The organism is Arthrobacter sp. SIMBA_036 (genome assembly GCF_046535135.1).
Lineage (GTDB): Bacteria > Actinomycetota > Actinomycetes > Actinomycetales > Micrococcaceae > Arthrobacter.
On sequence record NZ_JAWRXG010000005.1, the window covers coordinates 112,910 to 169,613 of the forward strand.

Here is a 56,704-nt window from a genome sequence, read left to right on the forward strand (position 1 = left end):
CGCGGGTCAAACCATACGCTGCCCAGGCGCTGATGAAGACCGTTGCGACCGTCGAAACCACAGTGACGATCACACTGGTGGTGAGATAGCCACCCACCCCTCGGTTCCACGCCGTCACGTAGTTATCCCATTTCCAAGCCACAGGAAGCGCGAACGGATTCGTAAAGAGTTCAGCGTTCGATTTCACACCGTTCAGCACCATCCAAAGCAAGGGATAGATAACGACGACGGCGAGCGCCACCAGGAACGCCCGGACGAGGACTCGTCCAAGAACAAGCAGCACAGAGGTCCGTGTCACCATTGGACCCTCCTGCGTGCCGAGAAACGAAGCTGAATAACAGCCAGCGCCAGCGTGATGACAAAGACGGCAGTGGCGACGGCGGCAGCGTAGCCAAAGTCGTTCCGGACGAAGCCGTTTCTGTAGAGCCACGTACCGAGGACCTGACTCGAATTATTCGGGCCTCCACTGGTCATCACCATGACCTCGTTGAACACTTGGAATGCTCCCGATACGGTGACAATCATCATAAGCCCCGTCATTTCCCTGACGAGAGGCAGGGAAATGGAGAAGAACCGCTGAACCGGACCAACGCCGTCGATCGATGCTGCTTCATACAGTTCCGTGGGGATCCGTTGCAGGGCGACAGAGAACAGCAGGGTGCAGTACCCGAATCCCTGCCATTGACTCATGGCGATAATGGCGAAGATCGCAGTGTTTTCCTGTCCCAACCACGACTGGGTGACATTGCCCAAGCCCACCAAATCCAACGCGGCATTCAGGATGCCCATCTCGGGCTCGTAGATGAAATAGAACAACAGCCCGGCCACCGTCAGCGATATTGCGGAGGGTACGAAGTACGTTGCCCGGAGGATTCCACGCCAGCGCTGGCTGCGCAATCCTTCGATCAGGGCAGCCAGGAGCAAGGAACCGAAAACCTGAAAGACGATGGAGATGACGGCGTAGAGGGCATTGTTCACCAGCGCTTTCCAGAAAATCGGATCGTGGAACATTCGGACATAGTTGTCCGCTCCGACGAAGGTTTGGCGTCCGCTGTAAATGTCCCACTTAAGGAAACTGAAACCAAGGTTCTGGACCAAAGGCAGGTAGGCGAAGGCACCCAGCAAAAGGCATGCGGGCAGAACCCAGATCAGATTGCGCCAGCGGCCCCGACGTACAGACTTCCGCGGTCGCTCTGGAGCCACTTCATCGGAAACCGGTGGTGGCGCCGAAGGCTTCCATGCAGTGTTGGATAAAGTCATGGCACTCCTACTTTGCGGAGGCAGAGGCGGCCCGGACCGAGGCAAGAACCTGGTCAGGACTTTGGGTTCCTGCGACCAAGGCTTCGCCGCCGGCCAGCCAGGCATCGGCCACTGCCGGCACGGTTACCGAGTCAAGCCACGTGATGGCTGCAGTTGCCTCGTTCACTTGCTTGATGCCCTCGATGACCGGACCCGACGAGTTCGCTTGCGAGACCGCACCCTTGACGGCGCTGGGCTGTCCGTACGGCGGCGCTGAGAGCTTGGCAGCGTTTTCCTTGTTGGTGACAAACTTCATGAAGTCCGCGGCAAGGGCCGCGTTCTTGGACCGGGCATTAATGATGTAACCCTCGGGAGAACCTTCGATCGCCTTGGGATCGCCCTTCGCGTCGGCGGCTGCGGGCAGCTTGAAAATCCCGAGTCCGTCCTGCTTCAGCTTGGAGTCCTTGGAAGCTGTGCTGTCGAACTCCAGGATCTCCTGGTAGTACATGCCGGATTTCCCCTCAGCCAGCGCTTGCTGGGCTGTCGTGTACAGGACTCCATTGGAGTCCTTGCCGCTGCCGGTGCAGGCAGTGATCAGGGTCTTGAACTCACCCATGGCCTTCAAATAGCCCGCGTCCTCGAGTTTCGCTGTCGCAGGACTGAAATCGGCCTGCAGCGTTTCTGAGGGGACTTCGTAGGCGAAAAGTTGCTGCAGGTAATGAAGTGCTGGCCAGCCGTCCTTGTTCCCGAACGAGATGGGCTCGTAACCGGCCTTCTTGAGTACCGAACAGGATGAGATGAGTTGGTCAAAGTTCGACGGCGGCGTCAACCCAAGCTCCTTGAAGATCCGTTCGTTGTAGCCCATGAATTTGCCGTTGTTATACAGCGGAACGGCGTAATACTTTCCGTCTTTGGAGAACGCCTTGAGCGCTGACTCACCGAACTGGTTCCCCCATTCCGTGCCGGGAGCAATTGCGGGTGTGAGGTCGGCTGCGAGTCCGCCGTCGATGAAATCATTGGCCCAGCTGCCCGCCCATGTGAAATAGATGTCTGGCATCGCCTGGGAGGCAGTCAAGGTCTTGGTCTTGTCCTTGATGCTCTGGTCGGTCTCTTGGATGAGATCAAAGGAAACGTCAGGGTGAAGCTTCTTGTAGTCCGCTGCCAAATCCTTGAAGTAGGGCTCCAATGGATCCCCACCGAACTTGGTGAGGATGCTGAGCGTGCCCGAGTACTGGGGCTGAGCGTTGGGATCCAAGGCTGCGGCCGGTTGACTTCCGCCGTCGGCGCAGCCGGTCAGGGCTAACGCGGCACCGGCCAGCAAGGCCATCATCGATTGGGTGCTTTTACGCATTACTTCTACTTTCGTTCGGTAGCCGTTTAGCCGCGTTCCACGTTGTGGAGGAAGTCATGCCCGGCGTTGGGATGCTGTGGGGCTTCACGGAAAGGGAAGGGTTTGGAACGTGTGATACCGGTACCACAGTGAATCATGATTTACTGCGCCGGGGAAGGGTCCTGCAGGAAATTGCGGATGGGAAATTTCTAGCTGCTGCTGGAGGCTCGCACGGGACCGTCGGAGGAGCGTGCGACAAGCAAGGACGGCAGCACATGCTTCTTGGGCGCGGAAGTGTCACCAGAGATGCGTGCCATCAGTTGCTGTGCGGCCGCCGCACCCATCTCACGCATGGGTTGCTGGATCATGGACAAAGGTGGTTCCATGACGGCAGCCCATGGGCTGTCATCGAAGCCGATCAGCGAAACGTCCTTCAAAAGCCGGAGGTTTCTGGCACGCAAGGCATGGAGTGCGCCCACCGTTGCCTCTGTCTCGGTGGTGAAGATGGCCGTGGGCGGATCGGCCAGTGCCAGCATGCCGCTGACCGCCCGCGCCGCTTGCCCTTCGTTCTTCAGAACATGGGTGATCAGGTCCGTGTCAAAGGGCAGGCCCGCCTCTTCCAGGGCATCCAGGTATCCCCGCAATCGCTCCCCATCACTCCAGAGAGCTTCATCGAGGATGCTGTGCATCTGCTTCAAGTCAGTAGCTGGGCTCAAGGTCACAGGACCCCAGGCAAAAGCTATGCGCCGATGCCCATTCCGGATGAGCGATGCCACAGCTGCGCGGGCAGCCTCACGGTTGTCGATCACCACGGAATCGGTTTCCAAGCTATCTACCAGGCGGTCGATGAGAACCACGGGAGTTCCACGGTCCACGGCATTGGAAAGATGGGAAACATCGTCACTCCTGCCCGCGGCGGAGGCCACCACGAGGCCATCTACTTGCTTGGCCAAGAGCACAGCGATTGCGTCGCGTTCCAACTCAAGTTTCTCGTCGGTGCTCAGAATGATGGCGTCGTAGCCGGCTCCCTTCGCAGTCTCGGAAATACCTTTGAGCACTCCGGAGAAGAAGGGATTGGCCACATCGGCCAGCACAATGCCAAGTGTCTTGGTAACACCCGTGGTCATGCTCCTCGCCAAGGAATTCGGCTGGTAGCCCAGCTTCTCGGCCGCCCGCATCACCTTGGCGCGGGTGACCTCGCTGACTGAGCCGTAGTTCCCCAGGGTACGGGCAACAGTGGCCCTGCCCACCCCTGCAGCAGCGGCTACTTCCGTGATGGTGGGAGCAGCCGGGTGGTTCTGATGATCCGACGCCATCCTGCCTCCTTTGATCATGGAATCCGCTGCAGCGGACGTGCCCTTTGATTCTTCCTCCATCAGATCCTAGTTGGTGCACCGACCGGCCGGCCGTAACCAAAGGCGCCCTCTACATAACATTGGGCCGCCGCGGCCTCTGCCCCGCGAGCCAACGCTTTCTGCAGCGAACCATGGGCAGGCCGGCACTGCCGCGTCCAGCCGGAACCCAGCAATTCCACTACCAGTCCGGCGAGAAATGCGTCGCCGCAGCCCATCGTGTCTGTGAACTGCCGGGCATCAGTAGGTGCAGCCGCCTGCGTAAGGAAAGTCTCGCCGTCGTACATCATTGCCCCTGCCTCCCCCCTGGTTCCGACCGCCAGCGCGGCCCCGGCTGCGTGCACCCTCCGCAGGTCGTCTTGAACCGATTCCACGGGCAGGTTTCCACAGCTGAGCAACGCGAGGTCGATATACGGAGCCGTTTGGCTGAAGTAGGAGTCGGCGCGCCGCTCGGGCTCCGAAGAGTAGTCGTAACTAACCAAGCTTCCGGTGCTTTGAACGGCCGCCAGTTGGGACTCAGAAGCCGAGTAGACACTCGAGTGGACGAGATCCGCGGACGCCAGATATTCAAGGTGTTCCGGCGTCAAGACGAATGGATCACTGGTGGTGACGCCTCCCTGGTTCCAGCCCAGGAAGACTCTGTCGCCATCGATCACCTTGATTTCAGTGACGCCGTTGAGGCCATCACGTACAACGCATTTGCTGGTGTCCACCCCCTCAGCGTCGATCGCTTCACGAACGAATTCGCCCAAAGGATCCGAGCCGAACACACCGAGATAGGCGGAGTCGATTCCCAGCCGGTGCGCAAAGACGGCGACGTTGACGCAGTTTCCACCCGGGTACATCACATTGCGGTCCAGAAAACGGTCCACGATATTGTCCCCGAACCCGATTATTTTCATGCTTTTCCTGTCTAGATTCTGCGGGCCCGGGGTTTCCCGGGCCCGCAGACGGGGTGAACTGCCCACGAATGGGCCGATGGATGCGTCAGTACTCCACCACGCGGTAGTAACGGCGCAGATCCAAGGAGTGGTTGCGCACGCGTTCGAGGTGCTTGCTGAACCGATCCAGAACGGTATCGAGAATCAGGGGGGCCACCAAGGCGCGGAACCGGGGGCTGACGCCGGGGAGCTCGTAGTCCTTGCTGTCCAGGAGGGTGGTGTTTTTGTTGTAGTTCTCAGCGAATTTCACCACTCGCTCCATGAGCGGGCGGCTCTCGTCTTCGCCGACCAGCAGCATCAGGCTGGTGTCTTCCTCGATGAGTTCCAAGGAACCATGGAAGAACTCTGCACCGTGGACACGGGTGGTGCGGAGCCACTGCATTTCTTCGAGAATGCACATGGAGTAGAGGTACGTGAGGCCCCAGAGGTTTCCGGTACCCACCAGGAAGTGGTAGTCGGCGTCCCTGTTCTTCTCGGCGAAAGCCTCGGCTACCGATTCAGCCTGACCGGCGACGGCGATCAGGCCCTCCGGGACCGACTGCAGTTCGGAGGCCAGATCTTCGTAGCCATCGAACTCCCCGCGCGCTGCCAGCAGTTTGGTGCTGAGGAGAATCATGGGGATGTCGAAGGGCCAGGTTTTGGGTTCCGTCACGAGCGCGACGTCGAGCGCCTTGGCAAAGGGGCTGTTACCGAAGCCTGTGAATCCCACCGTGTAGGCACCCTTGGCCTTCGCGAACTCGATGGCCTCGATGACGTCCTCGGTGGTGCCCGAGACTGAGGCGAAAATTGCAACGGAGCCAGCACCGAAGGTGGGGTCGTTCGTCAGCATGAGTTCCTTGCCGATGGCGGCACGGACGGGCAGCGTGGAGCGGGAACGGATGAAGTGCTCGTAGGGCAGCATTGCGGCATATGTACCGCCGGCGCCGATCAGGAACAGGTTCTCGATGCCCCGCTGCTGGATGGTCTCAACGACCGATTCAATCTCACCCTGCAGCGCCAATGCACTGCGGGCCTGTGTGAGGAATTGCTCTTCTTTGAAGCCAAGCACGGATGGTCCTTTCGGAGTTATCAGCAAGCCATGAAACGTTTGATACCGGTATCAAACGAGATCATCATCGTTTCATAGGGAAATGCAGGCGTCAATAGGGCGCCGTTCGCAGGTGGGTGGCGCCGGGCCGTGCTCCGGGATGGCTCTTAGGCGGTTCCTCCCTGCGCCGCCGGCAATGGCGCCGATGATCAGCAGGAGACGCCACCGGGCAGTGGCAGGGCTGGAGAAGCATAAACGAGCCGAGGGCGGGAGCCATGACCTTTGGGCGTCGACGCCTCCCAGGACCAAAGCGCTACCCCGGGCTTTACGGCAGCGAATAGAGCCACGACGAGACTCTGTAGCACCGCCCAGGCCGACCGGACCATCCTGACCCTTCGGCGGTTCATACGCCGCGCACAAGCTGCCACGCAGATCCTATGGCGATTCGCTCGCACCGCCGGAACCAACAGGTGAGGTGCCGACCTATAGCCCGTTAAAGAAGAAAAGCACCAGTTCGAATGAACTGATGCTTCCCAGTGGTGGCTCCGACCGGCGTCGATCCGGTGACCTTTCGATTTTCAGTCGAACGCTCTACCAACTGAGCTACAGAGCCTAGGTGACATGTCACCTTGAGACCCGGAATTTCTTCCGTATCCCAGAGCGACCCTGACGGGACTTGAACCCGCGACCTCCGCCGTGACAGGGCGGCGCGCTAACCAACTGCGCTACAGGGCCTTGCTGTGCGATATCGCTACCGCGTTTTTTTCAAGGCTTCTAGCTTACCAGACTTTCATGACCCGGTTTACCACTTGCCTTGCGTACCCCCAACGGGATTCGAACCCGTGCCGCCGCCGTGAAAGGGCGGTGTCCTAGGCCGCTAGACGATGGGGGCCTGAACTCAGTTCGTAAATGAGCAGAGAAAAAGCCCGCTTCCGCGGTCTTTCCCGGTTCTTGCCCGTCCGAACTGGACTCTAAAACTTTAGAGCATGAAGAGCGATATTCCCAAATCGGGGCTCTGTGCCGTGAAGCGGTCGCCTTAGCGGGACTTCGTGAGGTGTCCGAAACCCGCCAGCGGCTGTCCCGAACCGCGATTAGATTATCCCTATGACAACCACCACCCCGGCCGGATCCGGCCAACCCAATCCCGGCCTGCCGCCGCGCACCACCCCAGCGCGGACAGCGGGCATCAGCAGGCGTGGCATCGCCGCCGTCGTCATCACCGTGCTCCTCTGGGCCTCGGCTTTCGTCGGAATCCGGGCCGTGGGCCCGAGCTTCTCCCCCGGTTCCTTGTCACTGGGACGTCTGGCGGTTGCCGCCGTCGCGCTTGGTATTGTTGTGCTGCCGACCCTCAAAGTGTGGCCTCGGGGCCGGGAGTGGCTCCCGATCATTGCCTACGGCGTGATGTGGTTCGGGGGCTACAACGTGGCCTTGAACGCCGCGGAGCACATGCTCGACGCCGGCACCAGCGCCATGCTGATCAACGTTTCCCCCATCCTCATCGCCATCCTTGCGGGCATCTTCCTCAAGGAGGGCTTTCCGCGGTGGCTGCTGATTGGCAGCGGGGTTGCGTTCTGCGGCGTCGCGATGATCGCGCTGGGTTCGGGACAACGCTCGACGGCGGATGTCGCCGGTGTGCTCTTGTGCTTGCTTGCCGCTGTCCTCGCCTCAGTGAGCGCGATCCTACAAAAGCCTGTACTCCGGAAATTCACCGCCGGCCAGGCGACCTGGTTCGGCATCCTGGTGGGAGCCGTTTGCTGCCTGCCCTGGGCCGGGCAGCTCGTTAGCGAAGTGCAAGCGGCCCCACTCCCGGCCACACTCGGCCTCGTGTACCTGGGAATCTTCCCTACAGCCATTGCCTTCACTACATGGGCGTACGCACTTTCCTTGATCTCCGCCGGGCGGCTCGCGGCCACAACGTACCTGGTTCCGGGGACCACCATTTTGATCTCGTGGGCGGTGCTTCAAGAGGTGCCAACCATTTGGGGCTGGGTTGGCGGTGCAGTGTGCTTGATCGGCGTCGGATTGACGCGCCGCAGGTCCTAGCGGGCCATTCCTGCCAGAAGTTCCCGATGCGTCGGCGGGTTGGCGCCGGGCCTGCCCACGGTGATCGACGATGCCATCGATGCGATGGTCCCGATCCGCTCCAAGACCGTGGGTGCCATCCCGTCGCTACCCCGCAACAACAGGCCCATGATCAGCGCGGAGGTGTACGAATCACCGGCGCCGATGGTGTCTGCCACGGCGGAGGGCACAGCCGGAACGGTGAGCTGTATGTGCTTGGTCGCCATGAGCGAACCCTTGGCGCCCTGCGTGATGACAGCCAGCCCGGCGCCAAGGGCCAGGAGATGCCTCGCGGTATCCTCCAGATCCTTGCCCGGGTAAAGCCAGCGGGCATCCGAACCGCTCATCCTGACGACGTCCGTCAGTGGCACCATCTCCTCGAAAAGGGACAACGCCTCCTGATGGCTCCCCAGAAGATCGGGACGGATGTTGGGATCGTAGGTCACCATCGACCCGCCCTGCGCCTGCTCCAGCAAACCCCGCACAACCCCGGCTCCGGGCTCCAGGAACGTCGCAATGGAGCCGGTATGGAGGATCCGCGGAGCGTAGGGCAGGGCAACGGGCGGCAAGGCCCAGTCGATGTCGAACGTGTATGTGGCCGAACCGTCGGCAGCAATCCGGGCCGTCGCCGTCGCCGTTTTCTCCAGAGACTTGGACCCTGGCAACAGCACGACGCCGGCGCTCTCCAGGTGTGAGGCGATCGCTGCGCCCCGTTCGTCACGGCCAATCGCCGTCAGCAGCCCCGCTTTGACGTCCAGTCGGCCCAGTCCGTAGGCGACGTTAGCCGGCGAACCGCCAGGGTACTCGATGTCACCTTCAGGGGACTTCACGATATCGATCAGCGCCTCCCCCACCACGACGACGGCGAGTGGCTCGGGCGTGAGATGGGGCGAGGCAGACATGCAGATCCTGTTCGTTGGCGAGGGCTTAGATTTAGTATCGCCCATGACGCCACAGCCCAGGGCCCTGCCCACGGGCTACAGTCGTAATATGCCCGCGAACCTCCCGCCCGGCCTTCCAAACATTCCCGACGGCGGTTTTCCCTCCTCGCCGCTGCGGAAGGCTCCCTTCGGGATGTCGGCCGAAGATTTTGAGGCGGCCGTTACTGATGCCTTGCACCGGATTCCGCCCAAGGCCGCCAACGCGATGGACAACGTGGCCATTTTCATCGAGGACGTCTACACACCCCAGCCAGGCGAGGATCCGGACACCGTATTGCTTGGGCTTTATGAGGGCGTCCCGCTGACCGAGCGTGATTCGTGGTGGGAGGCAGGTTCGTTGCCGGACCGGATTACCATTTTCCGGCAACCCATCTTGGACATGTGTACAAGCCGTGAGCAAGTCATCCACGAGGTGGTCGTCACCGTTATGCACGAGATTGCGCATCACTTCGGAATTGATGACCACAGGCTCCATGACCTCGGCTGGGGCTAGCCTTGTAAGCATGGCGCACGACCACAATCATTCCCACGGACTCACAGCAACCGGTAGGCACCGGAAACGGCTGATCGCAGTACTGGCCATCACCTTAGCGGTGGTGGGAATCCAGGTGCTCGGCGCCGTGGTGTCAGGGTCGCTGGCCTTGCTGGCCGACGCCGGCCACATGCTCTCAGACGCGGCAGGGGTTTTCATCGCGCTGATGGCAACGTGGATTGCCACCCGGCCAGCGAGCGATCAACGGACCTATGGCTACCAACGGGCAGAGGTCCTGGCGGCCTTGGCCAACGCACTGATCCTCATTGTCATCGCTGTAGTGATCATGATTGAAGCGTTGCGTCGTTTTGGCGAGACGCCGGACATCCGTACCGACGTCATGTTGTGGGCAGCAGTCCTGGGCGCCGTCGCCAATCTCTGCTCACTCCTGATTTTGCAAGGCGCGCAGAAAGAAAGCCTGAACGTCCGCGGTGCCTACCTGGAGGTCGTTGGCGACCTCCTTGGTTCAATTGCCGTGATTGTGGCTGCCGTTGTGATCATGACCACCGGCTTTACGGCAGCAGACCCGATTGCGTCGGTCCTCATTTCCCTCATGATCATCCCCCGGGCCTGGCACCTCCTGCGAGACGTGGTGGACGTGCTCCTTGAGGCAACGCCCAAGGGAGTTGATGTGAACATGATCAGGGAACACATCATCGCCGTCGACGGAGTAGTGGAGGCCCACGACATCCACATTTGGACCATCACCTCAGGGGTTCCGGTCTTCTCGGCCCACGTGGTGGTGGAGGACCAAGTGCTTAACGCCAGCGGGGCCGATAGCATCCTCGATCAGCTGGGGACCTGTCTGGGCCGGCATTTCGACACGGAGCACTGCACGTTCCAGTTGGAGCCCGTCAGCCACTCCGAGCACGAGTCACACCAGCACGCTTAGCCGGGAGCTAGCACTCCCGGCTTGGACCCAGCACTCCCGGCCGGGACCGACCTACGCTGCCCCGAGCATCGGCCCGAACTGGGGCCGGTCAGCCAACCGAGGGTCTTCCCTGTCCGGGACAACCAACACCGGCCCCTTGGCATGGTGAAGGACGCCATCCGAGGTGGAGCCCAACAGCATTCCGGCGAACCCACCACGTCCGCGAGTACCCAGGACAACAAGCTCCACCCCGCCGCTGGCCTCGACAAGGACCTCCACCGGTGAACCGTCCCTGAGTTCCGCTTCTACAGTCAATGCAGGGAAGTGGCTCTTGAGCCAGGCCACGCCCGCCTCAAGCTGGACCTTGATGTCCGCGAACAAAGCGTCCCGGTCCATGGGTGCAGGCACCCAAGCAAGTGAGCCGCTGTACTGCGGCACAGCGCAGATAACCCGGAGCTTGGCGCCTATCCGCATGGCTTGTTCCGCCGCATCAAGTACTGCCACCCGGGCTTGCTCCGAGCCGTCAACACCTACCACCACCACGTTCTCCACGGTCCGCGGACCGGACTTTGCGTGCTGGGCTTTGATGTGTTTATCCTCGGTGTTTTCACCTAGGCGGTCCGCGCAGTACAACGGAACTGTTACGGTGGGGCACTTGGCGTGGGCCGGCAGCGCGCTGCTTACCGATCCCAGCAGCCGACCCACAAAACCGCCCCGCCCCCTGCTTCCAAAAACAAGAAGTGCGGCGTCCGCCGAAAGATCCAGCAGCACGCCCGCGGCGTCGCCGTTTTCCACAGAGGCGTCAACGTCGATGGCATAACTGGAGACTTTGTCCATGGCTTGGGCAATGATGGCCTCCGCGCCCTCGCGGATCACCGAATCGTCTACGGTCGCATAACCGCCGTCGAGCCCTGACGCAGCAAAAATAGGTACCGAATATGCCGTGACGATGTGCAGGGGTAGCTGGCGGCGTTCGGCTTCCCTCGCTGCCCAAACCAAGGCGCACTTTCCATGCTCGGATCCGTCAACTCCGACCACGATGCCACCAGGCGCCACTGCCTGGTCCTCGCGGTCATTCGGCTCATTGATGTGCCTGCCGTGCTGGTCCATGGGGGCCCGCCTCTCCACCTACTGCTTGATGTTCCGGCTATTCTGCCAGAGGTTTCTTCCTACGGCTTCCCGCAGGCACTGGTGTCAACAACCGGGGCGAAAGATCTCAAGGAATCTCTTCCGCCAATGCCCACTATTCTCGGTCCACAGGGCCTAATCAAGGCGACTTTGGGCTATGTGGGTAACGGTCCGGGCTCAGTTCTTGGACCCCGTTATTGCGGTCCGCCAGGACGCCGAAAAACGCCTCCTTGAAAGCTATCCTTGGCCGAAAAAGTTCGGTAGTGTTCGAGTCACTGAATGGACGGGGAATGTGTTTCACAACACACCTCGGCCATTAGCTGCGGCCGCTTGGGATTTCCGACTGGGCCCACGCGCAGCCCGAACAGCACCGATGTCAAGGAGGAACCACGCAGTGTCACTGACGCCTGATTCCGGCATGGAACGTACCACCACCGTGGTCATTGGAGCCGGCCTCTCCGGCTTGGCAGTGGCCAGTGAGCTTAGCCGCCACGGAGTCGGTTCCATCGTTCTAGACGGCTTCGGCGCCTTGTCCGCTTCCGGACAGAACGTCAACACGGGAATGCTTCAGCGATGCGACGCGGGTGACCCTGGAACCATCCAAGAACGCCACGAGATCCTCCGGCACTTGCGCAACTACGCCGCCAACCACCACATAGATGTGCGCAATGCCACGCGTGCACTCCGCCTTGATTTCCTCGGGCGTGAACCATCCGCGCAACTCGGTTACGGGCTGTCCAAAAGCTTCACGGGGGCTGCTGCCAACGCGGCGTTGGAGCTCTCAGGCCCCATGGAAGCCGCCCCGCGCCAATGGGCTGTCCATACAGCGGACGGCATTCTGTTGGCGGATCACATAGTGGTGACGCGCTGCGCACAAAGCCAACTGCGTCGCATGCTGTCCGAACTGGGGATCGCCCTGGGCCAGAACTTTGCCACGGCCATGCGTGCCCTGGGAATGCACCTCGTGGGCGTCGGTGAACTCATTGCGCCCAGCCCCAAGGAGGTGCTCCGGCAAGCCAAGGCCGTGGGGCAGGCGATTTCGTCAAAGGTCGCTTTGCCTGGCGGATCCCTTTCCACTGGCTCCCGTATGGCCATCGCCTGAGACTTAATCGCACAACTGCGAACACCAAAGACCGGCACGGTCGAAAGACGCTAGTCCTCCACCATGCCGGCCTTTGGTTTGCTGCCTAAAGCTGCAGCCTGAAGCTTATGCGCCCGCGCGCACGTACGTGACAGGTCCGACGGCGGTCATCCAGCTAACAGGGTGGATGCCGGTCTGGTTGCCGTTGATGCCACCGCTGATGGCCTGACCGTTGCCAATGTAAATGGCAACGTGACCGGACTGGACGATCATGTCGCCCGGCAACGGTGAGCTGACTACCTTGCCGTAGTTCAGGAACTGCAGGGGCGCGAGGTCCCCAACAGGGATGCCAGCCGAGCCAAGGGCCCTTTCCACCATGGCAGTGCAATCCTGCATGATGCCGATCTGCGCGTATGCCGAGGCGACCATGGCGGCGTTTACACCGCTGGCCGGCGCGGCGGCCGCAGGAGCTACAGGCGCTGCAGCCGGTGCGGCTGCAGTGGCCTTGACGGCAACGGGTGCTGGAGCAACAGCTGCGGCGACTGCCTTCTTGGCGACCGGGGCCTGAGCGGCGGGAGCGTCGACGACGGGGGCCGGCTTTTCGACGACCGGGGCTGCCTCGGAGGCAACAGTGGGACGCTCGAAGTTGACGGTTGCCGTAGCTGCAGCGGTGACGACCTGGTTAGGCGCCCCGGTGACGTGTTCCGCTACGGTGGCGGGGCTGGAATCCCGCTGAACGGGCGGCTCGGCAGCGTGTGCCGCTACGGTGCCGGTCAAGACCAAGCCCGACGCCGCGGCGATCACGGCGGCCTGGCGACCAGCGCCGGACGCGTTGCCGGCAACGGCCTTGGAGATGGAAATAAAAGGATTAGGACGTACGGTGTCCGCCTTACGACGGCCGCGAAGAATGCGTGAAGACATGAAAGAGCCTCTCCCGATGCCTGCGAGGTTAGCTGTCGGATTCGGATGGGAGTCACCCGGCCACGATCCCCCGCTGTGCAGCGGAAGCCTCGTGGCTTCACCCCAAGGCACGCTCGAAAGCGACCTAAATTGGGTTCCCCGTCTCTGCCGTGGTTTGTCTGCGAACGGATTCCGGGACTGCGGCAGAGCTAGGCAATCAGTCCGGAAGTGCCCGCTACGTGGAACAGGCACAGTTACAACCGTACGGGATCCTTCCGGCAAAGTCACATTTCTGTAACGGACAGGCTTCCTGCTCAGGCTTCCCTACTCAGGCTGGTCGTCGCCGTCTGCCTCGTCCGGGACTGCCAGTTTGCGGCGCGCAGTCACTGCCAGGTACGCCACTATGCCAACTGCGACCACAGCCAGGCCCACTATGCTCCAAGGAAACGGCTCGGACGAGTCCTGGGCACGCACGCCCTCGCCCGCCCGAGGCGCACTGCTGCTGCCGGGAGCCGCTTCGCCCGCAGTCGGGACCGCCGCCAAGGCGGACGGCACCGCAGCGCCGCCTGCCGACGTCGTACTTCCAGTGGTTGCCGTGAAGCTGAAGGTGCCTTCAATGGGATGCGAGTCGGAGCTGACCACGCGCCATACAACCGTGTATTTGCCCGCCGGGGCACCGGAACGCAACTTTTGCACGGCTTGGTTGTCGATTATTTCGACGGCGCCGTCCGCCCAGTTCTGCCCGCCCTCGCTAACGGTGACGCCGGATCCGATGGCCAGCGGCGGGTTGTTGAACGTGATCGAAACCGACGCTGGAACCTCTGCCACGGTGGCACCGTTCGCTGGTGCCGTTGACTCAGCGACATCGTGCGCGGACGCTGGCGCTGCTGAAAACAGCAAAGCGCCGGCGAAGGCAAGAGCTGCGACGACGGCGGCCAGAAGCGTGCGGGTTGTACGCATTTGGGGCGGTTTCTCCTAGTGTTGGCTTCCTTACAGAGTAGGCGAATGGTCACAGGCACCCGCTCCGCGGGGCATAGGATTTGATAGCACACTCCCCCCGAACCCCGGAGACCTTCATGCTGAAACAAGGTTCTGCCCTTGACCGCTACTTCAAGATCACCGAACGCGGATCCACGTACTCGCGGGAAATCCGGGGCGGGTTCGCGACGTTCTTCGCCATGAGCTACATCGTGGTTTTGAACCCTCTCATCCTTTCGGGCGCCGATTCCGGCGGGGGTACCTTGGGGTCGGCTGCTGTTGCGGCGACCACTGCCTTCGTTGCAGGCATCCTGACAATCCTCATGGGCGCCTGGGCCAAACACCCATTTGCCTTGGCCACCGGCTTGGGCGTTAACGCCTTTGTAGCGGTCACGGTTGCCACGCACCCGGGCCTTACCTGGCCGGACATGATGGGTTTGGTGCTCCTCTCCGGCCTGACCATGCTGATCCTGGTCCTGACCGGTTTCCGGACGGCTGTGTTCAAGGCAGTTCCCGATGCCCTAAAGACCGCGATCGTGGTGGGCATCGGCTTCTTCATTGCCTTGATCGGGCTCGTGAATGCTGGCTTTGTCCGCCGGATCCCCGACGCCGCCCACACCACGGTTCCCCTGGGGCTGGGCGTTGATGACAAGTTGCTCGGCTGGCCCACACTGGTGTTCGTCGTCGGGCTGATCCTGACCATCGCCCTGGTTGTCCGCAAGGTCCGCGGTGCGATCCTGATCGGCATCGTGGTGTCCACCGTGCTTGCGGCCATCCTCGAATTCACGCTTCACATCGGCCCCAGCTTTGATGGGAAAAACGTCAACCCCCGCGGCTGGTCGCTGGTAGCACCCACCATCTCGCAATGGGGTGCCCCCGATCTGTCCCTGATCGGCAAAGCCAACCCTGTAGGTGCCTTCCAACACCTCGGCTTCATCGCCGCCGCCCTGCTGGCTTTCGTGATCCTGCTCAGCATCTTCTTCGACGCCATGGGCACCATGGTGGGCTTGGCCAACGAGGCAGGCACCGTGGATGAACACGGCAACATCCCCAACGTTGACCGTGTCCTTCAGGTGGACGCCCTCGGTGCCATCATCGGCGGTGGCTCCTCCGTCTCCTCGAACCAGATCTTCGTTGAATCCGGCGCCGGCATCGGGGAAGGCGCCCGAACCGGCCTCGCCTCGATCGTCACAGGCCTCCTGTTCCTGGTGGCCATGTTCTTCACCCCACTGATCAACCTGGTTCCGTTCGAAGCCGTAGCGCCGGCACTAGTAGTGGTGGGCTTCATGATGGTTTCGCAAGTGGGCAAGATCGACTGGCAGGACTGGGGCCTCGGCATCCCCGCCTTCCTGACCATCGCCCTTATGCCGTTCACGTACTCGATCGCGAACGGCTTGGGGGCCGGCTTTATCTCCTACGTGCTGATCCGCGCATTCCAGGGCCGCGCGCGTGAGGTGCACCCACTCATGTGGGTTGTGGCAGCGGCGTTCGTGTTGTTCTTTGGCATCGGCACCATCGAGGAGATGTTCGGGGTCAAGTAAGGGCAAGGCCCGAGTCCGGAGACCCAGACACTCCCGACGCCGAAGTGCTGGTTTTCATCCACTCCTTCGGGTGTGCTTGAAGCATGGGACCAACAAGCAGCCAGAGCCTCACTGTAGACATCAGCGCCAACCCTTGGACCGGCCGTTTCGACGGCGACGGCGCCGAGCACCGCCGCTGGTGGCAAGCCGTGGTGCCCCACACGCAGGCAGCGGCCGAGGCAGCTGCCCGGCCCGCCGTCGTGCTGGGTTTTTGCAGTGATGCCGGGGTCCTTCGGAACAAGGGCCGCGTGGGCGCCGCTGCGGCGCCTGCAGCTATCCGCTCGGCGCTGGGCCCGTTGGCCTATCACCTGGACCGTGACGTGTTCGACGCCGGCGATGTGCTGGTTGAGGGCGATGCGCTCGAAGTGGGCCAAGAACGTGCCGGGCAGGCTATTTCGAAGCTGCTCGACGCCGGAAACCTCACCGTGGTTTTGGGCGGCGGGCATGAAACAGCGTTCGCCAGCTACCTTGGTGTGGCCGGATCCGAATCCGTTCAAGGGAAGCGACTGGGTGTGCTGAACCTGGATGCCCACTTTGACCTGCGGGATGAGGCAACTCCAAGCTCGGGTACGCCGTTCCTGCAGATGGCCACGGCGGAGGCCGAGGCCGGACGAAAACTGAACTACGCCGTCGTCGGAATTTCCGAACCCAACAACACCCGGACGCTTTTCGACACCGCAGACCGGTTGGACGTGAAATACATCCTCGACGAACAATGCTCGCGCGAAGCGGTGGAAGTATTCGTCGCGGACTTTTTGGCCGGCATCGACGTTCTTTACTTGACGATCGACCTCGACGTCTTGCCTGCCTCGGTGGCGCCCGGCGTTAGCGCCCCTGCTGCGTACGGAGTGCCCCTGCCGGTGATCAGTTCCGTGTGCCGCCAAGTTGCCGCGAGCGGGAAGCTGCTCCATGTGGACGTTGCCGAGTTGAACCCGGAGTTCGACATTGACTCCCGGACCGCGAAGGTCGCCGCACGGCTGGTAAACAGCCTCCTCGCCTAGCGGCGGCGCACGACCCTGTTCATCTCCTCCCTCTTCCGCATAGCCTGTGTGGAGGAGAGGATGGCGATGGGTCCGAGTGCTGTGCAGGAGAAGTGGAGCTGGGTAGCGGGACCGGTAGCGGTCGCTTTGGGCTTGGTAGCCCACCTCCTCTCAGGTGGAAGCGCCCCCTCCGTGCCCGTGCTGCTTGCATTGACGGCACTGTGCGCATTGGCGGCAGAACTTATTGGCCGGTGGATTCACGGACCCATACTGCTGCTACTGATCTCCGGCCTTGCACAGCAGCTGCTGTTCTTTGGCTTCGACACCTTGGGAGGATCCTTTCCAGGCGGTGGACTCCTCACTCACTCACACGGCCCACAGCAGATCCCCACGGACGTGACCTCCGGCGCGAATTCGCATCCGGCGGCCCACGCTGGTGACTTGATGCTGTATACGCACGCCGCGGCCGCCATCCTCACGCTCCTGATCGGCGCGGGAGTGGCCAAGCTGGTGCGGTCAAAATCGCGGTCACACTCCGGCGCGGTGACCATTCCCGGACGGTAATACCAGCTCCGCCCCCTATAATTGATGGGTCGCCCTCGCATGCGACATCCAAGAGGAGGCCCCCCAATGACCCCTGCAATCATTGCAGAACGCGAAATACGACTGTCCTTTTCCAAGGCAGATGAAATCCACGACGGACTAGAACGCGCCGTGGAAGCTTTGATCAACAACGCAGCGGTTGACGCCGACTGCGGAATTATGGTGACCCGGCACGAGCCCGGCACCTACACCGTGGCCCTGGACGAATCCGTTCCCTTCGGCCAGATCCACGAAGCACTCGCTGCCTAGCAGCAAAAAAGAAGCCGGGGCTCACATGAGCCCCGGCTTCTTTTTAAGCAGACACCTGCTGTTAAACAGGCACCTCCACGTACTGTATTTATGCCCGGCGAAGCGAAACGCCGTCGGACTTCATGAACAGTTCCTTGCCCTCTTCGGTAACGCCCTGCCCGAGGCGCTCCAGCCACACCACGTTTCCACTAGTGGAGATCTCCTCGACCTGCCCGGTGGCGATCACGTGGGCGTGCTTGAGCACTTCCACGCGTTCGCCCACTTTCAGCGTCTTCCAATCGGAAACCATGGCTGAGTGAGCGCTTCGCTTGGACAGGACTGCTCCGCGTGCCTTCATTGAACTTCTACCCCTTTGTGGATGTTCGCTTGAATGTGAGTTATGACACTAGTTTTACTACACGCACCGCGCCCCGGAGATTGCGTTGCGAACAATTTCCGGGGCGTGGCGGTTTTGCCCATCGAATGAGCGCTTTATTCGGCGCTAGGCCAGAATCCCGACGGCGGATTCGGCGGCCGCGCGGACCGCGCCGGAGCCTACCAAGCGGTCAGCCGCTTCGAGTTCGGGCGACAGGAACCGGTCGGTTCCCGGTCCCTGGACCACTTCACGAAGCACCTCAAGCACGGCCGCACCAGCGGGTCCCGGGGTGAGTTCGCCGTCGGACATTTGCGTGCGCATGTCGATGGCGCGGGCGCTGGTGACGAGCTCGACGGCGAGCACCCGGCGGAGGTTTTCCACAGCCTTGCGCAGCTTCCGGGCGGCGTGCCAGCCCATGGACACATGGTCTTCCTGCATCGCGGAGCTCGGAATGGAGTCCACCGAGGCCGGAACGGCCAATCGCTTGTTGTCCGAGACGAGGCCGGCCTGGGTGTACTGGGCGATCATCAGGCCGGAGTCGACGCCGGGATCGGCAGCCAGGAATGCCGGAAGGCCATGGGAGCGAGCCGGATCCAGCATGCGGTCAGTGCGTCGTTCAGCGATGGAGCTGAGGTCAGCGACGGCGATGGCCAGGAAGTCCAGGACGTACGCCACAGGTGCGCCGTGGAAGTTGCCGTTAGACGAAACGCGGCCGTCGGGAAGGACCACCGGGTTGTCGATGGCTGCGGCCAGTTCGCGGGATGCGACCAGCGCGGCGTGGTCCACGGTGTCACGGACAGCACCGGCAACCTGCGGCGCGCAACGCAGCGAGTAGGCATCCTGGACTTTGGTGTCGTTGATTCGGTGGGATGCAACGATCGCAGAGTTGGACAGGACACGGAGCATGTTGTCCGCGCTGGCAGCCTGGCCCGGGTGGGGACGCAGGGCTGCGTGCAGCTCAGGGAGGAACACCTGGTCCGTGCCCAGCAGGGCCTCGACGCTGAGCGCCGCGGTGACGTCCGCCGTCGCGAGCAACATGCGGATGTCGGCGATGGCCATCAGCAACATGCCAAGCATGCCCTCGGTGCCGTTGACTAGTGCCAGGCCCTCCTTTTCGGCCAGGGTTACCGGCTCGATGCCGTGCTGCGCGAGCAGCTCAGCGACGCTCTTGTTTCCGGGCGTTCCGTACACTTCGCCGTCGGGACCCATTGCCTCGCCTTCGCCCATGAGCACCAAAGCACAGTGCGAGAGCGGAGCGAGGTCGCCGGAGCAGCCCAGCGAACCGAACTCGCGGACCAGCGGCGTGATGCCGGCGTTGAGGACGTCCACCATGGTCTGCAAGACCACAGGACGGACTCCTGTGCGGCCCGATGCCAGGGTCTTGGCACGGAGGAACATGATGCCGCGCACCACTTCCCGTTCCACGGCCGGCCCCATGCCCGCAGCGTGGCTGCGGATCAGCGACTTCTGCAGCTGCGTGCGGAGGTCATTGGGGATGTGTCGGTTGGCCAACGCGCCGAAGCCCGTGGAGATGCCGTACGCGGGAACGTCGCTGGTGGCGAGGCTGTCGATGTGGGCACGGACCTTCGCAACCGTGTCCAGGGCATCCTGGGAAATGGTCACCTTAGCGTCATGGCGGGCGACGGCGACGACGTCTTCCGGGGTCACGCCGGAAGATCCGAGGGTGACGGTGAGTTGTTCGTTCGAGGTAATGGTCATGTTCTTACTTGCTTTCCGGGGCTTCGTTCATGGGGATGCGGACGCCGCGTTCGTTGGCGACCTCGAGGGCTCGGTCGTAGCCGGCGTCGACGTGGCGGATGACGCCCATACCGGGGTCGTTGGTCAGGAGCCGTTCGAGTTTCTCCGCGGCCAGGTCCGTGCCGTCCGCGACGGAAACCTGCCCCGCGTGCAGGGACCGGCCAATACCGACCCCGCCGCCGTGATGGATCGACACCCAGGTAGCACCCGAGGACGTGTTCAGCATCGCGTTCAACAACGGCCAGTCAGCAATCGCGTCCGAACCATCAGCCATGGACTCGGTCTCCCGGTACGGGGACGCCACCGACCCCGAATCCAGGTGGTCACGGCCGATCACGATCGGGGCCTTGACCTTGCCCTCCTTCACCAACTGGTTGAACAACAACCCGGCCTTGGCCCGCTCACCGTACCCGAGCCAGCAAATACGCGCCGGCAACCCCTCGAACTCCACCCGGTCCGCCGCAGCATCCAACCACTTATGCAAGTGGGTGTTCTCCGGGAAGAGTTCCTTGATGGCCTTGTCCGTCACCGCGATGTCCTCCGGGTCCCCGGACAGGGCAACCCAGCGGAACGGACCCAGGCCCTCGCAGAACAACGGGCGGATGTACGCCGGGACGAAGCCGGGGAACTCAAACGCCCGGTCATACCCGCCCTTACGGGCCTCATCACGGATCGAGTTCCCGTAATCAAACACCTCAGCCCCGGCATCCTGGAACTCCACCATCGCCTGGACCTGAGCCGCCATCGACGCCTGCGCCTTCTTCGTGAACCCCTCCGGATCCGCCGCGGCCTCGGTGTGCCACTCCTCCACGCTGATGCCCACCGGCAGGTAGGACAGCGGATCATGCGCGGACGTCTGGTCCGTGACCACATCAATGGTCAGTTCTCCGGCCTTGTGACGGCGCAGCAGCTCCGGGAACACCTCAGCGGCGTTGCCCACGTAGCCAACGGACCAGCCACGGCGCTCTTCCTTGGCCTTATTGACCTTCGCGATCGCGGTGTCCAGGTCCGTTTCGACCTCGTCCAGGTAGCGCTTGCCGACGCGGCGGCGCAGGCGGGTTTCGTCGACGTCGACAATCAGGCACGCGCCGTCGTTCAGGGTGACAGCCAACGGCTGGGCGCCGCCCATCCCACCACAACCACCGGTCAACGTCAGCGTCCCCGCCAACGGCCCCTCCGACGAACCAGCAGCAGAGGAACCCTCGAGAGCGGGGGCCGGGTGGCGACCGTCAGCAGCCAGCTTGTTCCCGACCGCGGCGAACGTTTCGTACGTGCCCTGCAGGATGCCCTGCGTGCCGATGTAAATCCACGACCCGGCCGTCATCTGCCCGTACATCATCAAACCCTCAGCCTCGAGCCGGCGGAACTCAGGCCACGTCGCCCAATCCCCCACCAGGTTCGAGTTCGCCAACAACACCCGCGGAGCCCACTCATGAGTACGGAACACACCCACCGGCTTACCCGACTGCACCAGCAGGGTCTCGTCCTTCTCCATGGTTTCCAACGTCCGCGTAATCGCATCAAACGCAGCCCAGGACCGCACCGCACGGCCCGTACCCCCATAAACCACCAAATCATCCGGACGCTCAGCAACCTCCGGATCCAGGTTATTCATCAACATGCGCAACGGCGCCTCGGTCTGCCACGACTTAGCAGTAAGCCCAGTACCCCGCGCGGCCTTAACCGGACGGGCACCAGTAGTGAAATCGGCGGGTGCCATGGTGACTCCTTCGTCTTTGGGAAGTATGTGGTGGAAAGATCTCCTGCTTCTACTAAAGCCCCTTTACCAAGCGGCAGGAATGGCTTTATGCAGGGTACTGTCCGGGATTACAGACGCGCGCAGCGACGAACTGCGCGCGTTCGATCCCGGTCGGCAGGGCTTAGCCCGCGGGGCGGCCGTGGATCCGAATGGAGAGCTCGTCCGCCGTCTTCCGGATCCTCGCGGCCAGGACCGGCCATTGCTCGGCCGGCACTTTGTCTTCCAAGAACGTGACGGCGACTGCCGCCGTCGGCCATCCGACATGGTCCGTCACGGCGGCGGCAATGGAGCCGAATCCCGGCGTGATTTCGCCGTTTTCCGTGGCGTAGCCACGCTGCCGCACCTGATCCAGATGGGAGGACAGCGCCGAGTATTTCATGATGGGAAACTCCACCTCATGGCGCGACGTGAACGCGGCAGCATTCGGGTACAGGGCGCGCACTTGGGACTTTGGGAGGGCCGCGAGAATCGCCCGTCCAGTCGCGGTGAGGTGGCTGGGCAGGCGGACCCCAACGTCGGTCACAAGGCTGGGGCGGTTTTTCGCGCGCTCCTCAACGATGTACAGCACGTCGCGGCCGTGGAGCACAGCGAGGTGCGCACTCTCACCGATGGCATCCACGAGCGAGGCGAGCATCGGGCGGCCCAGCCTGGATAAAGGTTCCTGCCGCGAATACGCCGAGCTGAGCTCGAACGCGCTGATGCCCAGCCCGTAGCGCTGTTCCTCGTGCAAGTGGAGCACGAAGCCGTTGGCCTCCATGACTCCCAGGAGGTGATAGACACTGGACCGCGGCAAGCCAAGGGCCGTTGCAATGTTCGACGCCGCCATCGGGCCACGGCGCGAGGCCAACAGCTTCAGGATGCGCAGGGTGTTTTCGGCAGCCGGGACTTTCGATGTTGCCTTGCTCGGTGCCACTGGCGTCGTTGTCATGGTTCCTCACTGCTCGCGTGCATGGGTTGTCGGACTAACCGTCCGGTATCCCGTACTCAAGATTGCATGCGGAACCGGGCAGGCGCCAGACCATTACGAGCCATTCGAGTCTGGAGTGCCAGACTCGAGTTGTCTGCGATCAAAGACACCAAAGGTCCGTGAGTCCGATCACAAGCCTCCCGAAAGTGGTCTGCTGGATAGCGATCCCCTCCCAAAGACGAGAAGGTTTTACTATGCAACAAACCAAGCTGGCTGAGGAGAGCTCTGTCCTCCAAGCCGCGGGTACGGCGCTCAGCCGAGGCCTCAACGTCCGCCACATCCGTTTTATGGCCCTTGGCTCCGCGATTGGGACCGGCCTCTTTTACGGTTCAGCGTCCGCCATCCAAAAAGCCGGCCCGTCGGTGCTGCTGGCCTACATCATCGGTGGCGCAGCCGTGTTCATGGTGATGCGGGCCCTCGGCGAGATGGCTGTTCGACACCCCGTATCGGGCTCCTTCGGCCAGTATGCGAGCCGCTACCTCGGACCGTTCGCCGGATTTGTGACCGGCTGGACCTACGTCTTCGAGATGGCGATCGTTGCGATCGCCGATGTCACGGCTTTCAGCATCTATATGGGCTTCTGGTTCCCGCAGGTGGACAGATGGATCTGGGTGCTCGCCATCATCCTCTTCCTCGGAGCCATGAACCTGCTCAGCGTCAAGGTCTTCGGCGAGCTTGAATTTTGGTTCTCGCTGATCAAAGTGGTTGCGATTATTGCCATGATCGTCGGCGGTGCAGCGATCGTTGTGTTTGGCTTCCAAACGGGCGACGGCGGTGCCGTGGCGCCGGGGTTGGGGAACCTCGTCAACCACGGCGGCCTCTTCCCGAATGGTTTCGAGGGGCTCTTGGCCGCGTTCGCCGTCGTAATGTTTGCCTTCGGTGGCATCGAAACGATCGGCATCACGGCCGGGGAAGCCGCCGATCCCAAGAAGGTCATACCGCAAGCGGTAAACACGGTCCCGGTGCGCGTGCTGCTCTTCTACGTTTTGACGTTGGGCGTCCTGATGAGCATCTTCCCGTGGGACCAGATCGGTACAACCGGCAGCCCGTTCGTGCAGATCTTTGACGGTTTGGGCATCCCCGCGGCACCCCACATCCTCAATGGTGTTGTGATTACGGCGGCGCTTTCGGCGATCAACAGCGATATCTTCGGTGCCGGGCGCATTCTGTTCGGCCTGGCCCAGCAGGGACATGCCCCCAAGAGCTTCGGCAAGGTCTCCCGCCATGGTGTTCCTTGGATGACCGTGGTGATGATGGGCGGCATCCTGTTGGTGGGCGTGGTCCTAAACGCCGTGATCCCCGAGGACGTGTTCGTGCTTATCGCATCGATCGCTACCTTCGCCACCGTGTGGGTGTGGGTCATGATCCTGGCATCGCACGTGGCCATGAAACGCGAGATCAAGCTCCAGGGGCTGCCGGCGTCGGAGTTTGGTTCGCCTTTGTGGCCGCTCGCCTCAATCCTGACCATGGCGTTCATGGCAGTTGTCATCGTGATCCTGGGCGCTTTCGAGGACACGCGGGTGGCGCTTTACGTCGGCGGAACCTGGCTGGTGCTGTTGCTTGTGGCCTATAAATTGTGGGTCCGTGGGGGCGGGCTGCGCCGGGCAGAGCTGGTAGACGAAACAGCCTAGAACCCGGACGCGCCCGCCTTGGCCCCGGGGAGGTGGGGCTTTACTTAGCCGACCATCCGCCATCCATGGTGTAGCTGGCTCCGGTGACCATACCGGCGTCGTCGGAGGCCATCCACGCAGCCAGGGAGCCGACTTCCGCGGGCTCCACAAGCCGTTTGATCGCAGCCTCGGTCAGCATTACTTTGGCCAGAACTTCGGCTTCGGGTATGCCATGGACCCTGGCTTGATCGGCGATCTGGCGCTCCACCAACGGGGTCCGGACGTAGCCCGGGTTGATGCAATTGGAAGTGACTCCATGCTCGCCACCTTCCAACGCCGTCACTTTACTCAGCCCTTCGAGGCCGTGCTTGGCGGAAACGTAGGCGCTCTTGTACGCCGACGCGCGGAGTCCGTGAACGGACGAAATGTTGATGATCCGGCCGAATCCGTTGGCATACATGTGGGGCAACGCGGCCCGGATGAGGAGGAACGGGACCTCCACCATCAGGGCCATAATGCGCCGGAAATCCGCGGGGTTGAACTCCTCGATGGGTGCAACCTTCTGGATGCCGGCGTTGTTGACGAGGATGTCGCAATCAAGGCTCAAGGTTCCAAGAGCGTCGGTATCCAGCAGGTCCACGGTCCATGCGGTGCCGCCCAGTTCGTCGGCGAGCGCGGCAGCTCCGGAGGCATCGACGTCGGCCACAACCACTTTGGCCCCTCGGGCGGCGAGCGCACGGGCACAAGCTGCGCCGATACCGCTCGCGCCGCCCGTGACCAGCGCCTTGCGCCCATTCAACGAGTTGTCCATTTGATCAGCCTTTCGTTATGGCAGCACCGGCCGGGGTAAGTCCGTGGCGCACAGCGTCGGCCTGGTCCACCTCTTGGAGCGCGATGCCCTTGGTTTCCTTCAATGAAACGACGGCGACGGCGGTGATGACGCATGCGACCAAGAGGTAGATGGCGGTGGGCAGCCAGGAACCGGTGTCTTTGAGCCATTGCGTTGCCAACAACGGGGCGAGTGAGCCAGCGAAGATCGAGGTGACCTGCGATCCCAGCGAGACCCCGGAGTAGCGCATCCTGGTGGGGAAGAGCTCAGCCATGATGGCCGGCTGCCCGGCGTACATGAACGCATGCAGGCACAAGCCGATGGTGGTTGCGAGAACGATGATCACCGGGTTGCGGGTGTCGAACATGGGGAAGGCGAAGAAAGGCCAGGCCGCCCCGGTGATCGCACCAATGAGGTACACGGGTTTGCGTCCCCAAGAGTCTGCAAGCCGTCCCACCTGGGGGATCACCAGGAAGTGGATGAGGTGGGCAATGAGAAGTGCCAGCAGCAGGGAGGAGGTGTCGTACTTGTGGACGGTCTTGAGATAGACAATGACAAAGCTGACCACGAGGTAGTACATGATGTTCTCCGCGAAGCGCAGGCCCATGGCTTGGAGGATGCCCTTGGGGTACTTGCGGATGACTTCGCCCACGCCGTAGCTGATGGCTTTGGACTCTTCCACCTGCGCCTTGGCCTCGAGGAAGATCGGGGCTTCAGTGACGTGGGTGCGGATGTAGTAGCCAACAAACACGATCACTGCCGACAACCAGAACGCTACGCGCCAGCCCCAGCCGAGGAAGGCGTCAGCGCTGAGGGTGGTGGACATGACGAAGAGGACCAAGGTGGCAAGGAGGTTGCCCACCGGAACGGCTGCCTGCGGCCAGGAGGACCAGAAGGCCCGTGTCTTGTTGGGGCTGTGCTCGGCAACCAGCAACACCGCGCCGCCCCATTCCCCGCCGAGCGCGAAGCCCTGGATGAAGCGGAGCGCCACCAGCATGACCGGCGCCCAGAAGCCGACGTCGTGGAAGCCTGGGAGGCAGCCCATCAGGAAGGTGGAGGCTCCGACGATCACGATGGTGAGCTGGAGGGTTGGTTTGCGGCCGAGCCTATCGCCGATCTGGCCGAAGACGATTCCTCCCAGGGGTCGGGCCACGAAGCCCACCGCGTAGGTCAGGAAGGCCTGGATGATGCCGTCCAGCTCATTGCCGGTGCTGGGAAAGAAGTACTTGCCGAACACCAGGGTTGCTGCGGTTGCGTACAGGAAGAACTCGTACCATTCCACTACGGTGCCCACCATGGAGGCGGCAACGATTTTCTTAAGTCCGGAACCTTTGCCGGTCCCCTTGCCTGCGCTTGATGCGGAGCGCTGTTCTACGCCCATGTCCATCTCCTCAGTGTCCTCTTCGACAATGCCCTTTGTGAGCGCGCTGTGATCCACAACACGAAATGCTCCACTGAGTATTGCTGCAGATCCGCCCCGCCTCAATAACCAATAGGGCACCCCGCACGTGCAAAAATGCAGATATGAATCCAAACCCGGATGACCTCCTCATCCTCTTGGCTGTGTCACGTTCCGGGAAGTTCACGACGGCGGCACAGGCGCTGGGACTGAACCACACCACGGTCTCGCGCCGGATAGCGGCCCTGGAAAAGGCATTGGGCGGACGAGTCCTCGCACGGGCCGCGGGCGGGTGGGAGGTTACCGAACTGGGCGCCGAAGCTGTGCTGGTTGCCGAAAGGATAGAAGCGGCCGTAAACGCGCTGAGTCCGAGCGGGCGCGCACCTGACCCTATTACCGGCGTCGTGCGGATGACGGCGACCGATGGGTTCAGCGCGTACGTCGCCGCGCCGGCGGTGGCCCGGCTTCGCCGCAAGCACCCGGGGCTGAGCGTGGAGATCGTGACGGTAACGCGACGCGCCCTGCAGCAGCGCTCCGGGCTGGACATCGAAGTGGTGGTCGGGGCGCCCCAGGTGCACCGGGCAGAAGCGGTCCAACTGGGCGAGTACCGGCTCGGAATGTATGCCTCGCGGAACTACCTGGCGGACCATGGGACGCCCGCCACCATCGAGGAACTCACACAGCACCAGCTGGTCTACTTCGTGGATTCCATGCTTCAAGTGGACGATCTCGACGCCCCCAGGCGCCTGGTTCCCTCCATGCGCGATGGCCTGAGTTCGACCAACGTGTTCGTCCATGTCGAAGCTACGCGGGCCGGCGCGGGCGTGGGTTTCCTCCCGTGCTTCATGGCGGACAGGCATCCGGACCTGGTGCGCTTGCTGCCCTCGGACTTCGCCGAACTGCTGCCTTACTGGATGGTCCTCCGGCCCGACTCCATGCGCAGGCCGGCCGTAGCCGCCGTCGTCCACGCGCTGCGCGAGGAAGTCTTGGAACGCCGGCAGGAGCTTCTGGGCCGTGCCTAGCCTGCAGGGCCGTGCCTAGCCTGCGGGGTCGTGCCGGACGGGAGTCCCTGCGGCGAATGCCCGCACCTGGGCGTCGTCCCAAATGTGCGCCGGAACGCCACCGCCCAGGAGCCTGCGGGCAAGTACAGGATCATCGCCGAATGGGGCAGGGCTTCCCGCCATAATCATGTTGCCGTAGCGCCGGCCTTTGAGCATGGCGGGATCGGCGATGATCAGGGTGTGCTCGAACGTGTCCGCGATGGTGGCAGCGTCAGACCGGGCGTTCTTGAGGTCCGGGGCATCGCCGGAGTTGACCACGTAGAGGCCGTCCGGGGCCAGGACAGCATCGGCGTGTGCCGTGAATTCGCGGGTAGTCAATGGCGTGGGCGTGAAAGCCCCAGCGAAAACGTCGCGGATAATCAAGTCCCGTGTGTTCGGAGTCAGGGATTCTGTGACCTCACGCGCCTCACCCACACGGATGCGCAGCAGCGGAGCCTTGGGCAAGTCGAACCAGCCGCGCACGTATTCTGCGAGCTTGCCGTCGAGTTCAACCACAACCTGCCGTGCCTCAGGATAGGCGGCATGAAAGTACCGCGCCATGGTGCACGCTCCCCCGCCCAAATGCAATGTGCGCAACCTGGGTTTGGCGTCCCGGGACCAACGCGACTCAACCAGTGCCGCGATCCAGCGCATGTACTCAAAATCGAGGAACAGCGGGTCTGCGAGATCGATGTGCGAACTCATCACGCCATTGATTTTCAGCAGCCAGCCGGTGGAATTGTCCTGGTCGGGGACCAACTCGCAGTCGCCCGTGTCGATGTAGTAAACCCCTGCCACGGGGCCTTTGGGGCGCGCGCCGGCAGCCAGTTCGATGACGCCCGCCGTCGTCGCGGGTTTACCGGGTTTACTGGGCTTGCTGGATCTACTGGACCTGCCGGGTTTGCCGGGTTTCGCCACTAGCTTTGCCTCACTTGGGTCATGCATCCAGCCTAGTGGAGCGGAATATGACCTTCCACGGCCATAATAAGTACTAAGGATGCTTACCAAGTGCTCCATTCAGACCTAAAATCTCTTCATGGAGTTCGGTGAAACAGTGTGGATGCAGGTATTGATTGCCGCGGTGGCATGGTTGACCGTGGTGAGCCTGCTCATTGCGCGCGTACCCAAGCCGCCGAGCCTCTTGGACACGCCCGATGACCTGGACCAACCCGGACCGCTGGACCACCCTGAGCATCTGGACCAACCGGGGCATCTGGACCAACCGGGGCAGCCAGTCCAACTCACCCCCACGGCACCGAAAACGCCGCACGACCGCCTGCGCCGTTTCCTCCCCAAGCCGCGTGCCGTAGGGCACCCCAGAGCCAAGCGGCGCCAAAGGTCTGAGCCAAAGAAATGAAGCGTCACCGCCGCGGCGGGGCCTCAGGGCCCGGCGGCGGGACGAACCATCCGGTGTTCCGGCAGTGAATACCAGGACGGGTCGCACAGTTTGCGTTTCCCATCGGGGACGAACCCGTTGCGCCGGTAAAACGCCTCCGCCCTGGGGTTGTTGTCCAAGACCCACAGATACGCCGGGCCGTCCCCAAGCAGCGTGTTGACTAATGCCTGCCCTACTCCCCGGCCGTGCACCCGCGCCAAGGTGTAGAGCATGAACAGTTCCACCCCACACGGGCTGTCCTCATCCCGCCCCGGCCCGGCCGCGGCGAGACCTACAAGTCCGCCGTCGGAGTCGTGGGCCAGCATCCGCACGCGGCCCGCCGCGATGGAGGCACGGTAGCGCTCGATGCGGTCTTCGAGGGCCTTTTCCTGGCTGATGAAGAACTCCGGCGGCAGCATGCTCGCATAGCTTTCCCGCCACGATTGGATGTGCATGACGGCCATGGCCTCGGCATCGTCCACCAGCGCTGCCCGCAGGGTGAAATCCATCCCGTCAGCGTACCCGTGCCACCGCGAACCCGTCCCAACCTTTGCTCCCCACGGTCTGGATAGCAGTGGCATCCAGGCGGGGGTCGTTCCCCAGCATTTCAAGCGCCTGCACTATGCCCGGGGCATTAAGTCGGTCCCGTTCCGGCTCAAGGATGGCCCCGTCCCAGATCACGTTGTCCATCACGATCACGGTGCCTGCGCGCCCAAGCCGGATAGCCCACTCCAGATAATTGGCATCGTTCTGCTTGTCGGCATCGATGAAAACGAAGTCGAACGGCTCATGCCCGGCCAGCATCGGAAGCGTATCCAGGGCAGCCCCGATGCGGATCTCCACCTTGTGCCCCACTCCGGCGGCGTCCACATTGGCTCGAGCTACGTCCGCGTGCTGTTGGAGGAATTCGCACGTGACCAAGGTGCCGTCGTCGGGCAGTCCTTGGGCCATCCAGATGCTGCTGAACCCGGCTAAAGTGCCGATCTCCAAAACACGTTTGGCACCGGAAAGCTGTACGAGCATCCTTAAGAGCTTCCCGGCGTTCGGCGCTACCTCGATGGGCGGCATACCTGCCTCGACAGCCGAGGCCAGGGCGCGCTGGTGTGCAGCGTCGGGACGCACGACGACGTCTGTCAGGTACCGTTCAACCTCAGCCCAGCCGGGCTCGGTCACATGTTCAACCATGGCCCCAGTTTGGCATCCGGGGGACCCCAGAGGAAGACCTATTCCGCGGCGGACAGGGCGCCTTCCAGGCGCTCAACTTTGCCCGTTATTTCTCCGGTATAACCGGGCCGGATGTCGGCCTTGATCACCAGCGAGACCCGGCTGCCGTAGCGTCCCACGGCCTCGGTGGCACGCTTGACGACATCGAAAACCTCGTCCCACTCGCCCTCGATCGTGGTGAACATTGAGTCGGTCTGGTTCGGCAGCCCGGACTCACGGACAACCTTGACCGCGGCAGCGACGGCGTCGTGCACGGAAGCGTCGGGGTTGGAACCACCGTTGACCGGGGTAGCGGGCTGGCCTGAAGGGGCAACTGAAAATGCAAGCAACATGAATCCAGTGTTTCACGTGCTGGTTTGTCACATACGGGTTTACTTCCGCGTAACAACGGGCCGGGACGCCTGCATTGCTAATCTGGCAGCATGGAACAGCCCGCTGAACGCAAGCCCCTGAGGGCTGACGCCGCACGCAACGTCGACAAAATCATTACCGCGGCGCGGGAGTGTTTCCGGGAGCACGGTCCGGAGGTTCCGCTGCAGACCATCGCGGTCACCGCCGGCGTCGGCCCCGCCACCCTCTTCCGCAACTTCGCTGACAAAGAGCAACTGGTTCTCGCGGCGCTATCGCGTCAGCTCAGGCTGCATGTAGATCCGGTTGCCGAGGCAGCAGCGCAGGGCATGGACGCCGCCGAAGGGCTCATCAACGTAATCGACGCCGTCGTTGGGGTTGCGAGCGATGACGCGAACCTCCTTGGCGCCGTCGCCGGCCGCCGCGGACTCCTCATCGGCATCACCGGCGGGATAATCGGTTCCATGGAGTTACTCCTCAAACGCGGCCAAAGCCAGGGCACGTTGCGGCGGGACATCACCATTGAGGACATGGTGCGGCTCGTGGCAATGCTCATCGGTGCCGTGGACACCATGGAGCCCGGTTCAGCTGCATGGAAGCGGCCGGTTGCCTTGGTTGAGGACGCGATCCGGACTGAACGCCCGGCCCGCCCCCTTCCGGAGCAGACCCCCATTCCCGGAATCGTGTTTAACAGCCAGGCCTGAACGTACTTGCTAACCCCAGCCAAGCAGTCGCAGCAAGGCCGCTGCTGCTGCGCCGGCAATGACCACCACCAAGAACGGCGCCCTGAACAAAAGCGCGACGGCGGCGGCCAGCAGTGCGCCGATCCGGGCATCGAGCACCAAGCCCTGGCCGGATGCCACGGCATTGACCAGAGTCAGGGATGCAAGCAACCCGATGGTCATAGTCCCGGCCACGTGCATGATCCGCGGGTTCTGCAGCAGCTTCGCCGGCACAAAGTAGCCTATGAGTTTGGTCGCGTAGGCAAGAACGCAAGCGATCAGGATCCACGTCCACAGGTTCATTCCGTTCCCCCGATCTTGCGGTCCCTGTCCACGCCTGCGTAGGGATCCACGTCAGGTTCCAGGCCTTCATTCAAGCGGGCATGGCTGTACCAGCCGATCACTGCAGCAACTACCGCCGCCACCAGGATGGGAACGCCGGAGGGTACGAACGGGACCGCCAGGACGGTTGCGAGTGCACACGCCGCGGCGATTGCCCAAGGTTCCCTGCCTCGCAGCCTCGGCCACAACAAGCCAAGGAATGCCGCCACAGCGGCGCCGTCGAGACCCCACCTCTTAGGGTCACCCATGGCGTCGCCGGCCAACGCCCCAACCGCAGTGAAGATATTCCACAGGATGAATATTCCGATGCCCGCCGTCCAAAACCCGCGCCGTTGCTCATCGGGATCGGTCTGGCCGGACGCCGTCGCTGTCGACTCATCAATCGTCACATGCGCGGCGGCGTATCGCTTCAGTCCGCCAGGCCGCAGCAAGGCATTGATCTGCATGCCATAAATGCCATTTCGCAGCCCCAGCAATGCACTGGCCATCATCGCCGCAAGCCCGGATCCGCCGCCAGCCACCACGCCGATGAACGCAAACTGCGAGCCGCCGCTAAACAGCAAGAGGCTCAGCGCCATGGTCTGCCAAAAGTCGAAGCCCGACGCGACAGACAGCGCACCGAACGAAACACCATATAGACCCGTAGCGATGCTCAGGGACACCGCGATCTTGAACGCAGGTGACGCCCCGAGCCTCACCCGGGCGGGTTCCTGGCCCCGTGAAGCCCCGCTCATTTTCTAAGGCTCCACGCCCACAGGATTAGCGGTATCTGGAGGGGTAGCCGAATCGTGTGGATCCGCCGATCCGAATGCGTTCCATCGGGTCCGTAGGCGCGTCGAAGCGCGTCAATATGCCCTGCAAGGAATGCAACAAACATCGCCGTTGATGCGTTTGCGGCCATTTTCCGTGTGGCAGGAATCAGTAATCCGGCTCCGAGACCTGCTTCGAGCAGGCCCGAAACCGCAATCCATTCCTCCCTGGACATGATCGCCAGTGGGCCGTTCACGGCGCGACCGGAGTGGCCCACCGTCCCTGGGTTTTCGGGTGCATCGATCCGGCAGAGGTAGTCAGGGACCACCGCGCGATAGAAGCCTGGAGTGCGGAAGTGCTTCATGGCGCTGGCAAGAAGAAGCGCGCTCAGGCCCACTGCCGAGGCGTTCTTTGATGTTCGGGGTGACCAGCGAAATGACATGGCTTCACTCAATCACAAGCGCGCCGAGCCCCCAAAGCCCGCCCCAACCCAGGCCCAGCTACGCCCTAGTTGGAGACCATCAACTGCGACAGGACCTGCGCGGGTTTGTTTGTGGTGATTTCTTGGATTCCAAGTCCTTGGCACAGGGCCACGTCCCGCTCTGAGTCCACGGTCCACACCCTGAACACCAAGCCTGCCTCCAACCACCGTTGGACGGTGCGGGCATGTTCCCTGACATACTCGATGCCGGGACCAGCGATCCCTACCCGACCGTTGTCGAGGACCTCTTCGGCGTCCTCCTGCATAGCTTTCAGGACATTCGCCACGGCGCCTCCCGTGATGAAACCGAGCCCCATTTCCTCCCGGACCTCCTCCACTGTGAAGTCATCCACGAGTTGGCAGATGTGTTCCGGGGGAACTGTCTCCAAGAGCCGCTGAATGGAGTCGGAATCGAAACTCATGAACGAGACAGTGATGTTGTCCAGTCGGGACTGCTCCGGCGTCCATCCTTCCTCCGTGAGCAATTCCAGCAACCGGTCCTCCAACTTGAGGCCGTACGGGCTGGGCTGCTTCAGCTCGATGGCAAGGCCGATCTCCCTTCCCGCCTCCCGCATGATGTCCAGCAGCTCAGGCAAGGTGAGTAGTTGGTCCGCAACTCCTCCGAATGCGTCCGGGATCCGTGCACCTTTCCAGGAGGAAAAATCCAGCTGACGGAGTTCGTCCAACGTATGTTCGGCAACCGGCCCTGTTCCACTGGATGTCCGGTCAAGGTCAGCGTCGTGCAGCAGGACGAGGTGCTGGTCCCGCGTCAGATGCACATCGCATTCCACCCCGTCAGCCCCGTCCTGGATGGCCTGCAGGTATGCGGCCCGCGTGTGCTCGGCGAACATGGCACTGGAACCACGGTGCGCGTAGACCATGGGCCGGCGAGTGGTGAAGTCGTCGCTAGTCATGCAGACACCGTAGCCCACGGTGCTGCATCTACGGGGCTACGCTGGGCTAATGCAGGTGAATTCTGAACAAATACCGGCCGACGACATCACGGACCCTTCCAGCTCACGCCCGACGGCGGTCCCTGCGCCTGCCCAAGGCGGATCCGCCGTCGTGAGCCCGTCCATCGGCGATGACGAAAAAGCTGCTGCCTTGAAGCGGATGAAACGCTTGGCACTGGCCATGTTGATCGGCATGGCAGTCATTTTTACGGTCGCATTCGCCCTGCAGAAGCAGTATTCATGGCTCGAGTATGTCCGTGCCGCCGCCGAGGGCGGAATGGTGGGTGCGCTGGCGGACTGGTTCGCCGTGACCGCCTTGTTCAAGTACCCCATGGGTTTGAAGATCCCCCACACCGCCATCATTCCGCGGCGCAAGGACCAGATCGGAGAATCGCTCAGCGACTTCGTGGAGAGCAACTTCCTGTCCCAAGAGGTTGTGCAGGAGAAGTTGGCGAGTATCGACGTCGCCCGCAAAGCCGGTACTTGGCTGTCCAGCCCCGGCGGCTCCGAGCGCGTAGCCAAGGAAGGCGGTGCCGTGATTCGCGGGGCGTTCACCGTCCTGAACGACGACGACGTGCAGGCAGTTATCGAAGGTATGGTCCGCAAGCACCTGCTCACGCCGCCATGGGGGCCTCCGGTTGGTCGAATGGCCGAGCGCATCTTCGCTGACGGCCACCACCACAAGCTCGTGGACCTCCTGGTGGACCGTGCCGCCGACTGGGTAGACGCCAATCATTCCACCGTGAACCGCCTCGTCTCCGATCGATCCCCGCTGTGGGTGCCGACATTTGTGGATGGCCTGGTAGGTGACCGGGTCCACGTCGAGCTGTCCAAGTTCGTCCGTGCAGTGCAGAACGACCAGGACCACCAAGTCCGCCAGTCGATCGACGCCTACCTCGCCGACCTCGCCCAAGACCTGCAGCATGATCCAGCGATGATCGAGCGCGCCGAGTCCATCAAGTCGCAGATCCTCGGTGATCCGGAAGTCCGCGAACTAGCGTCCCGCACGTGGGGCACGGTCAAGGCTGCACTCCTCAGCGCCGTCGAGGACCCGGATAGCGAACTGAGCCAGCGTTTCAAGAGCGCCGTCCGGGATTTCGGGAGCCGATTGGTCAACGATGACGAGTTGGCCGGCAAGGTCAACGCATGGATAGGCGATGCTGCCGGCTATGTGGTCAACAACTACCGCTCGGACATCGCCGGCGTCATCTCAGACACCGTGGCCCGGTGGGATGCGGATGAAACGTCGCAAAAGATCGAACTGCAGGTGGGCAAGGACCTCCAGTACATCCGGATCAACGGAACAGTTGTGGGCGCGTTGGCCGGTTTGGCGATCTTCACGCTGGCGAACCTGCTGTTTGGGTAGGTCCCGGGTCAAATAGGGCCTGGGCGAATACGTCCTAGGCGAACGCCTCGATCTGCACCCCGGCCTGCTGCAGGCCTTGCTGAACGGCGGCTGCCATGGACACCGCGCCGGGCGTATCCCCGTGGATGCACAAGGAGTCGGCCTGGACACGAACCACGGAACCGTCGACGGCGAGCACCTCGCCGCGCGTCGCTAACCGTACCGCCTGCGCTACCACGGCGTCGGGGTCGTGCAGCACTGCCCCTTCGTGAGTCCGCGGGACAAGAGTGCCATCGGGTTGGTACGCCCTGTCCACGAACGCCTCACGGAACACCGGGTGACCCGACTCCTCGGCCAACCGCAACCAATCGGAACCCGATAAACCAAGTACGGGAAGCCCCGGATCGTAGGCATGGACGGCCGCCACCACAGCTTCTGCCTGCTCGGCGTCGTGGACAATCCTGTTGTAGAGCGCGCCGTGGGGTTTCACGTAATCCACCGACGCACCCACCGCATGGGCCATACCGTCCAAGGCGCCAAGTTGGTAGAGCACGTCCCCGAACAGCTCGTCGAACGTCATGTCCAGGGAGCGCCGGCCGAAGCCTGCCAGATCGCGATACCCCACATGCGCGCCCACCCGGACGTCCAGCTCGAAGGCGGCCCGGCAGCTGTCCAGCATTGTCAGTGGATCACCGGCGTGGAAGCCGCAGGCAACGTTGGCGCTGCTGACAATGCGGAACATCGAAGCGTCGTCGCCCATACTCCAAGAGCCGAACGACTCCCCCAAGTCAGCGTTGAGATCCACTATTTGTCGCCCTTCTTGTCCAAGTCCGTGAGCGCATCCATTGTGTCCGGCTGCAATTCACCAGGGATCGTATCGGGCAGCTGGCCAAACGCTTCCCTGGCGGTTGCCACCACAGCCCTGCCCATCATCATGTTTCCGGCGCCACCAACCACGGCCCCGACGCCGAAGGGCAGTGCCCGGCCGAGGAACGCTGAACCTTGCCGTTTCATGAAGCTCTTCAAGAACGCGCGCTGAATGGTATCGCGGACCACACCGAATCCGCTTCCGGGAATCTTCTTGGTCAGGGTCCTACCCCACGCGTTGGTCACTCCCTTGCTGTGGCCGAGCGACTGACCGCTGAGGGCACCGAGCATCGCGGTCCCTTCTTCTCCCAGCATGATGGCCATGACCATGGTCCGCGCCCGTTCGGGGTCGGTGAGGCGGATACCGTGGAGCTCTGCCAGGGACGAGGCATACAGCGCCGTAGTCTCCAGGAATCCGACCGTGGCCAGCGCGGAGAGTCCCAGCGAGGCCGCTGTTCCGATACCAGGCACGACGGCGGTGGCACCTACCGCCGCACCCCCGCCTGAGACGGCGAGCAAGTAGTGGCGCTCTAGTTTGGCGGCAAGCTGCGCCGGTGAGTCTTTCGGGTAGCGGCGTTGGAGCCTCCGAAGGTTCGCGAGGACCATCGGGCGCTGGACGTCAACTGCCTTCAACAGCACGTTATGGACGCCGGGCTTGGTGTTGCCTTGAGCGTCAAACACTGCGTTGTGGGCTGTTTCCTGGGCGATCTTCACCGCCGGGTTGTGGCGCTTGGGCATCTTCACTTCTCCTTGGCAGTTGGGTCGTCAAAACGGGGAACTGCTTGGCTTCAGCCTATGCCACACCCTCCGCTGCGGGGCCCGCTCTGCACGCTTAGAGCCCGTAATTCCGCGCAGAGCGGACCCCGCAACACGGCGTCCGCAGCGTAGACTCGGACTTGTTCACCGAAGCAATCCCTCAAGGATAGGAAGTATCCTTAGTGAAGCCATCTGGAACGTCCGCAGAAGAGCCGCGCCAGCACACTGACGCCCCCGCCGAGGGTGAGCCCGAGGGGTGGGAAGCCCACCAGATCGGCGCACATTCCCAGGACCCCGCAGAGGGGCCCGATACCGATGGGCCCGACGACGGCGGGCCGGATACCCCGGGGCAGGCAGCCCCGGGAGCTGGGACCAAAGATGACCCTTGGCGGCTCACGACGCCACCGGGTTCTTCGGACTACACCATGTATAAAGACGAGGCCTCGGATCCCCCTGCGATCATCTGCCAGGTGGGCGCCACAAAACTGACGTACCAACTCCGCGCCATCGAGGACCTGCACGCCTGGCTCGTGGAACAGGGCGACTGGGTCCCCCTCGGCGCTGCCGACGAAGGCAAAGAGGCTGCCGAAGGGACCGTAGAAGCGTGGGGTCGCAGCGAGGGTAACCCCGTGGGTGGCTGGTACGGGCTCCGAAAGGGTTACCGCGGCCGCTTCGGGATGTACATGCCGCCTCTCTTGGAGGCGCTGGGCTTGGCTGAGCTTACCCACGAAAAGCGGAACAACGCGATGCGGGCTATCTAAAGTCACGCACCCTCTTGAGGTTCCGGGGACTTAGGTTCGCGGTTCCCCAGATAAACCGATCCCGCGCGGTTTGACCGATCGTGCGGTCGGTCGCGACTCAGACGACCGACCGCACTAGCCCGGTTTCACGCAGCGACGGCGCCCCGGGCGGGCCCCAGAACCCGCCACACCCATCGCTGCCAACTCAGTCGATGTACGGCGGCAGGGCCGAAAAGGGCAACGGCAAAAGCGCGGCACAAAGACGTGGGCACTGGTTATGTACGTTGACCTGCGGAAACGTGACGCCGCCAATTAAAAAAAGTTTGGAATACCTGCTCACGCCCGCGGTGACGGCGGAGCAGGCCTACCCAACGGGCGGAGCTATCCTGCTTTCCCGGACACGGCTACGAGAACGCCTGCCGTGGCAAAGTACTTGTTGCTGCCCAGGTCCCTGATCGTCTTGATGCCGAGTTCCTTGAACAGCTCATCGTGCTTTTCGGTCAATCCGGCCAATGCAGAAGGCGGCGCATTGAGGACTTCCTCGAGGCTTGCGTTTTCGTAAGCCTTATCAAGGGCCTTACCCAATTCGATAGAAACAGCCACGGCATTTCCTTTCATCGACACGGGACTGCCGCGATGTGCAGCAGCCAAGGAGCGCTTCCAGTAGGCACACTGACAGTTGGGGGCCCTACCGGAATCCCCCAAGTCGGCTCCCTAGCGATCAAGGTATCGCCCTTGCTGCACGTTTGAATAGGCCTCTACCGCCCGAGTCTGGCGGCCAAAAAGAGCGCCATATCCATCAGCATGCTTACTATAGTTACCCCGGCAGCAACCGTCATCTGACAACAGGAGCGCGTCATGTCCCAACGAACGGTCTCGGATCTCATGGCGGCGCGCCTCAAAGCATGGGGCGTGGAGAGGGTGTTCGGATACAGCGGGGACGGCATCAACGGTTTCATGGGTGCGCTCCGCCGCTCCGAAAGCGACCTCGAATTTATTCAAGCCAGGCACGAAGAAGCCGCCGCGTTCATGGCCGTAGGGCACGCGAAGTACACAGGCGGCGTGGGGGTCGTGACCTCCACACAAGGACCCGGAGCAGTCCACCTGCTCAACGGCCTTTACGACGCCAAGCTGGACAGCGTCCCCGTGGTGGCCATCATCGGCCAGCAAAGTACCACGGTGCTGGGTTCGGCCTACATGCAGGAAATAGAACTCCTAACCCTCTTCAAGGACGTCGCTGCGCAATTCGCCCAGCTGGCCAGCTCCCCCGAGCAGGTTCCCATGCTGATTGACCGTGCGTTCCGGACAGCCCTGGAAACGAAGTCCCCTTGCGTGGTGATCGTCCCCCACGACATCCAGACGGCGGAAGCTCCGGAGCTCGAACAAGAGCACGGAATCGTGGTCACGGCTCCTGTGTGGCACCGGGCAAACATCATGCCCCGGCAACAAGATCTGAACAGGGCGGCGGATGTCCTCTCCGCGGGCGAACGGATAGCCCTCTTCGTGGGACAAGGCGCCCGCAACGCGCAAGCGGAAGTTATCGCATTAGCGGAAAAACTCGACGCCGGAATCACCACGAGCCTGCTCGGCAAGCCTTACGTCGACGAGACTCTCCCGCTGGCCACCGGCACCATGGGACACCTGGGCACCACCGCCAGCGCTTACTTGCTGGAAAACTGCGACACGCTCCTGATCATCGGCTCCAACGACCCCTGGACTGAGTTCTACCCGACGCCGGGGACAGCGCGGGCGGTGCAGATCGACATCGACGGCAGGAAGATCGCCAACCGCTACCCCGTGGAAGTTGGCCTTGTAGGTGATGCGGCATCCACCGTCCAGGAGTTGTCAGACCTTCTCGACGCGCGGGATCAACCCTCCCGCTCCCAGTGGCGGGCCGACGTCGAACATCAGGTCAGCGCATGGCGCCGACTTGCGGAGGAACGCGCCGCCATCCCCGCAAAACCCGTCAACCCGGAACTGGTGGCGCGCGAGCTCAGCGGCAGACTGCCGGGCAACGCCCAAGTGAGCATCGACGTCGGCAGTTGCGTTTATTGGTACGCACGCCAGCTGACGCTTCCACCGGGAGTTCCTGCGCATCTCTCGGCCACCCTGGCAAGCATGGGCTGTGCCATCCCCTACGGACTGGCAGCCAAGCTCGCGCATCCGGACCGGCCGCTGGTGGCGTTGGCGGGCGATGGTGGCATGCAGATGCTGGGGGTGGCGGAGCTGATCACGGTGGCGCATCGCTGGCGTGAATGGGCCGACCCGAGGTTTGTGGTGTGCGTGTTCAACAACCGCGATTTGGCCGAGGTCTCATGGGAACAGCGTGAAACGGAGGCCGAGCCGCGGTTCAATGCCAGCCAAGAGATTCCTGACTTCCCCTATGCAGGTTACGCGGAGCTGCTGGGCCTCAAGGGCGTGCGCGTGGACGACCCGGCCATGCTGGGAGCCGCATGGGATGAGGTGTTGAACGCGGACCGTCCTGCGGTCCTGGAAGTGCTCACGGACCCGAACATCCCGTTGCTCCCGCCGTTCCCCGCTGGGGAACAGAAGCTTGAGGGGATGCGCTCCGCCCTTGCCCAAGAAGGCAACGCCGGAGAGCACGCCCGCGAATTGCTGGACATGTACGCCCAAGGAGAGGCGCAATTGCGCAACCTACGTTAAGAGCGCATCAAGATTCCCTCCGCAGCCATTAAGGAACCGTTAGGAACGCCTTTTCGCCTGTTTCACAGGAGTTGACTGGCATCAACCCCCGTAAACGGGGCGTGGATGAAAGGACGTTCCAGTGGCCGACATGGCTGTTGTGGTGATTCTCGTGGTGACCATGGGAATCGTGATGTGGGTTGCCCACCTCTTGGGCAAAATGGTCGACGGCGATGGCCCGGTGAGTGGTCAATGAACGTGGACGCCATCATGTGGGTGTGCTTGTTCATTGCCGGATTGGCCATGGCCGTATACCTTCTGGCCGTGCTGCTTAACCCGGAAAAGTGGTGACAGCACGTGGCTTTTAGTATCGCGTCATTCATCACCCAGATCGGGGTCCTGTTGGTGGCCCTGATCCTCCTGCACAAACCGCTGGGCTTGTACTTGGAACGTGTTTTCTCCGGCAACAAGTCCCGGGGGCCTGAACGGTTGTTCTACCGCCTGGCCGGGGTGGACCCGGACACCGAACAAGGCTGGTCCGTGTATCTCCGGAGCATCCTGGTCTTCTCAGCCGTATCCATCCTGGTGGTCTTCGCCCTGCAACGTCTGCAAGGGGTGCTTCCCGGGAATAACGCGCTGCCGGGAGTTGATCCCTGGATCGCCATGAACACGGCGATCTCCTTTGTCAGCAATACCAACTGGCAAACGTATGCTCCTGAGGCGACGGTAGGCATTTTCGTCCAGATGTGCCTGCTCGCGGTGCAGAACTTCCTTTCCGCCGCCGTGGGAATCGTGGTGGTGGTGGCGCTGATCCGCGGTATTGTCCGTACCAAGACGGACCGGCTGGGCAATTTCTGGGTCGATCTTGCCCGCACATCCTTCAGGGTTCTGCTGCCAGTGGCGTTCGTGGCGGCAATCGCCTTGGTAATCGGCGGCGTCGTCCAGAATTTCTGGCCAACGGACGTGGCGAACCAGGCGAGCGGGGCCTCCCAAGTGATTCCGGGCGGCCCGGTTGCCTCCCAGGAGGCCATCAAGGTACTGGGTACCAACGGCGGTGGATACTTCAACGCCAACTCGGCCCATCCTTTGGAAAACCCCAACGTGTTCACCAGCCTGTTCCAGATCTTCCTGATCCTGCTCATCCCCTCGGCCCTTCCCTATACCTATGGGCGAATGGTCGGGGACCAGCGGCAGGGCTACACGATCGCCGCTGTCATGGGAACGCTCTGGTTGACGTCCACGGCATTGATGGGGTGGGCTGTAGCGTCAGCCCAAGGAACTGCGACGGCGGCCGCGGGCGGGTTGGGCGAGGGGTTCGAGCAACGCCTCGGTCCCGCCGCGAGCTCGATCTTCGCCGCCTCCACCACCCTCACCTCCACCGGCGCCGTCAACGTGGCACACGACTCCCTGCCACCGCTCGCCGGGGGAATTGGAATGCTGAACATGATGCTTGGCGAAGTAGCGCCCGGGGGCACGGGTTCAGGCTTGTACGGCATGCTGCTCTTGGCCATCATTGCCGTCTTCATCGCCGGATTGATGGTGGGGCGTACCCCGGAATTCCTGGGCAAGAAGATCGGCCCGCGCGAAATGAAGCTGGCGGCGCTCTACATCCTGGTGACACCCACGCTGGTGCTGACGCTTGCAGCGATCACGGCGTTGTTGCCGGAGGTGATGGCCAACGCACCGGCCTCCGGACCCCACCAATTCAGTGAACTGCTGTACGCGTTCACCTCGGGGGCGAATAACAACGGCTCGGCATTCGGCGGCATCACCAGCTCCGGACCATACCTGTCCACCATGCTGGGCATCGCCATGCTGCTGGGCCGGTTCCTGCCGATCGCCTTGGTACTTGCGTTGGCCGGTTCCCTGGCCAGGCAACGCAAGATTCCGGCGTCGTCGGGAACGGTACCCACCCACGGGTGGCTGTTCGGATCACTGCTCCTCAGTGTCACCGTGATCATGACGGCTCTGAGCTACTTCCCGGCCCTTGCTTTGGGCCCACTCGCAGAAGGACTTATCAAATGACCCGGTCCAGCACGGCATCCGCCGCGGACTCCCCCACCCTCACCTACGCCGACGGCAACCCACTGGGCACTCCGGGTGAACACAAGCACCACACCAAAACACCGGCGAAACTCAATGCCGCCACCGTCCGGGCGGCCCTCCCGGTAGCTTTCAAGAAGCTGGCTCCCCGGCAGATGGTCCATTCGCCTGTCATGTTCGTAGTGCTCGTCGGTGCAGCCATCTGCACGGTGATCTGCGTGCTCAAGCCCGACGTCTTCAGCATCGCTGTGACCGCCTGGCTGTGGCTGACCGTATTGTTCGGCACGCTGTCCGAGGCCATCGCGGAAGGGCGAGGCAAGGCGCAGGCGGACAGTCTCCGGGCCAGCCGCAAAGGTGTCACGGCCAGGCTTCGCCTGGACGACGGAACCACCAAGGAACTACCCGGCACCGAGTTGCGGCTCAATGACGTGGTGATCTGCGAGGCCGGTGACGTGATCCCTTCAGACGGCGAGATCGTCGAAGGCCTCGCGAGCGTGGACGAATCCACCATCACGGGTGAATCAGCCCCCGTGATCAGGGAGTCCGGTGGCGATCGGTCTTCCGTTACCGGTGGGACCAAAGTCCTGTCGGATCGCATCCTGGTCCGCATTACCGCCGAGCCCGGGGCAACTTTTATCGACAGGATGATCAAGTTGGTGGAAGGCGCCGTCCGGCAAAAGACTCCAAATGAGATCGCCCTGCACGTGCTCCTCGTCTCGCTGACCATCGTTTTCCTGGTGGTCACCATGGCCTTGGCTCCTTTCGCTTCGCTGGCGGGAGCAACGCCGTCGCCCATTGTGCTGGTAGCCCTTCTGGTCTGCCTGATCCCCACCACCATCGGTGCCTTGGTGCCTGCCATCGGCATCGCCGGCATGGACCGGTTGGTCCAGCACAACGTCCTGGCGACATCCGGCCGCGCAGTGGAAACAGCCGGAGATATCACCACATTGCTGCTGGATAAGACGGGCACCATTACCTACGGCAACCGCCGGGCCGTCAACTTCTTCCCAGCCAAGGACGTGGAGCCCGGCGAACTCATCATCGCTGCCCGGCTCTCCAGCCTGGCTGACGAAACGCCGGAGGGCCGGTCCATTGTGGACCTCGCCAACGACGCCGGCGTCAATGGCCCCGAGTTGGTCGATCTCCGGAACACTGCGGAGGAGATCACCATCGTGGAGTTCACCGCGAGCACACGGATGAGCGGCGTGGACCTGGATGGACGCCTGATCCGCAAGGGTGCGGCGTCCGCCGTCGAGGGTTTCGTCACCGAGGCAGGCGGACAGCTACCCCACGAAGTCCGGCGGAAGGTGCAGGAGATATCCGCGGATGGCGGCACGCCACTGCTCGTCGCGGAGAAGACGCCCGACGGCGGCGCCCAAGTCCTGGGAACCGTCCACCTGGCCGACGTGGTCAAGCCTGGCATGCACGCCCGGTTCGCGGAGCTACGGAAAATGGGTATCCGCACCGTGATGATCACTGGCGACAATCCTGTCACCGCCAAAGCGATCGCGGCCGAAGCCGGCGTTGATGATTTCGTGGCCGAAGCCACTCCCGAAGACAAACTGCAGGTTATTCGGCGCGAACAGGGCGAGGGCCGGCTGGTGGCGATGACCGGGGACGGCACAAACGACGCCCCTGCCTTGGCTGCTGCCGACGTTGGTGTGGCCATGAACTCCGGGACCCCCGCGGCCAAGGAAGCGGCCAACATGGTGGACCTTGACTCCGATCCCACCAAACTCATCAATGTTGTGGGGATCGGTAAGCAGCTGCTCATCACCCGCGGGGCACTTACCACATTCTCCGTGGCAAACGATGTTGCGAAGTACTTCGCAATCGTCCCGGCCCTCTTCACTGCAGCGTTTCCGGGCCTTGGTCTGTTGAACATCATGGGCCTGTCCAGTCCGTCGTCGGCCATTCTCGCGGCGGTGATCTTCAATGCGCTCATCATCATCGTGCTGGTGCCACTGGCGCTGCGCGGCGTGAAATACCGGGCAGTCAGCGCCAACCAAGCACTGGGCCGGAACCTGCTGGTCTACGGGCTTGGCGGTTTGGTGGCACCTTTCCTCGGCATCAAGCTCATTGACCTGATCATTTCCCTCATCCCCGGCATTGGCTAGGAGGCCATCATGAACTTGCTGCTCGGATATCTCCGCCAGGCCGGCACCGCTGTGCGATTCCTGCTGCTGGCAACAATCGTTTTAGGAGTGCTCTACCCGCTGGCGGTCTTTGCGGCCGGCCAGGGAATTGCGCCCTTCCAAGCGAACGGCTCCATCGTTAAGGATCCCACCGGCCGCCCCGCGGCATCCGCGCTCATCGTGCAGGCCGCGGGCGGCAAGGACGGCGTTCAGGATGCCCGGTGGTTCCATGCACGGCCGTCGGCTGTGGGGTGGGACCCGGCGTCGTCCTCCGCAAGCAACCTGGGACCCAACGATCCGAAGCTGCTCGACGCCGTCACCACCAGCCGCTCAACGGTCGCCCGCGCGGAGGGCGTCACCGAGTCTGAGGTGCCCGCCGACGCGGTGACCGGCAGCGGGTCCGGACTGGATCCGGATATTTCGCTGGCTTACGCAAAGCTTCAGGTTACGCGGGTTGCTCGGGCTCAGGGGCTCAGCCCCGTGGCTGTCCAAGGCCTGGTGGACAGGAACACCACCAGCGGGCTGGAAGCATTCTGGGGTCAGCCATCGGTCAACGTGACGTTGCTGAATCTGGATGTCGCTTCTGCCGCGAAGACCAAATAGGGGCCCACTCCCGGTGGAAGAATGAGGACATGGCACGCGCGGCACTGAGAATCTTCCTGGGGGCAGCCCCGGGAGTGGGCAAAACCTATGCCATGCTCGAAGAAGCCCACAGGCTGCTGGGCCGTGGCGAGGACGTGGTGGTGGCATTCGCCATGCATCACGGCAGGGTCGATACCCAATCGCTGCTCCAGGGGCTGGACATCATACCGCCGCGAGAGATCGAGTACCGGGGAAGCATCTTCGAGGAAATGGACGTGGACGCCGTGCTGGCACGGCGTCCACACACCGTGATCGTGGACGAATACGCGCATACCAACATTCCTGGTAGTCGTCATGGAAAGCGCTGGCAAGACATTGAGGAACTGCTGGACGCTGGCATCAACGTCCTGTCCACCGTGAACGTGCAGCATCTTGCTTCCCTAGGGGACGTCGTCTCTGCCATCACTGACGTCAAGCAGGCAGAGACAGTTCCCGATGATGTGGTGAGACGAGCTGATCAAATCCATTTGGTGGACATCTCACCGGAGCTGCTGCGGCAAAGGCTTGGCGACGGCAAGATCTACGCAGCGGACAAGGTCGATGCGGCCCTATCCAACTATTTCCGCATGGGCAACCTGACGGCGTTGCGCGAACTGGCGTTGCTGTGGCTTGCTGACCGGGTTGACGAGGGCTTGGCGCGGTACCGGGCCGAGAACCAAATCGAGCAAAGTTGGCCGGCAAGGGAACGGATTGTCGTAGGGCTGACCGGTGGCCCGGAAGGCGAAGTGCTCATCCGGCGTGCCGCGAGGATCCTCAAACGGGTCAACGGCGGCGACCTGTTGGCCGTCCACGTTAGGGCGGCCGACGGCGTCTCCGCGGAATCACCGCAGGCACTGGAAGCGCAGAGGACGCTGGTTCGCGATCTCGGCGGCAGCTACCACACCGTTGCCGGCGAGGACCCGGCCAAGGCGCTGCTCGATTTTGCTCGGAGCGTCAACGCTACGCAGATCGTGGTGGGCGTCTCTCGGCGGAAACTCCCGGCAGGCCGTCTCACCGGAGGCGTCGGAAGCAAAGTGGTCCGGGACTCCGGAGACATCGACGTCCACATGGTCTCCCACCCCTTGGGGGGCCGCGGGGTTGAGCGTTCGCGCCAACGGGACCTTGGTCGCATCCGGGTGATGGTTGGCTTTGCGATGGCAGTGGTGGTGCCGGTGGTGCTGCAATTCCTGCTGGCCGTGAGCCCGTCGCACGATATTGCCACCGCAGTGCTGATCCAGCTCACCGGATCCGTTGCCGTGGCCTTGGTGGGCGGGCTATGGCCTGCACTGTTGGGTGCACTTTGGAGCAGCCTCTTGGTGAACTATTTCTCCGTCCCTCCTCTCGGGACGCTCACCATCAGCGACCCCCAGAACCTGTTGGCGTTGCTGGTCTTCGTGGGCGTTTCCTCAGCCGTTGCCCTGGTAGTGGACCTTTCAGCCCGGCGATCCAAGGAGGCAGCCCGCGCGCGCGCCGAAGCGACGACCCTGGGCGACTTGACGCGCGGCGCTTCCTCAGCTGAGGACCCCATCAAGGGACTGCTGGAACAGGCCCTGGACGTTTTCCAGGTACGACGCGCGGCCCTCTATGAATCAGCCTCCGGCGACGACGGTTGGCAGTTAGTGGCCGCGGCGGGCGAGGAAGCCCCTGACGAGAACGAAAACACCGAGCAGATCGACGCCAACACCCGCTTGGTTCTCTCTGGCCGGGTCCTTCCAGCCAGCGATCGCAGGCTCCTTGGGGCTTTCGGATCCCACCTGTCCGCCATGATGGAACGCAAGCAATTGGCAGCCAGCCGGCGCGAGGTGACGCGCCTGGCAGAAAGCAACACGATGCGCACGTCCATCCTGCGTGCAGTCTCCCACGATCTGCGCACACCGCTAGCGGGTATCAAGCTCGCCGTCGGCGGCCTCCGGCAACCGGGTGTCAAGTACACCGAAGAAGAAGAACAAGATCTTCTGGCCACTATCGATGAGTGTTCGGACCGTCTTGACGTACTGGTGGGCAACCTCTTGGACATGTCCCGCATCACCTCGGACTCCGTGAACGCCCTGATCAAGCCCACCCGCTGGTTCGAGGTAATCCCCCCGGCCCTGCACGGTATCCCGGCGGGGCGGGTCCGGGTGGACCTGCCGGCGAACATGCCAGAAGTGGACGCCGACGCCGGCATGCTGGAGCGGGTCATCGCCAACATCGTTGAAAATGCGGTGAAATACGCCCCGGATTCCGACATTGTCATTGTTGGCGCAGCCGGTGGACTCAGCATGACGCCGTTGGCCGGACGACCAGCGGGCGAATTGCGAATTATCGACCACGGCCAAGGCGTTCCTGCCGCCAGCGTGGTCCAAATGTTCCAACCGTTCCAGCGGCTCCACGATGTGCCCGCCGCAGCAGGTGTGGGTTTGGGGCTCGCGGTCGCCCAGGGTTTCACCGAAGCGATGGGTGGCACGTTGACAGCGGAAGAGACGCCCGGAGGCGGGTTGACAATGCTGATCAGGTTGCCCCTCTCTGCCGGTCCGGTGTTTGACCACCCTACCGGTGAGGCGCCCATGGAAGCGCAGTCGTTGCTGCTCCAACGCGATCACCATCCACTGCCCACACGAGGAGCCAACCCGTGAACAACGTCCTGGTTGTGGACGACGATCCCCATATTGTCCGGGCACTCGCCATCACCCTCCGCGGTCAGGGTTATACGGTGGTGACAGCTGCCGACGGCGAATCGGGGCTGCACGCTGCGGCGCAGCGACCGGTCGCCGTCGTGATTCTCGATCTGGGCTTGCCGGACATGGACGGAACTACCGTGATCACCAAGCTCCGGGAATGGAGTACCGTACCGATCTTGGTCCTTTCAGCGCGCCACGGTTCCAACGACAAAGTGCTGGCGCTTGATGCCGGGGCGGACGACTACATCACGAAACCGTTCGGGTTGGACGAGCTTCTGGCCCGGCTGCGCGCAATCCTCCGCCGCCGCACGGAGCCCGGCCCGGAGCTTGCAACGGTAGAGACGAGTTCCTTCACCGTGGACCTCGCCAAGAGACGGATCACCCGGGCCGGAAGTGATGTGCGGATGACTCCCACCGAATGGAACATCCTGGACATCATGGTGAGAAATCCTGACAAACTCATCACGCAGCACCAACTGCTCTCGGAGGTATGGGGACCTGCGTACGCCAAGGAAGCCAACTATTTGCGGGTCTACATGGCACAGCTCCGCCGCAAGCTGGAGGCCGAGCCCGGCAATCCGCAGCACTTCATCACCGAACCCGGCATGGGGTACAGGTTTGTGCCGTGAGATCGCCGAAGCCCGGCCCTCCGAGCAGACTTGGCCCCTAGAGGTTCTCCACCAATGAGACATCGCGGACGGCGCCCTTGTCTGCTGACAGTGCCATGGCCGCATAGGCCCGCAACGCCGGGGAGACGTGGCGTTCGCGGTTCTTCGGCTTGTAGCCGCCATTGACTTCAAGCTTTTCGCGGCGTTCGGCGAGGATCTCGTCGGAAACCTGCAACTGGAGGGAGCGCTGACTGATGTCGATGCTGATGATGTCGCCGTTTTCAACCAAGGCGATGGCTCCCCCGGAGGCAGCCTCCGGGGAGATGTGCCCGATCGACAGGCCGGAGGTGCCGCCGGAGAAGCGGCCGTCCGTGATGAGGGCGCACTTCTTGCCCAAGCCGCGGCCCTTGAGGAACGACGTCGGGTAGAGCATTTCCTGCATGCCAGGGCCGCCGCGAGGGCCTTCGTAGCGGATGACCACCACGTCGCCTTCCTTGATGGTCTTGTTCAGGATCATTTCCACGGCCTCGTCCTGTGACTCGCACACAACTGCCGGCCCCTCGAAGGTCCAGATGGACTCGTCCACGCCCGCGGTCTTCACCACGGCGCCGTCGACGGCGACATTGCCGCGCAGCACGGCCAGGCCGCCGTCCTTGGAATAGGCGTGCTCCACGGAACGGATGCAACCGCCCTCCGCGTCGGTGTCCAGGGTGGTCCACTGGTTCGACTGCGAGAACGCGGTGGAGGAGCGAACACCACCGGGAGCGGCGTGCCACAAAGCTTGTGCTTCCTCGGTGGCCTTGCCGCCGCGGATGTCCCAGTCGTCCAGCCAGCTGTCCAGGTCGTTGGAGTGAACGGAGTGGACGTTCTTGTGGAGGAGGCCCCCGCGGTTCAGCTCACCCAGCAGCGCGGGGATGCCGCCGGCGCGGTGCACATCCTCCATGTAGTAGGTCTTGTCCCCGGCGACGTTCGGGGCCACCTTGGCCAGGCACGGCACCTGACGGGACTTGGCGTCCATCTCGGCCAGACCGTACTCCACGCCCGCCTCCTGGGCCGCGGCCAGCAGATGCAGGATCGTGTTGGTGGAGCCGCCCATGGAAATGTCCAGTGCCATGGCGTTGTCGAAGGCCTCGGCCGTGGCGATGGAGCGCGGCAACACGGAGTCGTCGTCGCCGTCGTAATAGCGCTTGACGAGCTCGACGACGGTGCTGCCGGCCTTCTCGTACAGCGCCTTGCGGGCGGTGTGGGTCGCGAGCACGGAGCCATTGCCGGGCAGGGCCAGGCCGATGGCCTCGGCCAGGCAGTTCATGGAGTTGGCCGTGAACATCCCGGAGCAGGATCCGCAGGTGGGGCAGGCGTTCTCTTCGATGAGGTTGATGTCGGCATCGGAGATGGATTCGTCCACTGCATCGGAAATCGCGTTCACCAGATCCAGGGAGCGCACGGAGCCGTCCGTCAGGGTGACGCGGCCGGCCTCCATGGGTCCGCCGGAGACGAATACCACCGGGATGTTCAGGCGCAATGCGGCCATCAGCATGCCCGGAGTGATCTTGTCGCAGTTGGAGATGCAGACCAGGGCGTCGGCGCAGTGTGCGTTCACCATGTACTCAACGGAATCGGCGATCAGGTCGCGGGACGGCAGGGAGTACAGCATGCCGGAGTGGCCCATGGCGATGCCGTCGTCCACGGCGATGGTGTTGAATTCGCGCGGCACAGCACCGGCGGCGAGGATTGCGTCGGAGACGATCCGGCCCACCGGGGCCAAGTGAGTGTGGCCGGGGACGAACTCAGTGAAGGAGTTGGCGACGGCGATGATCGGCTTGCCGATGTCCGTGTTGGCGACGCCGGAAGCGCGCAGCAGTGCGCGGGCGCCGGCCATGTTGCGGCCATGGGTAACTGTTCTGGAGCGAAGTGCAGGCATAAGTATCATCCTGCTGTTCTTCTACGAATGGCGGAAGACGGCCTTACTACTAGTAGTGAAAGTAACAGAGTAATAGTGTTGAGTCCGTGAAAGATGAGAGACGCAAAGAGCTCGGGCTATACCTGAGGGCCCGCCGAAGCCAGGCACTCCGTTCCGATTACGGCTTGCCGCCAGTGGGCCGTTCCCGCGAGCGCGGCCTCCGCCGGGAAGAGGTGGCTTTCCTCTCCGGCGTGAGCGTCACCTGGTACACGTGGTTGGAGCAAGGCCGGGACATCAGCCCTTCGCGTCAAGTCCTCGAGTCCATAGCGCGTGCCCTGCACCTCTCGGATACGGGGCTGAGCTACGTGCTCTCCCTGGGCGGCTATTCGTCAGCGCGTTCCCAAGGTCCGGTTGCGGCCAACGTTCCGGCTCACGTCCAACGGTTGCTGGACGCCTTGGACCCCAATCCCTCCTATGCCCTTTCGCCGGACTGGGGTGTCGCTGGCTGGAACCGCGCCTATGAGGCGCTCTATCCGAATATAGGAACGTTCGACGCCGGTGACAGGAACCTTCTGTGGCTGGTCTTCACTGATCCCTATGTCCGTGATCTCCTGCCTGACTGGGACGTCACCAGCAAGCGTTTCCTGGCGGAGTTCCGCGCCGAAACCGGCCAACGGCTGGGCGATCCGGATGTGGCCTACCAAGTGGAGCGGCTCAAGGAGGCAAGCCCCGAGTTCCAAGAGAGCTGGGACCGATACGACATCCTGGGCTTCGAGTCCCGCGAGCGGCTTTTCCACCACCCGGCCGTTGGCGTATTGCAGCTGGAGCATCACCAGGTCTCGCCGTCGGACCGGCCGGATCTGCACATCGTTGTCTATACACCTGCGCCGGGCAGCGACGCGGGCGAGCAGATGCAGCGGCTACTAAGCAGCAATCAGGAGCTAAAAATAGGGCAGGCTGATAGGCTGAGACGAGTTTAACCACTTTCACCAGTTTCACCTACTTTTACAAGCGAGGCGTCGTGCAAAATCCCTTCAAGCCCACCGCAGGTGCAACTCCGCCCGATCTGGTGGGGAGGGCCGGGCTCCTTGATGAATTCGAGTACGGTCTCCGGCAGGGATCAGGGGCGCCCGGGCTACTCACGATCATCACGGGCTCCAGGGGCATCGGCAAGACCGTGATGCTCAGCTCCGCGGAATCACTCGCTCGGGAACAGGGCTGGGCGGTGATCTCCCGGACGGCCGTCCCAGGATTCCTGGCCAAGGTGGGCGAGGACATGCTGCAGATACTCCACGAACTGGGCGACGGTGGGCCGACGCGAAAAATCACGGCATTCTCTGCCGCCGGATTCGGCCTGACAACCCAGCTCCCACCGGAGCAAATTCCGGATTGGCGGCGCACCGGGGAGGAGTTGCTGCGCGTATTGGCAAGCAAAGGTACCGGCCTGGTCATCACCATTGATGAAATCCATGCAGTGGACCGAACCGAAATCTCGCAGCTCGCGGCAGATGTGCAGCACTTCATTCGCGATGGGTTGCCGATCGGCCTGGTGTTCGCAGGCCTACCATCAGCTGTTTCAGACCTGCTCAACGAAGGTGTGGCAACGTTTCTTCGTCGTGCTGACAGGATCAACCTCCATGAGGCAGCGATCGGCGAGGTGACCACGTCATACCAAGAGCTTTTTCGGGAAGGCGGCATTGACATCCCGGACGAGTTGACGGCTGAGGCGGCGGAAGCCACTGAGGGTTACCCCTTCCTCATCCAGCTCGTCGGATATTACCTCTGGATGGCGGCTGAGCGTGCCGGTTCCAAACTTGACCAAGCCGCCGTGTCTCAGGCCATTGCAGCCGCCCGCCGTCGTAACGCCTTGGTCGTCGTTGGATCCGCCCTCTCAGACATTTCGGATAAAGACCGGGATTTCCTCCACGCCATGGCCGAACAGGAAGGCCCGTCAACGGCCGCGCAGATCGGCAGCATCATCAAGTCCAAACCAAGCCTTGTGTCAAAGTACCGCAACCGCCTGATAGCGGCCGGGCTGATCGAACCGGCAGGCTACGGCAAAGTCGATTTCGCCGTGCCCGGGCTACGGGACCACTTACGGCAGTAGGGCGGACGCTTCACGTCCGGTTCCGCCGTGTGCCGGGACCTCCCCCGTTGCACCGTGACGTTCCGTAAACTGGACTAGCGATCCTGGTTCTGTTCCCGGTAGCCAACCGCCATTTTGCTGCCGGTGCTGCTCCCGGCCGGATCGGCGCTAAAATTTCACATGCCCAAAGCATATTTGTTTCGGCATCAGCTGCGTTCCGTTTTCCGGAGTGCCCAACCACGAGTGGGGGACCTAACTGGTCATGACGACAGGTAGCACCCCGAGCAAAGGCACAGGATCTTCGACGACGACGCCGGAGGCACTCCGCGACGCCGAACCGGGTTCCAGTGCGGCAACAACCCGCTCAGAGGGTAAACCCGTGGTCTACCCCGCCATCCTGCAGGGCTTCCTCGGCTCGCTCATGATGTTCGCGGGCTCCATTGGGATCGGCTGGATTGCCAACGGTTCCCCGATGATCCGCCACCCAATCGTCATCGCCTTGCGTACCGAAGACTGGGGGGTGACGGTCTCTGCCATCAGCTTGGCCGTCGGCGCCATGCTGCTGGTGCGCTCCTGGCTAAGACTGGGCCAGAGGATGGACACGTGGCAGGGCAATGCCCTGGGCCCCATTGTGACGGCAATTGCCGCGTGGTCCTTTCCGTTGCTCTTTGCCGTACCCGTCTACTCGCGTGACGTCTACGCCTACATAGGCCAGGGCCGGCTGATGATGGAAGGCCAAAATCCTTACGAGGTAGGCATCTCCACACTGAGCAACTGGTTTTCCCTGGGTGCGGACCCGGCATGGGCCGAGGCCCGAACACCCTACGGCCCGTTTTTCCTTTGGATGGCCAACGGCGTAGTGGCCATCACGGGGGCTCAACCGGACGTCTCCGTGCTGCTGTTCCGGTTACTGGCCGCAGCCGGGGTCCTCCTGTGTGTCCTCTACGTTCCCAAGCTCGCCGAATTGCACGGCGTCAACGGAGCACGGGCCCTCTGGGTCACGGTAGCCAATCCGCTTTTCCTCATCAGCTTTATCGCGAGCGCCCACAACGATGCCCTGATGGTGGGCCTGGCCGTCGCCGGTACCTACTTCGCCGCCACCCGCCGGCCGATCATTGGAGTGCTGCTCGTTACGGCATCCATCGGTATCAAGCCAGCAACCGTGCTGCTGCTCCCCTTCATCGGGCTGATGTGGGCCGGGGCCGGCGCCTCGTGGCCGCGGAAGTTCGGCATGTGGGCTGCCACGGCCGCGCTGAGCTTCGGGGTGTTGGCCATCAGCGGGATCCCACACGGACTGGGCCTGGGCTGGGTATGGGCCATCATCGACCCGACTCCCGGTTTCACGGGTTACTCCCCCTCCGGGTTCCTCGGCCAGCAACTCGAGTTTTTTGCCAACGCGCTTGGACTTCCCGGGGGCACCATGGCGAGCTTCCTGAGGACCGCCATGAAGTGGGGGGCAATGGTGCTGGTGGTGGTACTGATGTTCCGCGGAGACCATTCCAGGGTGGTACGGCGCATGGCGCTTGCCTTTGCCGCCTTGGTGCTGCTCTCCCCCATCATTCAGCCGTGGTACATCCTCTGGTTTGTTCCGTTCCTCGCCGTCACGGGCATCAGGGACGACTGGCAGATCCGTTGCCTCTACGTGGGAGTGACGTTCTTCATCGTCTTCGGAGCCCAGGATCAACTGTCGGTTTGGTCGTTCGTGCCGGTCTCGGTGGACCTGCAATCGCTGGCTTTCGCCGTCACCCTGCTGTTCTCTTTTTACCTGGTGTTCTTGGACATCCATACGCGACGGTTACTGGTCCAAGGCAAGTTGTCGGGCTGGGTCCGGCGCGGTGACCGCCGCCTTTTCCGACGGCCACCGGCCATCCGCTAGGAAACCAGGACCTTGGTGGGCTTGCGCCCCAGCTCCACCGTCCGCTGCACGGACCACCACAGCAATACCACCAGCAACACGTTGCGGGCCGTGAGTACCGCGGCCATCACGGGGTGCGCGTGGATGAGGGGAGTGTAGAACAGCGGGTAGATCACAAACGTGGTGACGGCGATCGCCATCAGAAGCGTTGCGGGGACTTTCCACCGGTCGAAATTGTGCGTCAGGCCTGCAACGATCACCGGCGCGAGCCAAATGATGAACTGTGGCGACCCTACTTTGTTGAACACGATGAACGCCGTAACCATCAGCAACGCCCCCTCAAGGAACAGTTCCTCCCGCTCCGCCCCACGCTTAAGGGCACGCAGCAACAACACCGCCCCAGCCAGGGCGGCCACTATGAGCAAGGGCTGCATCAGGAAGGCGGCGGCATCGGCGCCCGGGCCGTAGACCTCCGTGGAATTGATGGCGACGTTGTCAGCAATGGTCGAACCATCGATGTGGAAGACGCTCAGCCACACCCATGGGGTGGAGAACGTTGCCTCGAGCTGCATGCCACGCTCACCCTGGTTGATCAGGAAGTCCATGATGTGGCTGAAACCGCCGCTGAGGTAGGTTCCGACGGCGACGACGGCGGTGACCCCGGCTCCCGCTGCGATCATCGGGAGCCGACGGCGGCTGGCGATCACAACGGGCACGAGCACGGCCGCCGGCCACACCTTGATCCACGTTGCGACGCTCAGCAGGACTGACGCCACCACCGGCCGCTGCGCGGCGCACAGGAGGGCAATCATCACAATCGGGGCGGTGATTCCCTCCACCCTCGCAAAGCTGAGGTATCCCATGAACACGGTGAAGAAGAGCCACCACCACGCTGGCGCGATTCCGCTCCGGCGTCGAGGTCCGCGGGTGAGATACCAGAGGCCCACCGCATTTAGTGCGGTGATCAGGAGGGTCCACACCAGCAGGTACAGCGCCGGACCTGCCACGCCGGCAAGGAAGATCGGTATCTGGGCCAACACCGGATAAACCCAAGGGCTGATCTTGCCATCGAGGTTGGCCGGGTTGTACCCGCCGAAGGCCCACTGCCGGTACTGCTCGGTGTCGCTGAACGTGTCCCCGTGAAGGAAGAACGACGCCATCCAAGCGAGGAAGTAAAGATGGACTACAGCGAAACCCCACCAGACGCTGCCGGGCCGGGCGAACCAGGCCACGACCCGCGGCGACAGGATACTGCTACGGATACGGACCAGTCGGTCAAAAAACGTGGACGAAATCTTAAAGCTCCTTGGCCGCTGGTTCGGTGGCGACGGATGGCTTCCTGCCCAACGCGTACAGGCGGTGCGCGGACCAGAAAAAAAGAACCACCAGCAGGACGTTGCGGATGCTCAGCACCAAGGCCATCCACGGGTTGTTGTGGCTCAGTGCGTCGTAGAACAACGGATAAATAAAGTACGTGGCGACGGCGATAGCGATGAGCATCGCGGCGGGGACGCGCCACCGCTTCCAGTCATGGGCAAGCCCAACGGCCACGGCCGGGCCCAACCACACCATGAACTGTGGGGAGCCCACTTTGTTGAACACGATGAAAGCCGTTACCAACGTCAGGGCACCGGAGAGAAGGAGCTCCGTGCGGTCCACGCCGCCAGTGAGCTTTCCTTGGTGCAGCGCCCAGAACGTCAGGCCGGCTACTGCGGCCGCAGCGAGCAGCAGCAGGGGCTGCATCAGCACGGACATGAAGGCAGTTCCGGGACCGTCAACCTGCATGGAGTTGATGTCCGTGTTCATGTACATGTGGGAATCGCCGATCCTCAGGACCGACAGCCACAGCCAGGGCGTGGTGAACGTAGCTTCCAACTGCATGCCGCGGTCACCCTGCTGGGTGAGGAAGTTGAGCAGCTTGGGGACGGAGCCGATGGAGGCGGCAAGCGCCACTACCACCGCCGTCGTCACAATTCCTGCTGCTACGACGCGAAGGCGGTCCTTGACGACGGCGAATAAGGCCAGCAGGACTGCGGCAGGCCAAACTTTAACCCAGGTGGCGATGCTCAGCACCACGGCTGCCAGAAAGGGCCTGGCAACTCCGAAGACCAGGGCCACAAGGACCACTGGCGCCGTGAGGCCGTCGACGCGGGCAAAACCCAGCCAGCCCATCAGGGTCAGGAACAGCAGCCACCACCATCCGGCGGGAATGGCTTGTTGCCTGCGACCGCGATCGGTGAGGGCGAGCAGCGCCCAGCCGTTGAGGAGCGTGGTCAGCAGGACCCAAAGAAAGAAGAACGGGCCGGGTCCGGCGACGGCGGCCACTGCCATGGGGATGAGTGCCAGGATCGGGTAGACCCATGGACTCGGGCCGCCCGACAGGTTGGCTTCATTGAAACCGGCCATCGCCCAGTCACGGTAGATGAACGTGTCACTGAAAGCTTCGCCCCGGAAAGAGAGCACGGCAGCGAAGACCAAAAAGCCCACGTGAACCAGCACGAACCCCCATAACAGGCCCTTTGGCGTGTTCAGGTGTTCGCGCAGGCTCCTTGGGAACGTTGTGGTGCGAGGTTGCGCGGGAGTATTAGTTAACCGGTCCATCACGTAAGGCTTCCTTGCTAAGCGGGCCACTGCCAGTGCAGATCCCTGATCATGGAGCCGACGTACAGCACCGGTCCCGCCTGACACTCTAACGCGAGGCGCGCCGAATCGTGGTGCCCAGGGTGGCTGGTTTCAGCGC

54 protein-coding genes, 3 tRNA genes and 1 riboswitch (1 of these 58 only partly in view) are annotated in these 56,704 nt (G+C 62.7%); of the genes, 24 read left to right on the top strand and 33 right to left on the bottom strand.

Annotation, left to right across the window (positions count from 1 at the left end):
* From SB659_RS08645 to SB659_RS08685, 9 genes are all read right to left on the bottom strand, one after another.
* Positions 1-301, bottom strand: the 5' end (the start) of a protein-coding gene (locus SB659_RS08645; RefSeq protein ID WP_410550131.1) for a carbohydrate ABC transporter permease. 536 nt of this gene lie to the left of the window's left edge; only the first 301 of its 837 coding nucleotides appear in the window; it begins with the start codon at positions 299-301; the stop codon falls past the left edge of the window.
* Positions 295-1,260, bottom strand: coding sequence for a carbohydrate ABC transporter permease (locus SB659_RS08650; RefSeq protein WP_410550132.1), 966 nt, complete (start codon positions 1,258-1,260; stop codon positions 295-297). The genes SB659_RS08645 and SB659_RS08650 overlap by 7 nt, the downstream gene beginning before the upstream one ends.
* A gap of 7 nt (positions 1,261-1,267) precedes the next feature.
* Entirely contained in the window at positions 1,268-2,590 is a 1,323-nt protein-coding gene (locus SB659_RS08655; protein ID WP_410550133.1) for an ABC transporter substrate-binding protein, read from the bottom strand.
* 188 nt (positions 2,591-2,778) lie between these two features.
* Positions 2,779-3,945, bottom strand: coding sequence for a LacI family DNA-binding transcriptional regulator (locus SB659_RS08660; RefSeq protein WP_410550134.1), 1,167 nt, complete (start codon positions 3,943-3,945; stop codon positions 2,779-2,781).
* The gene (locus tag SB659_RS08665) at positions 3,945-4,823 is read right to left on the bottom strand and encodes a PfkB family carbohydrate kinase (RefSeq protein WP_410550135.1); all 879 of its coding nucleotides are present in this window, start codon (positions 4,821-4,823) and stop codon (positions 3,945-3,947) included. Before SB659_RS08665 ends, SB659_RS08660 begins: the two co-directional genes overlap by 1 nt.
* An 85-nt stretch (positions 4,824-4,908) precedes the next feature.
* Positions 4,909-5,910, bottom strand: coding sequence for an SIS domain-containing protein (locus tag SB659_RS08670; RefSeq protein ID WP_410550136.1), 1,002 nt, complete (start codon positions 5,908-5,910; stop codon positions 4,909-4,911).
* Positions 5,911-6,426: 516 nt separating this feature from the next.
* Positions 6,427-6,502, bottom strand: a tRNA-Phe gene (locus tag SB659_RS08675).
* Positions 6,503-6,550: 48 nt separating this feature from the next.
* A tRNA-Asp gene (locus SB659_RS08680) sits at positions 6,551-6,624 on the bottom strand.
* Between the two features lie 84 nt (positions 6,625-6,708).
* Positions 6,709-6,781: transfer RNA gene (locus tag SB659_RS08685), tRNA-Glu, on the bottom strand.
* Between the two features lie 212 nt (positions 6,782-6,993).
* Here SB659_RS08685 and SB659_RS08690 point away from each other — a divergent pair.
* On the top strand, positions 6,994-7,932 hold the full coding sequence (locus SB659_RS08690; RefSeq protein ID WP_410550137.1) for a DMT family transporter: 939 nt from the start codon (positions 6,994-6,996) through the stop codon (positions 7,930-7,932).
* Here the strand turns inward: SB659_RS08690 and SB659_RS08695 are convergent.
* Positions 7,929-8,852, bottom strand: a complete 924-nt coding sequence (locus SB659_RS08695; RefSeq protein WP_410550138.1) for a carbohydrate kinase family protein — start codon at positions 8,850-8,852, stop codon at positions 7,929-7,931. The genes SB659_RS08690 and SB659_RS08695 overlap by 4 nt on opposite strands.
* 88 nt (positions 8,853-8,940) lie before the next feature.
* Between SB659_RS08695 and SB659_RS08700 the strand changes: the two genes are divergently transcribed.
* A complete protein-coding gene (locus SB659_RS08700; protein ID WP_284975827.1) occupies positions 8,941-9,384 on the top strand; it encodes a metallopeptidase family protein in 444 nt (147 codons plus the stop codon).
* A 10-nt stretch (positions 9,385-9,394) separates the two neighbouring features.
* Complete coding sequence (locus SB659_RS08705) at positions 9,395-10,315, top strand: cation diffusion facilitator family transporter (protein ID WP_410550139.1); 921 nt, start codon at positions 9,395-9,397, stop codon at positions 10,313-10,315.
* Between the two features lie 51 nt (positions 10,316-10,366).
* Here SB659_RS08705 and SB659_RS08710 read toward each other — a convergent pair whose 3' ends face one another.
* Positions 10,367-11,404 carry a universal stress protein gene (locus SB659_RS08710; protein WP_410550140.1) on the bottom strand — a complete coding sequence of 346 codons (1,038 nt, stop codon included), beginning with the start codon at positions 11,402-11,404 and terminating at the stop codon, positions 10,367-10,369.
* A gap of 418 nt (positions 11,405-11,822) precedes the next feature.
* Here SB659_RS08710 and SB659_RS08715 point away from each other — a divergent pair, with 418 nt between their 5' ends.
* Entirely contained in the window at positions 11,823-12,524 is a 702-nt protein-coding gene (locus tag SB659_RS08715; protein ID WP_410550236.1) for an FAD-binding protein, read from the top strand.
* A gap of 105 nt (positions 12,525-12,629) precedes the next feature.
* Here the strand turns inward: SB659_RS08715 and SB659_RS08720 are convergent, their stop codons facing one another.
* Together SB659_RS08720 and SB659_RS08725 are read right to left on the bottom strand one after the other, a co-directional pair.
* Positions 12,630-13,424 carry a hypothetical protein gene (locus tag SB659_RS08720; RefSeq protein WP_410550141.1) on the bottom strand — a complete coding sequence of 265 codons (795 nt, stop codon included), beginning with the start codon at positions 13,422-13,424 and terminating at the stop codon, positions 12,630-12,632.
* A gap of 3 nt (positions 13,425-13,427) precedes the next feature.
* Positions 13,428-13,611: riboswitch (cyclic di-AMP (ydaO/yuaA leader) on the bottom strand.
* A 116-nt stretch (positions 13,612-13,727) separates the two neighbouring features.
* A complete protein-coding gene (locus SB659_RS08725) occupies positions 13,728-14,363 on the bottom strand; it encodes a copper resistance protein CopC (RefSeq protein ID WP_410550142.1) in 636 nt (211 codons plus the stop codon).
* A gap of 116 nt (positions 14,364-14,479) precedes the next feature.
* On the opposite strand from SB659_RS08725, the gene SB659_RS08730 reads away from it, so the two are divergent.
* The 4 genes from SB659_RS08730 (at position 14,480) to SB659_RS08745 (ending at position 17,793) form a co-directional block, all read left to right on the top strand.
* Positions 14,480-15,922 carry an NCS2 family permease gene (locus SB659_RS08730; protein ID WP_284975832.1) on the top strand — a complete coding sequence of 481 codons (1,443 nt, stop codon included), beginning with the start codon at positions 14,480-14,482 and terminating at the stop codon, positions 15,920-15,922.
* 83 nt (positions 15,923-16,005) lie between these two features.
* Complete coding sequence (hutG, locus tag SB659_RS08735) at positions 16,006-16,962, top strand: formimidoylglutamase (RefSeq protein WP_410550143.1); 957 nt, start codon at positions 16,006-16,008, stop codon at positions 16,960-16,962.
* A 66-nt stretch (positions 16,963-17,028) separates the two neighbouring features.
* A complete protein-coding gene (locus tag SB659_RS08740) occupies positions 17,029-17,505 on the top strand; it encodes a hypothetical protein (protein WP_410550144.1) in 477 nt (158 codons plus the stop codon).
* Positions 17,506-17,571: 66 nt separating this feature from the next.
* On the top strand, positions 17,572-17,793 hold the full coding sequence (locus tag SB659_RS08745; RefSeq protein ID WP_284979296.1) for a hypothetical protein: 222 nt from the start codon (positions 17,572-17,574) through the stop codon (positions 17,791-17,793).
* Between the two features lie 88 nt (positions 17,794-17,881).
* On the opposite strand, the gene SB659_RS08750 is transcribed toward SB659_RS08745, so the two are convergent.
* The 4 genes from SB659_RS08750 to SB659_RS08765 all read right to left on the bottom strand — a co-directional run bounded on the left by SB659_RS08750 (position 17,882) and on the right by SB659_RS08765 (position 22,593).
* The gene (locus tag SB659_RS08750) at positions 17,882-18,130 is read right to left on the bottom strand and encodes a hypothetical protein (protein ID WP_284975836.1); all 249 of its coding nucleotides are present in this window, start codon (positions 18,128-18,130) and stop codon (positions 17,882-17,884) included.
* Between the two features lie 144 nt (positions 18,131-18,274).
* Positions 18,275-19,867 (bottom strand): histidine ammonia-lyase, encoded by a 1,593-nt coding sequence (gene hutH / locus SB659_RS08755; protein ID WP_284979297.1) that lies wholly within the window; start codon positions 19,865-19,867, stop codon positions 18,275-18,277.
* 4 nt (positions 19,868-19,871) lie between these two features.
* The gene (locus SB659_RS08760; protein WP_410550145.1) at positions 19,872-21,626 is read right to left on the bottom strand and encodes a urocanate hydratase; all 1,755 of its coding nucleotides are present in this window, start codon (positions 21,624-21,626) and stop codon (positions 19,872-19,874) included.
* 160 nt (positions 21,627-21,786) lie between these two features.
* Positions 21,787-22,593: an IclR family transcriptional regulator gene (locus SB659_RS08765; RefSeq protein ID WP_410550146.1), complete on the bottom strand. Its 807-nt coding sequence runs from the start codon at positions 22,591-22,593 to the stop codon at positions 21,787-21,789.
* A 233-nt stretch (positions 22,594-22,826) separates the two neighbouring features.
* Here SB659_RS08765 and SB659_RS08770 point away from each other — a divergent pair, with 233 nt between their 5' ends.
* Positions 22,827-24,263, top strand: coding sequence for an amino acid permease (locus SB659_RS08770; protein WP_284979300.1), 1,437 nt, complete (start codon positions 22,827-22,829; stop codon positions 24,261-24,263).
* Between the two features lie 40 nt (positions 24,264-24,303).
* Here SB659_RS08770 and SB659_RS08775 read toward each other — a convergent pair whose 3' ends face one another.
* Positions 24,304-25,053: a 3-hydroxybutyrate dehydrogenase gene (locus SB659_RS08775; protein ID WP_410550147.1), complete on the bottom strand. Its 750-nt coding sequence runs from the start codon at positions 25,051-25,053 to the stop codon at positions 24,304-24,306.
* 4 nt (positions 25,054-25,057) lie between these two features.
* A complete protein-coding gene (locus SB659_RS08780) occupies positions 25,058-26,452 on the bottom strand; it encodes an MFS transporter (RefSeq protein WP_410550148.1) in 1,395 nt (464 codons plus the stop codon).
* Between the two features lie 143 nt (positions 26,453-26,595).
* On the opposite strand from SB659_RS08780, the gene SB659_RS08785 reads away from it, so the two are divergent.
* Complete coding sequence (locus tag SB659_RS08785) at positions 26,596-27,492, top strand: LysR family transcriptional regulator (protein WP_410550149.1); 897 nt, start codon at positions 26,596-26,598, stop codon at positions 27,490-27,492.
* Between the two features lie 15 nt (positions 27,493-27,507).
* Here the strand turns inward: SB659_RS08785 and SB659_RS08790 are convergent, their stop codons facing one another.
* Positions 27,508-28,428: a spermidine synthase gene (locus SB659_RS08790; protein ID WP_410550150.1), complete on the bottom strand. Its 921-nt coding sequence runs from the start codon at positions 28,426-28,428 to the stop codon at positions 27,508-27,510.
* 118 nt (positions 28,429-28,546) lie between these two features.
* On the opposite strand from SB659_RS08790, the gene SB659_RS08795 reads away from it, so the two are divergent.
* Positions 28,547-28,867 (top strand): hypothetical protein, encoded by a 321-nt coding sequence (locus tag SB659_RS08795; RefSeq protein WP_410550151.1) that lies wholly within the window; start codon positions 28,547-28,549, stop codon positions 28,865-28,867.
* 23 nt (positions 28,868-28,890) lie between these two features.
* On the opposite strand, the gene SB659_RS08800 is transcribed toward SB659_RS08795, so the two are convergent.
* From SB659_RS08800 to SB659_RS08810, 3 genes are read right to left on the bottom strand one after another with little or no spacing between them, the layout of a single operon-like run.
* Positions 28,891-29,394: a GNAT family N-acetyltransferase gene (locus SB659_RS08800; protein ID WP_410550152.1), complete on the bottom strand. Its 504-nt coding sequence runs from the start codon at positions 29,392-29,394 to the stop codon at positions 28,891-28,893.
* Positions 29,395-29,398: 4 nt separating this feature from the next.
* Positions 29,399-30,070: an O-methyltransferase gene (locus tag SB659_RS08805; protein ID WP_410550153.1), complete on the bottom strand. Its 672-nt coding sequence runs from the start codon at positions 30,068-30,070 to the stop codon at positions 29,399-29,401.
* A 38-nt stretch (positions 30,071-30,108) separates the two neighbouring features.
* A complete protein-coding gene (locus SB659_RS08810) occupies positions 30,109-30,441 on the bottom strand; it encodes an MTH1187 family thiamine-binding protein (protein WP_410550154.1) in 333 nt (110 codons plus the stop codon).
* 90 nt (positions 30,442-30,531) lie between these two features.
* Between SB659_RS08810 and SB659_RS08815 the strand changes: the two genes are divergently transcribed.
* Positions 30,532-31,161, top strand: a complete 630-nt coding sequence (locus SB659_RS08815; RefSeq protein WP_284979309.1) for a TetR/AcrR family transcriptional regulator — start codon at positions 30,532-30,534, stop codon at positions 31,159-31,161.
* 9 nt (positions 31,162-31,170) lie between these two features.
* Here the strand turns inward: SB659_RS08815 and SB659_RS08820 are convergent, their stop codons facing one another.
* The 4 genes from SB659_RS08820 to SB659_RS08835 form a co-directional block, all read right to left on the bottom strand.
* On the bottom strand, positions 31,171-31,482 hold the full coding sequence (locus SB659_RS08820) for an AzlD domain-containing protein (protein WP_284979310.1): 312 nt from the start codon (positions 31,480-31,482) through the stop codon (positions 31,171-31,173).
* The gene (locus SB659_RS08825) at positions 31,479-32,255 is read right to left on the bottom strand and encodes an AzlC family ABC transporter permease (RefSeq protein WP_284979311.1); all 777 of its coding nucleotides are present in this window, start codon (positions 32,253-32,255) and stop codon (positions 31,479-31,481) included. The genes SB659_RS08820 and SB659_RS08825 overlap by 4 nt, the downstream gene beginning before the upstream one ends.
* Positions 32,252-32,713 (bottom strand): hypothetical protein, encoded by a 462-nt coding sequence (locus SB659_RS08830; RefSeq protein WP_284979312.1) that lies wholly within the window; start codon positions 32,711-32,713, stop codon positions 32,252-32,254. Before SB659_RS08830 ends, SB659_RS08825 begins: the two co-directional genes overlap by 4 nt.
* A gap of 65 nt (positions 32,714-32,778) precedes the next feature.
* Positions 32,779-33,666, bottom strand: a complete 888-nt coding sequence (locus SB659_RS08835) for a glycerophosphodiester phosphodiesterase family protein (protein ID WP_284979313.1) — start codon at positions 33,664-33,666, stop codon at positions 32,779-32,781.
* A 49-nt stretch (positions 33,667-33,715) separates the two neighbouring features.
* Here SB659_RS08835 and SB659_RS08840 point away from each other — a divergent pair, with 49 nt between their 5' ends.
* Positions 33,716-35,071 (top strand): DUF445 domain-containing protein, encoded by a 1,356-nt coding sequence (locus tag SB659_RS08840; RefSeq protein ID WP_284979315.1) that lies wholly within the window; start codon positions 33,716-33,718, stop codon positions 35,069-35,071.
* Between the two features lie 34 nt (positions 35,072-35,105).
* On the opposite strand, the gene SB659_RS08845 is transcribed toward SB659_RS08840, so the two are convergent.
* Complete coding sequence (locus SB659_RS08845) at positions 35,106-35,855, bottom strand: LamB/YcsF family protein (protein ID WP_410550155.1); 750 nt, start codon at positions 35,853-35,855, stop codon at positions 35,106-35,108.
* Complete coding sequence (locus SB659_RS08850; RefSeq protein WP_284979317.1) at positions 35,855-36,655, bottom strand: hypothetical protein; 801 nt, start codon at positions 36,653-36,655, stop codon at positions 35,855-35,857. Before SB659_RS08850 ends, SB659_RS08845 begins: the two co-directional genes overlap by 1 nt.
* 200 nt (positions 36,656-36,855) lie before the next feature.
* Between SB659_RS08850 and SB659_RS08855 the strand changes: the two genes are divergently transcribed.
* On the top strand, positions 36,856-37,434 hold the full coding sequence (locus tag SB659_RS08855) for a DUF6855 family protein (protein ID WP_410550156.1): 579 nt from the start codon (positions 36,856-36,858) through the stop codon (positions 37,432-37,434).
* A gap of 360 nt (positions 37,435-37,794) precedes the next feature.
* Here SB659_RS08855 and SB659_RS08860 read toward each other — a convergent pair whose 3' ends face one another.
* Positions 37,795-38,016: a hypothetical protein gene (locus SB659_RS08860; RefSeq protein ID WP_284975856.1), complete on the bottom strand. Its 222-nt coding sequence runs from the start codon at positions 38,014-38,016 to the stop codon at positions 37,795-37,797.
* Between the two features lie 255 nt (positions 38,017-38,271).
* Between SB659_RS08860 and SB659_RS08865 the strand changes: the two genes are divergently transcribed.
* The 7 genes from SB659_RS08865 (at position 38,272) to SB659_RS08895 (ending at position 48,144) form a co-directional block, all read left to right on the top strand.
* A complete protein-coding gene (locus tag SB659_RS08865; protein ID WP_410550157.1) occupies positions 38,272-40,077 on the top strand; it encodes a thiamine pyrophosphate-requiring protein in 1,806 nt (601 codons plus the stop codon).
* Between the two features lie 231 nt (positions 40,078-40,308).
* Positions 40,309-40,407: a potassium-transporting ATPase subunit F gene (locus tag SB659_RS08870; RefSeq protein WP_284975858.1), complete on the top strand. Its 99-nt coding sequence runs from the start codon at positions 40,309-40,311 to the stop codon at positions 40,405-40,407.
* Positions 40,408-40,413: 6 nt separating this feature from the next.
* On the top strand, positions 40,414-42,081 hold the full coding sequence (gene kdpA / locus SB659_RS08875; RefSeq protein ID WP_410550158.1) for a potassium-transporting ATPase subunit KdpA: 1,668 nt from the start codon (positions 40,414-40,416) through the stop codon (positions 42,079-42,081).
* Entirely contained in the window at positions 42,078-44,216 is a 2,139-nt protein-coding gene (kdpB, locus tag SB659_RS08880; protein ID WP_410550159.1) for a potassium-transporting ATPase subunit KdpB, read from the top strand. Before kdpA ends, kdpB begins: the two co-directional genes overlap by 4 nt.
* Before the next feature lie 9 nt (positions 44,217-44,225).
* Positions 44,226-44,837, top strand: coding sequence for a potassium-transporting ATPase subunit C (locus SB659_RS08885; protein ID WP_410550160.1), 612 nt, complete (start codon positions 44,226-44,228; stop codon positions 44,835-44,837).
* 29 nt (positions 44,838-44,866) lie between these two features.
* Positions 44,867-47,470, top strand: coding sequence for a DUF4118 domain-containing protein (locus tag SB659_RS08890; RefSeq protein ID WP_410550161.1), 2,604 nt, complete (start codon positions 44,867-44,869; stop codon positions 47,468-47,470).
* Positions 47,467-48,144 carry a response regulator gene (locus tag SB659_RS08895; protein WP_284975863.1) on the top strand — a complete coding sequence of 226 codons (678 nt, stop codon included), beginning with the start codon at positions 47,467-47,469 and terminating at the stop codon, positions 48,142-48,144. Before SB659_RS08890 ends, SB659_RS08895 begins: the two co-directional genes overlap by 4 nt.
* Before the next feature lie 37 nt (positions 48,145-48,181).
* On the opposite strand, the gene ilvD is transcribed toward SB659_RS08895, so the two are convergent.
* A complete protein-coding gene (gene ilvD / locus SB659_RS08900; protein ID WP_284979321.1) occupies positions 48,182-50,044 on the bottom strand; it encodes a dihydroxy-acid dehydratase in 1,863 nt (620 codons plus the stop codon).
* Positions 50,045-50,130: 86 nt separating this feature from the next.
* On the opposite strand from ilvD, the gene SB659_RS08905 reads away from it, so the two are divergent.
* The 3 genes from SB659_RS08905 to mptB all read left to right on the top strand — a co-directional run bounded on the left by SB659_RS08905 (position 50,131) and on the right by mptB (position 53,985).
* Positions 50,131-51,003 (top strand): helix-turn-helix transcriptional regulator, encoded by an 873-nt coding sequence (locus SB659_RS08905; RefSeq protein WP_410550162.1) that lies wholly within the window; start codon positions 50,131-50,133, stop codon positions 51,001-51,003.
* Between the two features lie 41 nt (positions 51,004-51,044).
* The gene (locus SB659_RS08910) at positions 51,045-52,130 is read left to right on the top strand and encodes an AAA family ATPase (protein ID WP_284979323.1); all 1,086 of its coding nucleotides are present in this window, start codon (positions 51,045-51,047) and stop codon (positions 52,128-52,130) included.
* 241 nt (positions 52,131-52,371) lie between these two features.
* Entirely contained in the window at positions 52,372-53,985 is a 1,614-nt protein-coding gene (gene mptB, locus SB659_RS08915; protein WP_284979324.1) for a polyprenol phosphomannose-dependent alpha 1,6 mannosyltransferase MptB, read from the top strand.
* Here mptB and SB659_RS08920 read toward each other — a convergent pair.
* Positions 53,982-55,196: a glycosyltransferase 87 family protein gene (locus SB659_RS08920; RefSeq protein ID WP_410550163.1), complete on the bottom strand. Its 1,215-nt coding sequence runs from the start codon at positions 55,194-55,196 to the stop codon at positions 53,982-53,984. The genes mptB and SB659_RS08920 overlap by 4 nt on opposite strands.
* 64 nt (positions 55,197-55,260) lie before the next feature.
* A complete protein-coding gene (locus tag SB659_RS08925; protein ID WP_410550164.1) occupies positions 55,261-56,565 on the bottom strand; it encodes a glycosyltransferase 87 family protein in 1,305 nt (434 codons plus the stop codon).
* Positions 56,566-56,704: the final 139 nt, after the last annotated feature.

Excerpts from the sequence above, each read along its gene's own strand:
- SB659_RS08710 (WP_410550140.1), bottom strand. The coding sequence starts at position 11,404 with ATGGACCAGCACGGCAGGCACATCAATGAGCCGAATGACCGCGAGGAC.
- SB659_RS08700 (WP_284975827.1), top strand. The coding sequence starts at position 8,941 with ATGCCCGCGAACCTCCCGCCCGGCCTTCCAAACATTCCCGACGGCGGT.
- SB659_RS08740 (WP_410550144.1), top strand. The coding sequence starts at position 17,029 with ATGGGTCCGAGTGCTGTGCAGGAGAAGTGGAGCTGGGTAGCGGGACCG.
- SB659_RS08770 (WP_284979300.1), top strand. The coding sequence starts at position 22,827 with ATGCAACAAACCAAGCTGGCTGAGGAGAGCTCTGTCCTCCAAGCCGCG.
- ilvD (WP_284979321.1), bottom strand. The coding sequence starts at position 50,044 with ATGCCTGCACTTCGCTCCAGAACAGTTACCCATGGCCGCAACATGGCC.
- SB659_RS08805 (WP_410550153.1), bottom strand. The coding sequence starts at position 30,070 with ATGGTTGAACATGTGACCGAGCCCGGCTGGGCTGAGGTTGAACGGTAC.
- SB659_RS08650 (WP_410550132.1), bottom strand. The coding sequence starts at position 1,260 with ATGACTTTATCCAACACTGCATGGAAGCCTTCGGCGCCACCACCGGTT.
- SB659_RS08785 (WP_410550149.1), top strand. The coding sequence starts at position 26,596 with ATGAATCCAAACCCGGATGACCTCCTCATCCTCTTGGCTGTGTCACGT.
- hutG (WP_410550143.1), top strand. The coding sequence starts at position 16,006 with ATGGGACCAACAAGCAGCCAGAGCCTCACTGTAGACATCAGCGCCAAC.
- SB659_RS08730 (WP_284975832.1), top strand. The coding sequence starts at position 14,480 with ATGCTGAAACAAGGTTCTGCCCTTGACCGCTACTTCAAGATCACCGAA.
- SB659_RS08695 (WP_410550138.1), bottom strand. The coding sequence starts at position 8,852 with ATGTCTGCCTCGCCCCATCTCACGCCCGAGCCACTCGCCGTCGTCGTG.
- SB659_RS08810 (WP_410550154.1), bottom strand. The coding sequence starts at position 30,441 with ATGTTGCTTGCATTTTCAGTTGCCCCTTCAGGCCAGCCCGCTACCCCG.
- SB659_RS08665 (WP_410550135.1), bottom strand. The coding sequence starts at position 4,823 with ATGAAAATAATCGGGTTCGGGGACAATATCGTGGACCGTTTTCTGGAC.
- SB659_RS08745 (WP_284979296.1), top strand. The coding sequence starts at position 17,572 with ATGACCCCTGCAATCATTGCAGAACGCGAAATACGACTGTCCTTTTCC.
- SB659_RS08800 (WP_410550152.1), bottom strand. The coding sequence starts at position 29,394 with ATGGATTTCACCCTGCGGGCAGCGCTGGTGGACGATGCCGAGGCCATG.
- SB659_RS08655 (WP_410550133.1), bottom strand. The coding sequence starts at position 2,590 with ATGCGTAAAAGCACCCAATCGATGATGGCCTTGCTGGCCGGTGCCGCG.
- SB659_RS08725 (WP_410550142.1), bottom strand. The coding sequence starts at position 14,363 with ATGCGTACAACCCGCACGCTTCTGGCCGCCGTCGTCGCAGCTCTTGCC.
- SB659_RS08705 (WP_410550139.1), top strand. The coding sequence starts at position 9,395 with ATGGCGCACGACCACAATCATTCCCACGGACTCACAGCAACCGGTAGG.
- SB659_RS08815 (WP_284979309.1), top strand. The coding sequence starts at position 30,532 with ATGGAACAGCCCGCTGAACGCAAGCCCCTGAGGGCTGACGCCGCACGC.
- SB659_RS08825 (WP_284979311.1), bottom strand. The coding sequence starts at position 32,255 with ATGAGCGGGGCTTCACGGGGCCAGGAACCCGCCCGGGTGAGGCTCGGG.
- SB659_RS08775 (WP_410550147.1), bottom strand. The coding sequence starts at position 25,053 with ATGGACAACTCGTTGAATGGGCGCAAGGCGCTGGTCACGGGCGGCGCG.
- hutH (WP_284979297.1), bottom strand. The coding sequence starts at position 19,867 with ATGACCATTACCTCGAACGAACAACTCACCGTCACCCTCGGATCTTCC.
- SB659_RS08835 (WP_284979313.1), bottom strand. The coding sequence starts at position 33,666 with ATGACTAGCGACGACTTCACCACTCGCCGGCCCATGGTCTACGCGCAC.
- SB659_RS08795 (WP_410550151.1), top strand. The coding sequence starts at position 28,547 with ATGGAGTTCGGTGAAACAGTGTGGATGCAGGTATTGATTGCCGCGGTG.
- SB659_RS08890 (WP_410550161.1), top strand. The coding sequence starts at position 44,867 with ATGGCACGCGCGGCACTGAGAATCTTCCTGGGGGCAGCCCCGGGAGTG.
- SB659_RS08850 (WP_284979317.1), bottom strand. The coding sequence starts at position 36,655 with ATGCCCAAGCGCCACAACCCGGCGGTGAAGATCGCCCAGGAAACAGCC.
- SB659_RS08750 (WP_284975836.1), bottom strand. The coding sequence starts at position 18,130 with ATGAAGGCACGCGGAGCAGTCCTGTCCAAGCGAAGCGCTCACTCAGCC.
- SB659_RS08925 (WP_410550164.1), bottom strand. The coding sequence starts at position 56,565 with ATGGACCGGTTAACTAATACTCCCGCGCAACCTCGCACCACAACGTTC.
- SB659_RS08780 (WP_410550148.1), bottom strand. The coding sequence starts at position 26,452 with ATGGGCGTAGAACAGCGCTCCGCATCAAGCGCAGGCAAGGGGACCGGC.
- kdpB (WP_410550159.1), top strand. The coding sequence starts at position 42,078 with ATGACCCGGTCCAGCACGGCATCCGCCGCGGACTCCCCCACCCTCACC.
- SB659_RS08690 (WP_410550137.1), top strand. The coding sequence starts at position 6,994 with ATGACAACCACCACCCCGGCCGGATCCGGCCAACCCAATCCCGGCCTG.
- SB659_RS08820 (WP_284979310.1), bottom strand. The coding sequence starts at position 31,482 with ATGAACCTGTGGACGTGGATCCTGATCGCTTGCGTTCTTGCCTACGCG.
- SB659_RS08830 (WP_284979312.1), bottom strand. The coding sequence starts at position 32,713 with ATGTCATTTCGCTGGTCACCCCGAACATCAAAGAACGCCTCGGCAGTG.
- SB659_RS08870 (WP_284975858.1), top strand. The coding sequence starts at position 40,309 with ATGAACGTGGACGCCATCATGTGGGTGTGCTTGTTCATTGCCGGATTG.
- SB659_RS08720 (WP_410550141.1), bottom strand. The coding sequence starts at position 13,424 with ATGTCTTCACGCATTCTTCGCGGCCGTCGTAAGGCGGACACCGTACGT.
- SB659_RS08840 (WP_284979315.1), top strand. The coding sequence starts at position 33,716 with ATGCAGGTGAATTCTGAACAAATACCGGCCGACGACATCACGGACCCT.
- mptB (WP_284979324.1), top strand. The coding sequence starts at position 52,372 with ATGACGACAGGTAGCACCCCGAGCAAAGGCACAGGATCTTCGACGACG.
- SB659_RS08865 (WP_410550157.1), top strand. The coding sequence starts at position 38,272 with ATGTCCCAACGAACGGTCTCGGATCTCATGGCGGCGCGCCTCAAAGCA.
- SB659_RS08765 (WP_410550146.1), bottom strand. The coding sequence starts at position 22,593 with ATGACAACGACGCCAGTGGCACCGAGCAAGGCAACATCGAAAGTCCCG.
- SB659_RS08885 (WP_410550160.1), top strand. The coding sequence starts at position 44,226 with ATGAACTTGCTGCTCGGATATCTCCGCCAGGCCGGCACCGCTGTGCGA.
- SB659_RS08660 (WP_410550134.1), bottom strand. The coding sequence starts at position 3,945 with ATGGAGGAAGAATCAAAGGGCACGTCCGCTGCAGCGGATTCCATGATC.
- SB659_RS08760 (WP_410550145.1), bottom strand. The coding sequence starts at position 21,626 with ATGGCACCCGCCGATTTCACTACTGGTGCCCGTCCGGTTAAGGCCGCG.